This window comes from Pseudomonas sp. P4_B3, from assembly GCF_056402295.1.
In genome coordinates this window covers 115,344-172,304 of the sequence record NZ_JBFUHR010000007.1, presented here as the reverse complement: position 1 = coordinate 172,304, position 56,961 = coordinate 115,344, and the positions used below count along the sequence as shown (strand labels likewise).

Below are 56,961 nucleotides of genomic sequence, written 5' to 3'. Positions count from 1 at the left end.
AACGCGGGCGCAGGGCCAGGGTTTCGAGGCCGAACTCCTGGGCGCCGAAGACTTTTTGCTCGGCCAGGTACTTAGTGGCGGCGTAAGGGTGCTTGAAGCGTTTGGGCACCTGTTCTTCGCTCAGGCCCTGGTGATCGCGACCATCGAAGTAGATCGACGGCGACGACAAATGCACCAGCCGCCGTACCCGTTGCTTCAGGCAGGCCTCGACCACGTTCTCAGTGACCTGGACATTGCCCTGATGGAAGTCCTGATAACGCCCCCACAAACCGACGGCACCGGCGCAATGCACCACGGCCTCGACGTCCGAACACAGTTCGCGAGCCAGTTCCGGGTCGCTCAAGTCACCCTGGATGAACTCGGCTCCCCGGCGTACCAGATGCTCCACACTCTCGGCCCGGCGACCGTTGACCCGCACGTCCAGGCCCTGCTCCAGGGCAAAACGCGCAAAGCGCCCGCCGATGAAGCCGCTTGCGCCGGTAACCAGAATCTTCATGAATTGCTCCGAATTTTTCGTTTTGCGTATTACGTGAGGTCTTGACGCTGCGCGTCAGTCCAAGGGCACCAGCCATTGCTTCGATGCGCGTACCAATTGATCGGTGAGCAGCCCCAGCAGCTGGCCGCCATTACGCCAATGATGCCAGTACAACGGCACATCGATCGGCTTATCTGGCAGCAGCTCCTGCAATACGCCCCTTTCCAGTTGCTCGCGTACCTGCAGTTCCGGAACCAGCCCCCAACCCAGCCCGGCTTCCGTCAGACGAATGAAACCTTCGGAGGACGGGCATAAATGGTGTTCGAAACCGCCCTCGACGCCGAGGGACGCAAGGTACCGATGCTGCAGGAAATCGTCCGGGCCAAACACCAGCGCCGGGGTGCGGGCCAACTGATCGGCCCGTACGCCCTGCGGAAAGTGCCGGGCAATAAAGGCGGGGCTGGCCAGTGCCCGGTAACGCATGGCCCCCAGCAGCACGCTGCGCGCACCCGCCACCGGGCGCTCGCTGGCGCAGACGCAGGCCGCCACTTCACCGGCGCGCATGCGCTTGAGGCCGACGGTCTGGTCTTCGACCACCAGATCCATCAACAGATGCTGTTCCGCGCAAAACGCCCCCACGGCCTGCGCCCACCAAGTGGCCAGGCTGTCGGCGTTCAGGGCGATCCGCAGGCGCTCCGGCAGGCCCTCTTCATCCAGCGCCGGCACCAGGCTTTGCAAATCCCGTTCAAGCAAGCGCACCTGCTGCACGTGGTTGAGCAGCCGTCGACCGATTTCCGTCGGCGTTGGCGGTGTAGTCCGCACCAGTACCGGTTGGCCGACCCGCGCTTCCAGTAGTTTGATACGTTGGGAAATTGCCGATTGCGACAGGCCCAGCACTTGGGCCGCCCGTTCAAAACCGGCCTGTTCAACCACGGCGGCCAGGGCAGAAAGCAATTTATAGTCGAACATCAGTTTTCCTAATGAGCGATCAGCAAGATTGGTTTTTCTTATACAGCCTTCACAAGGACAATGACCAGCAAGAACTCTTGAACAAGGATCACCCACATGGCTGGCGAAACTTCATTGGCAGCGCTGCTGCGCAGTATGAGCCCGCAACTCAACGCCGGCGAATACGTGTTCTGCACCCTGCGTGACGGCAAGTTGCCCAAGGATCTGGAGATTGTCGGCAGCTTCCGCGAGCAGGAAGGCCTGACCGTGATTCTCGAACGCTCCCACGCCGAAAAAGCCGGTTTCAGCTTCGACTACATCGCCGCCTGGATCACCTTGAACGTACATTCGGCCCTCGAAGCCGTCGGCCTGACCGCCGCGTTCGCCACGGCATTGGGCCAGGCCGGAATCAGCTGCAACGTGATTGCCGGCTACTACCACGACCATTTGTTTGTCGGCCAGGCCGACGCCGACCGTGCCCTGCAGGTGCTGCGGGATCTGGCAGCCAACGCGGAGTAAATAATCATGTGGCAAAGTTATGTGAACGGGCTGCTCGTGGCCTTCGGCCTGATCATGGCGATCGGCACCCAGAATGCGTTTGTCCTGGCGCAAAGCCTGCGGCGTGAACATCACCTGCCGGTGGCGGCGCTCTGCGTGGCCTGCGATGCCCTGTTGGTGGCCGCCGGGGTATTTGGCCTGGCGACGGTGCTGGCGCAGAACCCGACGCTGCTGGCCATCGCCCGTTGGGGTGGCGCAGCGTTTCTGTTGTGGTACGGCAGCCAGGCACTGCGCCGAGCCTTTTCGAAGCAGAGTCTTGAGCAAGGCGAGCACCAGACCGTACGCTCGCTGCGGGCCGTAATGCTCAGTGCGCTGGCGGTGACGTTGCTCAACCCGCACGTTTATCTGGACACCGTTTTGCTGATCGGCTCCCTGGGCGCACAACAAACCGAGCCCGGCGCTTATGTAGTCGGCGCGGCCAGCGCCTCGCTGCTTTGGTTTTTCACCCTGGCGCTCGGTGCGGCATGGCTGGCACCGTGGCTCGCCCGCCCCAGCACCTGGCGAATTCTCGATCTGTTGGTGGCTATGATGATGTTTGCCGTAGCGCTCCAGTTGATCGCGGCCAGCTGATTCGCGGAACCTCTATTCCACACAGTTGTTGCGTGGTTATGCCGCCCCCCCGGTGCTATGATCCGACTCCCTGCGCCGCAAAGAGTACAAACTCCCCGGCGCTTGTCTGGCCGCCCGTGATCGGCCTTGCGCTCACCGCAACTGACCTGATTAGGAGAATCATCATGGCTTTCGAATTGCCGCCACTGCCGTACGCACACGATGCCCTGCAGCCGCACATCTCCAAGGAAACCCTGGAGTTCCACCACGACAAGCACCACAACACCTACGTCGTGAACCTGAACAACCTGGTGCCAGGCACCGAGTTCGAAGGCAAGACCCTGGAAGAAATCGTCAAGACTTCCTCGGGCGGTATCTTCAACAACGCCGCTCAGGTCTGGAACCACACTTTCTACTGGAACTGCCTGGCGCCAAACGCCGGCGGTCAACCAACCGGCGCTCTGGCTGAAGCCATCAACGCGGCTTTCGGTTCGTTCGACAAGTTCAAGGAAGAGTTCAGCAAGACGTCCATCGGTACCTTCGGTTCCGGTTGGGGCTGGCTGGTGAAGAAGGCTGACGGTTCCCTGGCCCTGGCCAGCACCATCGGCGCCGGCAACCCGCTGACCAACGGCGACACCCCGCTACTGACCTGCGACGTCTGGGAACACGCTTACTACATCGACTACCGCAACCTGCGTCCAAAGTATGTCGAAGCGTTCTGGAACCTGGTCAACTGGAAATTCGTGGCTGAGCAGTTCGAAGGCAAAACCTTCACCGCTTAAGCTCGACGCCAGTCAAAAGAACCCGGCTTATGCCGGGTTTTTTTATGGAAGGATATGAGCAACGGGACGGTGGCGATCGTTCCGCCGCCTTCGCGAGCAAGCCTGCCAACTACCGTGGATCGACGTTATCCAACGCGCGATTCACCGCCAGTTCCGCCAGCATGATGATCTGCGCAATGACCAACGCCGTGTTGCGCTGGGGGCCGGTCAGGAAGGTGGCGAAATCACTCGCCATGACGTTGGCCGAAGCCAGTGACTCACAAGCGTGGGCCAGCAGGGATTCGGTATCCATGTCCGGGACGATCATGAACATGGTGTTGGGGGTGTAGGGTTTGGCTGTATTTAAGGGCGGATCGGGGATTAACTTATCCACTGAAATATTCCTATGCGGTGGGTGCCACCCATTGCCGTTCTCACACGGCAAAGAGGTGGCAGCTATGTGCGAGGTGAGAAAACCGGTCATAGGCACCCGGCCAGACAAAAGTCTGCCCGCACACAGCCGCCATAACGCATTTACAAACAGCGGATAAGCTGGCGGCAATTATGCGGATACTGGCACTGGATGACTATGACTTGCCGGGTTCTCACACCCGATCGCTGAGTTTTCAGCGACAGTCAGAGGCTATTGAGTCCGCTTCCGACGGGCAACCTGAAAACTGCGTGGGAAACTTCTGGCGCTTTCCTACACCGCGTTAACCCGCAAAACGTAACACGGAGGTCCCTGGCAGCATTCCCACGCGGGAGCGTGGGAACGATCAGCTTAGAGGCGTGGAAATTGGTCGGCTGGCAGGCCGCCATCGCTGGCAAGCCAGCTCCTACAGGGATTGGGGACATCTGCAAAAACCGGGTCGGCTGGCAGACCTGGTTCTTCATGCGTACGCATTTCCCTGTAGGAGCTGTCGAGTGCAACGAGGCTGCGATCTTTTGGCTTTATTACTTACAAACAAGATCAAGAGATCGCAGCCTTCGGCAGCTCCTACGGAGTAATACATCCGCGAAATCAGGTCGGCTATCTGGCCGCCTGAGCGAGCAACCCAGGACAATTTCCCACGATGAAACAAGTCTTGCCCCCCTTGCCCCAACGCCACGGACGACTAACATCAAACAAAAGGAAAATATCTCCACCCCCGCCCCTCAAGTTGAAGGACTCGACAACCGACACAGTGCTAATAGGCTAACTCGTCAAGACAACTGCAAATCGGCCAAGCTGCAGGCAAAATCCCCCAAGGATGATTGTCACTTTGACTGCCATCACGGGATTGCCAATACTCATGGCAACTTGATGCTACCCGCACGGAACAAGGAATAACCCTTTGAAGCTGGAACTCAAGAACAGCTTGTCGGTGAAGTTGCTGCGGGTCGTGCTCCTGTCGGCATTGATCGTCGGCGTGGTCTTGAGCTGCGCTCAGATTGTGTTCGATGCCTATAAAACACGCCAGGCCGTCGCCAGCGATGCCCAGCGTATCCTCGACATGTTTCGCGACCCCTCGACCCAGGCTGTCTATAGCCTGGACCGGGAAATGGGCATGCAGGTCATCGAAGGCCTGTTTCAGGACGACGCCGTGCGCCAGGCCTCCATCGGCCATCCCAACGAAGCCATGCTCGCGCAAAAAAACCGCGAGTTGCAGCACTCCCACAGTCGCTGGCTGACCGACCCGATTCTTGGCAAGGAACGCACCTTCACCACCCAACTGGTCGGTCGCGGGCCTTACAGCGAGTATTACGGCGATCTGAGCATCACCCTCGATACCGCCACTTACGGCCAGGGGTTCATTGTCAGCTCGGTGATCATCTTCATTTCCGGCGTACTGCGCGCGCTCGCCATGGGGCTGGTGTTGTATCTGGTCTATCACTGGCTGCTGACCAAGCCGCTGTCGCGGATCATCGAGCACCTCACGGAAATCAATCCGGATCGTCCCAGCGAGCACAAGATTCCGCTGCTCAAGGGCCACGAGAAAAACGAACTGGGCATCTGGATCAACACCGCCAACCAGTTGCTCGAATCCATCGAACGCAATACCCATCTGCGCCACGAAGCCGAAAACAGCCTGTTGCGCATGTCCCAGTACGATTTCCTGACGGGACTGCCGAACCGGCAGCAACTGCAGCAGCAACTGGACAAGATCCTCATCGACGCCGGCAAACTGCAGCGCCGGGTCGCGGTGTTGTGTGTCGGCCTCGATGACTTCAAGGGCATCAACGAGCAGTTCAGCTACCAGACCGGCGACCAGTTGTTGCTGGCCCTGGCCGATCGCCTGCGCGGTCATAGCGGTCGCCTGGGCGCCCTCGCCCGCCTCGGTGGCGACCAGTTCGCCCTGGTCCAGGCCGATATCGAGCAGCCCTACGAAGCCGCCGAACTGGCGCAAAGCATTCTTGATGATCTGGAAGCGGCGTTTGCCCTCGACCATCAGGAGATCCGCCTGCGCGCCACCATCGGCATCACTCTGTTCCCCGAGGACGGCGACAGTACCGAGAAGTTGCTGCAAAAGGCCGAGCAGACCATGACGCTGGCCAAGACCCGTTCGCGCAACCGCTATCAGTTCTATATCGCCAGCGTCGACACCGAAATGCGCCGCCGCCGCGAGCTGGAAAAAGACCTGCGCGATGCACTGATCCGCAATCAGTTCTACCTCGTCTACCAGCCGCAGATCAGCTATCGCGATAACCGCGTGGTGGGCGTCGAAGCCCTGATTCGCTGGCAACACCCCGAGCACGGTATGGTACCGCCAGACCTGTTCATCCCGCTGGCCGAACAGAATGGCACCATCATTGCCATCGGCGAATGGGTGCTTGACCAGGCCTGCAAACAATTACGCGAGTGGCATGACCAGGGCTTCAGCGACCTGCGCATGGCGGTAAACCTGTCCACGGTTCAATTGCACCACGCCGAACTGCCACGGGTGGTCAACAACCTGCTGCAGATGTATCGCCTGCCACCACGCAGCCTGGAGCTGGAAGTCACCGAAACCGGTCTGATGGAAGACATCAGCACGGCGGCCCAGCACCTGCTCAGCCTGCGCCGCTCCGGCGCGCTGATCGCCATCGATGACTTTGGCACCGGCTATTCATCCTTGAGCTATCTGAAGAGCCTGCCGCTGGACAAGATCAAGATTGACAAGAGCTTCGTTCAGGACCTGCTCGATGACGACGACGATGCGACCATCGTTCGGGCCATCATCCAGCTGGGCAAGAGCCTCGGCATGCAGGTGATTGCCGAAGGCGTGGAAACCGCCGAGCAAGAGGCCTACATCATCTCCGAAGGCTGCCACGAAGGTCAGGGCTATCACTACAGCAAACCGTTGCCAGCACGGGAACTGGGCGCTTACCTGAAGCAGGCCCAACGCAGCAATGCGGCTATTTTGTAGAAAATAAAAAGATCGCAGCCTCGTTTCACTCGACAGCTCCTACATGAACCGCGCGCTTGTGTAGGAGCTGTCGAGTGAAACGAGGCTGCGATCTTTTGATCTACGACACAACTCCCACCTGAATAAGAAATATTTACAGGTACAACCCTTTACACAGAATGCGAAAGATTTGCATTATGTCGCAGTTTTGCGTGCGCATAGCACCACTCCACCCCTTATCGAAGCAGGATGTTCGCCATGATTCGTATGCCTCTGGCTACCGCCAGTCTGTTGGCCATCGCTATTTCCCTCGCCGGTTGCGGCGAAGGTAAAGACCAAGAAAAAGCTGCTGCGCCAGCTGCCAGCACTGCGGCTGCCCCGGCTGCGCCTGCCGCTGCCGGTAAAGTCGACGAAGCCGCCGCCAAAGCCGTTGTCGCCCATTACGCCGACATCGTTTTCGCCGTTTACAGCGATGCCGAATCCACCGCGAAGACCCTGCAAACCGCCGTCGACGCCTTCCTCGCCAAACCGAACGACGACACCCTGAAAGCCGCCAAGGCTGCCTGGGTTGCCGCTCGCGTGCCTTACCTGCAGAGCGAAGTGTTCCGCTTCGGCAACACCATCATTGACGACTGGGAAGGTCAGCTGAACTCCTGGCCGCTGGACGAAGGCCTGATCGACTACGTCGACAAATCCTACGAACACGCCCTGGGCAACCCGGGCGCCACTGCCAACATCATCGCCAACACTGAAGTGCAGATCGGCGAAGACAAGGTCGATGTCAAAGACATCACCCCGGAAAAACTCGCCAGCCTGAACGAGCTGGGCGGTTCCGAGGCCAACGTCGCCACCGGTTACCACGCCATCGAATTCCTGCTCTGGGGCCAGGACCTGAACGGCACCGGCCCTGGCGCCGGCAACCGTCCGGCTTCGGACTACCTGGAAGGCAAAGGCGCCACTGGCGGTCACAACGATCGTCGTCGTGCCTACCTGAAAGCCGTGACCCAACTGCTGGTCAGCGACCTGGAAGAAATGGTCGGTAACTGGAAGCCAAACGTGGCCGACAACTACCGCGCCACCCTGGAAGCGGAACCGGCTGAAACCGGCCTGCGCAAAATGCTGTTCGGCATGGGCAGCCTGTCCCTGGGCGAACTGGCGGGCGAGCGCATGAAGGTTTCCCTGGAAGCCAACTCCCCGGAAGACGAACAGGATTGCTTCAGCGACAACACCCACAACTCGCACTTCTACGATGCCAAGGGCATTCGTAACGTGTACCTGGGCGAATACTCCCGTGTCGACGGCACCAAAATGACTGGCGCCAGCCTGTCGTCCCTGGTGGCCAAGGCTGATCCGGCTGCTGACACCGCACTGAAAGACGACCTGGCTGCTACCGAAGCCAAGATCCAGATCATGGTCGACCACGCCAACAAGGGTGAGCACTACGACCAGTTGATCGCCGCTGGCAACACCGCGGGCAACCAGATCGTCCGCGACGCTATCGCGTCCTTGGTCAAGCAGACCGGTTCGATCGAAGCCGCTGCAGGCAAACTGGGCATCAACGACCTGAACCCGGACAACGCTGATCACGAATTCTGATCAACGCTGGCTGAGTGAGTAATAAGGCGACCTTCGGGTCGCCTTTTTCATATCTGCCATACACAGCCCATTGTGGGAGCGAGCCTGCTCGCGATGGGGCCGTGTCAGTCGACATCAGTTTTGGATGACACACCGCAATCGCGAGCAGGCTCGCTCCCACAGGGTTCAGGGTTGGCCGCGACAATTGCCCCACATCAAGCAAACGATAATTCCTCTTATTCAAATTCCCATCCCCTGTTAGACTTTGCGCCCTTGTTTTGCTCGTCTTGCAGGATGTCTGATGCCCTCGCTGCCTCTTCGCTTGTCCGCACTGTTTCTGGCCCTGGGCCTGAGTGCCTGCGATGACGCCCCGAAATTCACCCAGGCCGAACCTGGTGAAGCCCGCTCCGGCGGCAGTGCGACGGTGCGCAAGACCGATCAGAATGCGTTTTCCATGCCCTCGGCGAATCTGCCGCCGTCACGGCGCGTGGATTTCAGCGTCGGCAACAGCTTCTTCCGCAGCCCTTGGGTGATCGCCCCGTCGACGACGACCGCCCGCGATGGCCTCGGTCCACTGTTCAACACCAATGCCTGCCAGGGCTGCCACATCAAGGACGGCCGCGGCCATCCGCCGACTCCCGACGATGTGAACGCCGTGTCGATGCTGGTACGCCTGTCGATTCCCGACGCCCCGGTGTATGCCAAGGTCATCGAACAGCTCGGCGTGGTGCCGGAGCCCGTCTACGGCGGTCAGTTCCAGGACATGTCCGTCCCCGGCGTGGCGCCCGAAGGCAAAGTGCGGGTCGATTACACCGCCGTGCCGGTTCGCTTCAAGGATGGCACCGAAGTCGAATTGCGCAAACCGAGCCTGAACATCACCCAGCTGGGCTACGGCCCGATGCACCCCGACACCCGTTTTTCGGCCCGCGTGGCGCCACCGATGATTGGCCTGGGTCTGCTCGAAGCGATCCCCGAGGAGGCCATCCTGGCCAACGCCGAGGCACAGGCCAAGGCGAACAACGGCATCAGCGGACGACCGAACCGGGTCTGGGATGATGCCCAGCAAAAGACCGTACTGGGGCGATTTGGCTGGAAAGCCGGACAACCGAACCTCAACCAACAGAATGTCCACGCGTTTTCGGGTGATATGGGCCTCACGACCAGCCTGAGACCCTTTGATGACTGCACGGACGCGCAAACGGCTTGCAAACAAGCACCCAGTGGCAACGGCCCGAATGGCGAGCCGGATGTCAGCGACAACATCCTGCGCCTGGTGCTGTTCTACAGCCGGAACCTCGCCGTACCAGCCCGTCGTGGCGTCAACGCACCTGAAGTGCTGGCCGGCAAGTCCCTGTTTTATCAGGCGGGCTGCCAGTCCTGTCACACTCCGAAATACACCACCGCCGCCAACGCCGCCGAACCTGAACTGGCCAATCAAGTGATTCGCCCGTACAGCGATCTGCTGCTGCATGACATGGGCGACGGCCTGGCCGACAACCGTAGCGAATTCCAGGCCAGCGGCCGCCAATGGCGTACCCCGCCATTGTGGGGCATCGGCCTGACACAGGCGGTCAGCGGCCACACCCAGTTCCTGCACGACGGCCGCGCTCGCAACCTGCTCGAAGCCGTGCTCTGGCATGGCGGCGAGGCGACAGCGGCGCAGCAACAGGTTTTGTCTTTCGATGCCGAGCAACGCGCTGCGTTGCTGGCGTTCCTGAATTCCCTTTAACACGTATTCCACTCGCGGGAGCCCGACATGTTCCGTCCCAAACTGTTGTTCACCAGCCTTGCCGCACTCGCCCTGGGCGCCTGCTCGCCCCAGGACCCACAAGCGGTCACGTCGTCGGCTATCGCCAAGTCGGTGATCCTGCCGACCTACACCCGCTGGGTTGAAGCCGACCGTCAATTGGCGGTCAGCGCCCTCGCCTACTGCGAAGGCAAGGAAACCCTGGAAACCGCTCGTGCCGATTTCCTGCACGCGCAAAAAGCCTGGGCCGAACTGCAACCGCTGCTGATCGGGCCATTAGCCGAAGGCAACCGTTCGTGGCAAGTACAGTTCTGGCCGGACAAGAAAAACCTGGTCGGTCGTCAGGTCGAACAACTGGTTACCGCCCAGCCGCAAATCGATGCCGCCGCCCTGGCCAAGTCCAGCGTTGTGGTACAGGGTCTTTCGGCCTACGAATACATTCTGTTCGACAGCAAGCCTGACGTGGCCAACGCTGAGCAGAAGGCCAGATACTGCCCGCTGCTGGTCGCCATCGGTGAGCGCCAGAAACAGTTGGCCGAAGACATTCTGCAAACCTGGAACAACACCGACGGCATGCTCGCGCAAATGAGCAAATTCCCGAACCAGCGCTACGCGGACTCCCACGAAGCGATCGCCGATCTGCTGCGTGTGCAAGTCACAGCCATCGACACCCTGAAGAAAAAACTCGGCACGCCGATGGGCCGCCAGACCAAGGGTGTGCCGCAACCGTTCCAGGCCGATGCATGGCGTAGCCAGTCGTCCCTGGCCAGCCTCGAAGCCAGCCTCGCGGCCGCCAAGACAGTCTGGGAAGGTGTGGATAACAAAGGCCTGCGCAGCCTGTTGCCGAGCGAGCAGAAACCATTGGCCGACAAGATCGATGCCGCCTACGCCGCCTCGCTGAAACTGTTCGCCGGCAACCAACGCTCGCTGACCGAAATGCTCGGCGACGACGCCGGCCGCCAACAGCTCAACGACCTGTACGAAAGCCTCAACGTCGTCCATCGCCTGCACGAGGCCGATCTGGCCAAGGCACTGGGCATCCAACTGGGCTTCAACGCCAACGACGGTGACTGATGAGGGCCAGTTCCATGCTGCGACGCCAGATTCTGACATTAGGTAGTTTGCTGCTGGGTGCAGTGACGCTGGGCGGCTGGAAGCTGTTCAAGCAAAAGGACCAGAGTCCGTTGTTGCTTTCGGCACGGGACGATACCGACGGCCAGCATTACGCCGTCGGTTATCGCCTGGATGGCTCCCAAGTGTTCGCCACCCGGGTCGGCCAGCGTTGCCACGACATCATCAACCACCCGACACTGCCGATTGCACTGTTCGTCGCTCGCCGTCCGGGCACCGAGAGCTACCTGATCGACCTGCGCGACGGCGTGCTCCTGCAAACCGTGGTGTCACAGCCAAACCGGCACTTCTACGGACACGCGGTCATTCACCACAGCGGTGACTGGCTGTACGCCACCGAAAACGACACCACCGATCCGGGTCGCGGCCTGCTCGGCGTGTACAAATTCGAGGGTGAACGGCTGGTGCACAGCGGTGAGATTTCCACCCACGGCCTCGGTCCCCATCAGGTGTCGTGGATGCCCGATGGCGAAACCCTGGTGGTGGCCAACGGCGGGATTCGCACCGAGGCCGAAAGCCGGGTGGAGATGAACCTCAACGCCATGGAACCGAGCCTGGTCCTGATGCAACGTGACGGCACCCTGCTGAGCAAGGAAACCCTCGCCCAGCAGATGAACAGCGTGCGCCATCTGGCCATCGCCAGCGACGGCACCATCGTCGCCAGCCAGCAGTTCATGGGCGCGGCCCACGAGTCGTCGGAGTTGCTGGCGATCAAGCGGCCCGGTCAGCCCTTCGTCGCGTTCCCGGTGCCCGAGCACCAGTTGCAGGCCATGGGGCACTACACCGCCAGCGTCGCGGTACACAGCGACTTGCGCCTGGTGGCGTTGACTGCGCCGCGGGGCAACCGCTTTTTCATCTGGGACCTGGACAGCGGTGAAGTACGCCTGGATGCGCCTCTGCCCGATTGCGCCGGGGTCGGCGCCGTGGCCGATGGTTTTGTCGTGACCTCGGGTCAGGGTCGCTGCCGCTACTACGACTGTCGCCAGACAAACCTTGTTGCAAAACCGCTGGAGCTACCCGCCGGGCTCTGGGACAACCATCTGCATCTGATGGCGTAAATCATTGAAAAGATCGCCGCCTTGGGCCGCGCCTGCGAGATGACGAACATCCCGCAGGCGCGGCCCAAGGCGGCGAATCTTTTCAGGCTTTCACCCCTCTAATACCTCACAACATGTAAAAACGGCAGTTGGATTACCCTCTACACTCCCGGTAATGTGCCCCGCTGTCTCACCTGATTCTCTCCAAGGAACTGGATATGCTGCGTCGCCGCATGCTGATCATGTTGGGTGTCGTTCTACTGATTGTGCTGGTCCTGGCCGCGTACAAAGCCTTCTCGATCTACACGATGGTTCAAGGCTACTCTGCGCCCAGACCGGCCATCAGCGTTGCCGTGGCCACCGCCACCGAGCGCCCATGGCAAGCCCGCCTGCCTAGCGTTGGCACGCTCAAGGCATTGCAAGGCGTGGACCTGAGCCTGGAGACCGATGGCACCGTCATCGATTTGCAGTTCGAGTCAGGGCAAAAGGTCAAGGCCGGTCAACCACTCCTGCGCCTCGACAGCGCCGTGGAAAGTGCCCTGCTGGAAACTGCTCTGGCCGACCTCGGGCTGGCACAGCTCGATTACGGTCGCGGTAGCCAACTGGTCGGCAGCCAGGCGATTTCCAAAGGCGAGTTCGACCGGCTTTCGGCGGTGCTGAAAAAAAGCAAGGCCACGGTCAATCAACTCAAGGCTGCGCTCGGCAAAAAAAGCATCGTCGCGCCCTTCAGCGGCACCATCGGCATTCGTCAGGTAGACGTTGGCGACTATCTTGCCAGCGGCACCATGATCGCCACCCTGCAAGACCTCAGTAGCCTGTATGTCGACTTTTTTGTGCCCGAGCAGTCGGTGCCGAAGATTGCTCTCGGCCAGCCAGTGCAGGTCATTGTCGCGGCGTATCCGACCCAGGAGTACCCCGGCACCATCAGTGCAATCAACCCCAAAGTCGAGAACAGCACCCGTAACGTGCAGGTCCGCGCCGCCCTGGCCAACCCCGATGGCAAGTTGATGCCAGGCATGTTCGCCAGCCTCCAGGTGCTCCTGCCCGACCCGCAACCGCGCATCGTGGTACCGGAAAGCGCGATTACCTACACGCTCTACGGCAACTCGGTGTATGTGGCCGTACCAAAGAAGGCCGAAGATGGCAGCCCGGAAAAGGACGACAAGGGCCAGCCGGTGCTGATCGCCGAACGGCGTTTTGTCGAAACCGGCGAACGCCGCGATGGGCAAGTGATGATCACCAAAGGCGTGCAGAGCGGCGAGAAAGTGGTGACCGCCGGCCAGCTCAAACTGGACAACGGCGCACACATTGCCATCAGCGACGACAAGACCCTGGCCGAGCGGAACAGCCCGCCACGCGCGGACTGATCAAGGAATCCCCATGGCTTTTACCGACCCGTTCATCCGCCGCCCGGTTCTCGCAACCGTGGTCAGCCTGCTGATTGTGCTGCTGGGCTTCCAGGCCTGGGGCAAGCTGCCCCTGCGCCAGTATCCGCAAATGGAAAACGCCCTGATCACGGTGACCACCGCCTACCCCGGGGCCAACGCCGAGACCATCCAGGGCTACATCACCCAACCGATGCAGCAAAGCCTGGCCAGCGCCGAGGGCATCGACTACATGACCTCGGTGAGTCGCCAGAACTTTTCGGTGATCTCGATCTACGCGCACGTCGGCTCCAACAGCGACCGTCTGTTTACCGAACTGCTGGCCAAGGCCAACGAGGTCAAGAGCCAGCTGCCCCAGGACGCTGAAGACCCGGTGCTGAGCAAACAATCTGCCGATGCGTCAGTGCTGATGTACATGAGCTTTTTCAGCAAGGAATTGAGCAACCCGCAGATTACCGATTACCTGTCGCGGGTGATCCAGCCGAAACTGGCAACCTTGCCCGGCATGGCCGAAGCCGAGATCCTCGGCAACCAGGTCTTTGCCATGCGCCTATGGCTGGACCCGATGAAGCTCTCTGGTTTCGGCCTCAGTGCCAGCGATGTGACCAACGCGGTGCGCCAGTACAACTTCCTCTCGGCCGCCGGCGAGGTGAAAGGCGAATACGTGGTCACCAGCATCAACGCCAATACCGAACTCAAGTCCGCCGAAGCCTTCGGGGCGATTGCGCTCAAGGTCGATGGCGACAGCCGTGTGTTGCTGCGCGATGTGGCGCGTGTGGAAATGGGTGCGGAAAACTACGACACCATCAGCTCGTTCGGTGGCACCCCTTCGGTGTACATCGGCATCAAGGCGACGCCCGGTGCCAACCCGCTGGAAGTGATCAAGGAAGTGCGCAAGATCATGCCGGACCTGGAGGCCCAGCTACCGCCGAACCTCAAGGGTGAGATCGCCTACGACGCCACCCTGTTCATCCAGGCCTCGATCGACGAAGTGGTGAAAACCCTGTTCGAAGCGGTGCTGATCGTGATCGTGGTGGTGTTCCTGTTCCTCGGCGCCCTGCGTTCGGTGGTGATCCCGGTGGTGACCATCCCGCTGTCGATGATCGGCGTCATGTTCTTCATGCAGATGATGGGGTACTCCATCAACCTGCTCACCCTGCTGGCAATGGTATTGGCCATCGGCCTGGTGGTGGACGACGCCATCGTGGTGGTGGAAAACATTCATCGCCACATCGAGGAAGGCAAGACACCGCTCGACGCCGCCATTGAAGGCGCCCGGGAAATCGCCATGCCGGTGGTCTCGATGACCATCACCCTGGCCGCGGTATATGCACCGATCGGCTTCCTGACCGGCCTGACCGGGGCGCTGTTCAAGGAGTTCGCCCTGACCCTGGCCGGCGCGGTGGTGATTTCCGGTATCGTCGCCCTGACCCTGTCGCCGATGATGTGTGCGTTTCTGCTGCGCCACGACGAGAACCCCAGTGGCCTGGCCCATCGCCTGGACATGATTTTCGAAAGACTCAAGCGCCGCTACCAGAGCCTGCTTCACGGCACCCTAAACACCCGGCCGGTGGTGCTGGTGTTCGCCGTGATCGTGTTGTGCCTGATTCCGGTCTTTCTCAAATTCACCAAATCGGAACTGGCGCCGGATGAGGACCAGGGCATCATTTTCATGATAGCCAACGCCCCGCAACCGACCAACCTCGACTACCTGAACACCTACACCGACGAGTTCATCTCGATCTTCAAGGCGTTTCCGGAGTACTACTCGTCCTTCCAGATCAACGGTTTCAACGGCGTACAATCGGGTATCGGCGGTTTCCTGCTCAAGCCGTGGAACGAGCGCAGTCGCACGCAAATGGCGATCCTGCCCAAGGTGCAGGCCAAACTGGAAAAGATCACGGGGTTGCAGATTTTCGGCTTCAACCTGCCGTCCCTGCCGGGCACCGGCGAAGGTGTGCCGTTCCAGTTCGTCATCAACTCCGCCAACGATTACGAGTTGCTGCTGCAGGTGGCCGACCGGGTAAAAAAACGGGCGAAGGAATCCGGCAAGTTTGCGTTTGTCCACGTTGACCTGGCCTTCGACAAGCCGGAAGTGGTGGTGGATATCGACCGCGCCAAGGCCGCGCAGATGGGGGTTTCCATGCAGGATCTGGGGGGAACCCTGGCGACCCTGCTGGGTGAAGCCGAGATCAACCGTTTCACCATTGAAGGTCGCAGCTACAAAGTCATTGCCCAGGTCGAACGGCCGTTCCGTGACAATCCGGACTGGCTGAACAATTACTACGTGAAAAACACCAAGGGCGAGCTGTTGGCATTGTCGACCCTGATCACCATCACCGACCGTGCTCGACCGCGACAACTGAACCAGTTCCAGCAACTCAACTCGGCCATCCTGTCCGGAGTACCGCTGGTGAGCATGGGGGAAGCCATCGACCTCGTGCGCCAGATCGCCCGGGAAGAGGCACCCGCCGGCTTTGCCTTCGACTACGCCGGAGCATCGAGGCAGTACGTTCAGGAAGGCAGTGCCCTATGGGTCACCTTTGCCTTGGCACTGGCGATCATTTTCCTGGTGCTGGCGGCCCAGTTCGAAAGCTTCCGCGACCCGCTGGTGATCCTGGTCACCGTGCCCCTGTCCATCTGCGGCGCATTGATTCCGCTGTTCCTGGGTTGGTCGAGCATGAACATCTACACCCAGGTCGGGTTGGTGACGTTGATCGGGCTGATCAGCAAGCACGGCATTCTGATCGTCCAGTTCGCCAACCAGCTACGCAAGGACAAGGGCCTGACGGCACGGGAAGCGGTAGAGGAAGCGGCGGCCATCCGGCTGCGACCGGTCTTGATGACCACCGCGGCGATGGTGTTCGGCATGGTGCCATTGATCATCGCCACCGGTGCTGGCGCAGTCAGCCGGTTCGACATCGGCACGGTCATCGCGACGGGCATGTCGATCGGCACGTTGTTCACCCTGTTTGTGTTGCCCTGCATCTACACGTTGCTGGCCAAACCCGATAAACCTCAAGAATAATCATAACCTTGTGGGAGCAGCGATGCGGCGATCCGACTTGCTCCTGCACCGGGCAATAAAAAAAAAGGCCTCGCATCAGCGAGGCCTTTCATTTGGGCTTCAATCGGTTCAATTTTGCGGCCTCAATCCTTGAGAAAGTCCGAACATGAACAACAACAGATCATGATCGGGTCGAGTGGCCACGGATGCCTTTGCAACCCGTGGCAATGGACAATGTTCTTCTGCGCTTATCGAGCTGAGAACCCGGGGGCGCGGTTGCTCCCAGGTTGCCATCGCGATTGATGCAACTGCCAAGGCTCCTACCAGAAACAAACCTCGTGCAATTTCGAGTTTCATCGCTATAAACCCTTGATGGCGCTGCCAAACGCCGTCTCATAAAAATAGACCAGCTTTTTCCAGTCTGCCGCGCTGAACGACGAGTGGCGACGCAACTGCTTCAAGTCATGGACAGCTGCACGATTGGCGGTCAAACGCCGTCGGCATTTCTCCAGATCGATCAGGGCCACTTCGACCTTGGCCGTCTCGCCCTCACCGGTCACGCGAACGAATACGTGCTTGTCGTAAAGGCAACCGTGCTGCCAGCGGCCCTTGTGCATGCGAGCCAGGTTTTCAGCCAGGTCCTTGAGCACTCGGTCGTTTATGGCTTCACCATGACGCTCGCGACCGCCACCGGCGTACCAGCGATCGATTTCCTCGAAGCCGTCCAGCGACTTGGTGAGCAGCAAGGCACGCCACTTGTGCACAGGGTCGCGCTGTGCGCCGCAGAAAACGATTTGCGGAACCCGTACGCCAAGCGCGGTCACACCGATGAGCGCAGCATGCTCGCGCAGTACCGTAGGCCGCCCGAAGGGGTGCTGCCAGCTACGATGGATATGCCCGGTCTGGCGCTTGACGTAGAGCAGCTGACCATCACTGCCCATCAGGCGTTGAACGCCGCTTTCCCCGCCGCGACGGACGTTGGGTTCCTCCACCCATTCACCGCGCTGATTCCAAAAGTAATCGAAGCGGTCCTGGGGAGCGACTTCCGTTTCTGCTGCACACTGCACTGCCATCCTGTTACCTCTTGCGTAATACGTAAACTCGCCACATCGCATAGAGCGGCAAAAAGTCCAGTTGTTCCTGGATGCGGAAACCCGCCTGCTCAAATTCCTTTTCTACGGTAGCGGCCGGTAACACAAACCGGTTTTGGTAACCTTCCTGCCCACGGGTTTTCTCCGAACGCTTGCGTTTCCAGGCCTTGAAGTTGCCATCGACCCATAGCGAAAGGATCACGCTGTCACGGGAAACTCGCTCGAATTCGCGCAAGATAGCCATGCGATGCTCGGCTTCACCGATGTGGTGGAGCAAGCGCATGCAAAAAATGCTGTCGACGGCGTTGTCCGGCAAGGCGATGTCGAATGCAGACGTGTGCAAGGGTTGTACCCGTTTCACCACGTCGGCAGGTTGCGCCTGGGTTGCGATCTTCAGCATGGACTGCGAGTTATCGGCACCGATGATCACGCGGTTGGATTTTTCCGCCAGCAAGGGCCAGAAACGCCCTGCACCACACGGCAAATCGAGGACCAGGCCAGGCTCGCCAACCAGGGCCAGCGCCTTGCGCGCCAGTTGTTCGTCACGCCAATGGGACAATCGACGGCCGAGACCTTCCTGGTGTTTGTGCAGATAACGTTGCGCGTGTTGATCGTCGTACTTTTCGGAGAAATCGAGCTTGATCGGGCCGTCCATCATCAGGGCTCCTGAACTTCTGATAGCAACCACCTTAGGTTTCGTGGTGTCGTTGACAGGTGATCCATTTGTGAAAAGTTCGTAATGGGAAACCTGGAAGTATTACAGAGCTTTACAGAATTGATAGGGTTTACTGGACGCCCGACTCAACTGTTCAAGTTCGCGACAACTCCACCTGAAAACGGCAGCCATTGGGCTCCATGGTTGTCAGGCCGACGCTCCAGCCCTGGTTTTCACAGATCCGCTGCACCAGTGAAAGCCCCAGGCCCAAGCCTTCCCCACGCTTTTCAGTGCCCCGGACGAAGGGTTCGAACATCGCCTCGCGTTTTTCCTCGGGAATGCCCACACCACTGTCTTCGACCAGAAAGCCCGTACCCGTCAGGGTCAGGCGGATGAAGCCCTGCTCGGTGTAATGCAAGGCATTGCGCAGCAAGTTACCCATCACCGCGTGCAAGAACGTCGCATTGTAGCCCTTGGCCTCGGGGTTGCCCGGTTCGAAGATCAGCTCCAACCCTTTGCTTTCGATAGGTTCACGCCACAGACCGAGCAGGCCCTCGGCCACCTGGCTAAGGGACTGTTGCGGCGACATGCTGGCGTCTTCGCGTTGGGCACGGGCCAGCATCAGGAAGGTTTGCACCAGCTCACGCATTTCTTCACACGCTCGGGCAATGCGCTCGACCTGAGCGCGGCCGCGCTGATCGATACCGGGGTTTTCCAGCAACAACTCGCAGGAACTGGCCAATATCATCAGGGGCGTACGCAATTCGTGGCTGACGTCGCTGGTGAACAACCGCTCGCGGGTCAAGGCCTGACGCAAGCGCCCGAGGGTGGCGTCGAAGGCCACGGCCAGTTCGCCCACTTCGTCAGCGGCATAGTCCGGAGCCAACGGAGGAGCCAAACCCAGCAGTTGATCACGATGGCGTACCTGGCGGGCCAACCGTACCACCGGCGCCATGACCTTGCGTGCCAGGACCCAGCCGAGAAACACCGCCAGCACCAGGCTCAGTACGAAACCCACCAGCGCCACGGCAAACAGCACCCGCTCACGCTCTTCGAAGTCGCTCTGGTCCTGCAACAGCACGTAACGTCGGCCGTCGACGATTTCGACCATGGCGTGGTACGACAGGTTTTCACGGAACACTTCATGGAAACCCGGCTCCAGGTGCCGCAAATCCTTGGGCAATCTGAAATCGCCTGGCCCGCTGCTGAAGTAGAACAATTGGTCCGGTTCGGGACGATGGCGCCAGTCCGTGACACTGTCCATCAGCAACAGGCGCTGCAAATCGCCACCCAGACCTGCCGAAATCAGTTTTTCTTCCACCAGGTGCACGGTCGCCACAATGCCCATGGCAAAGGCACCCGCCACCAGTGCGCTCATCAGCGCAAAGGCAATGATGATTCGTTGAGAAAGGCTCTGCTTAAACTCCATCACGCCCCTCGGCCAAGCGATACCCCACACCGTGCACGGTTTGCAGCAATGGCTTGGCGAACGGTTTGTCGATCACCTGGCGCAGTTGGTGGACATGGCTGCGCAGGCTGTCGCTGTCCGGGCAGTCGTCGCCCCACAGGGCTTCTTCAAGAATTTCACGGCGCAATACATGCGGGCTTTTCTGCATCAACACGGCCAGCAGCTTCAGGCCGACCGGGTTGAGTTTCAGCAACCGGCCTTCGCGAGTGACTTCCAGGGTGTCGAGGTCATAGCTCAGGTCGCCGACCTGCAAGGTCCGCCGTCCGCCGCCCTGGGTACGGCGCATGACCGCTTCGATACGCGCCGCCAGCTCAGACAGGGCGAACGGTTTGATCAGGTAGTCATCGGCGCCGGACTTGAAGCCTTGCAGGCGGTCATCCAGTTGATCGCGGGCCGTGAGCATGATCACCGGCGTTTCGCGGCGGGCATCTTCGCGCAGGCGCTTGCACAGGGTGTAGCCATCGATGCCGGGTAGCATGATATCGAGCACGATCAAATCGTAATGCTCGGTGGCCGCCAGATGCAGACCCGACAGACCGTCCTGCGCGCAATCCACGGTATAGCCTTTGAGCCCCAGGTAATCGGCCAGGTTGGCCAGGATATCGCGGTTGTCTTCAACCAATAGAATTCGCATGGGTATCTCTCCGTCCACAGTAACGGCCGTCATGGCCCGCGCAGCTTAAGGCCAAGTGTGGCCCACGGCTAGGGGAAGGCTGTGCATGGATCAATTCACTCAACCAACAGGTATGATTGACGAGTTTTTCACTATCGATTCACACGCTCCCTACAGCGGGCGGTGAAGACTGTCACGCGATTGATAATAAGGAATATAGAAAATGGACTATTTGAAGACGGCACCCATGCGCTTTTTGCTGCTGGTGACCGGCTCCTGGCTGGCAATTTTTTTTCTGACTCGAACAGTCCTGCTCCTCACTCATCTGAATGAGGCCGGTAGCGGCTTCCTGTCGGTGTTTGGTATCGGCCTGCTTTACGACATGGGTTTTATCGCTTACGCAGCGCTGCCCATGGGCCTCTACCTGTTGCTGTGTCCGCCGGCCTTGTGGCGCACTCGTGGCCATCGCTGGTTTCTTCAGGGTCTGCTGACCGTCAGTCTGTTCGCGATGCTGTTCACCTCGGTGGCCGAGTGGCTGTTCTGGGATGAATTCGGCGTGCGCTTCAACTTCATCGCCGTCGACTACCTGGTGTATTCCGACGAAGTACTGAACAACCTGCTGGAGTCATACCCGATCGGCACGCTGCTGAGCATTCTCGCCGTGCTGGCCGTGGTCCTGAGTCTTGCATTGCGCAAATTCTTCAACGCCGCACTTGATGCGCCATTGCCGCCCCTACGCGGCCGCTTACTGAATGCTCTCGGTTTGTTGATCGTCGCCGGCCTGAGCATGCAGTTGCTCAGCCAGGATGCCCCGCGCGCCCAGGGCGGCAATGCCTATCAGAACGAACTGGCGAGCAATGGTCCCTACCAGTTCTTCGCCGCGTTCCGTAACAACGAACTGGACTACCCGCAGTTCTACAAAACGCTGCCGGAGGCAGTCGTTGCCCAGCAGATTCGCGCCGAACTGGCAGAACCCAATGCCCGCTTCGTTGGCCAGGACCCGCAGGACATCCGTCGGCAAATCGATAACCCGGGCACACCGCGCAAGCCCAACATCGTACTGGTCACCATTGAAAGCTTCAGCGCCAAGTACATGGGCAGCAACGGTGACACCCGTAACCTGACCCCCTACCTTGATGCCTTGCGCAAGCAGAGCCTGTATTTCAATAACTTCTACGCCACCGGCACCCGCACCGACCGAGGCCTGGAAGCCATCACCCTGGCGATTCCGCCGACACCGGGTCGCTCGATCGTCAAGCGCGTGGGTCGTGAAAGCGGCTTTGCCAGCCTTGGCCAGCAACTCAATGCCGTGGGCTACGACAGCGTGTTTGTTTACGGCGGCCGCGGTTACTTCGACAACATGAATGCGTTCTTCAGTGGCAATGGTTATCGCGTTGTAGACCAGAGCAGCGTCGAGGAGTCGGAGATTCACTTCAAGAATGCCTGGGGCATGGCAGACGAGGATCTCTACAACCAGACCCTGAAACTGGCCGATGCCGACTATGCCAGGCAGCAGCCATTCCTGCTGCAGCTGATGACGACGTCCAACCATCGCCCTTACACCTATCCGGACAACCGGATCGACATCAAGTCCGGCAACGGCCGTGACGGCGCGGTGAAATACACCGACTACGCCATCGGTCAGTTTCTCGATCAGGCGCGTCAAAAACCCTGGTTTGACAATACAATCTTCGTCTTTGTCGCCGACCACACCGCAGGCAGCGCCGGTAAGGAAGACTTGCCTATCGCCAACTATCAGATTCCGCTGTTCATCTACGCGCCCAAGTTGATCGAAGCTCGGGAAACGGCACAGCTGGCCAGCCAGATCGATCTGGCGCCAACGCTGCTGGGCTTGCTCAATCTGGATTATGAATCGACGTTCTTTGGCCGTAACCTGTTGCAGGACAACCCGCTGCCGCCACGCGTGGTGGTTGGTAACTACCAGCACCTGGGGTTGTTTGACGGCAAGGACCTGGCAATTTTGAGCCCACGCCAGGGATTGCGTCGTCACGATGACGCACTGACCGAAAGCCGCGAGTCCCGGTCGACCGCCGATGACCCGCTGATTACCCGCGCCATCACCTATTACCAAACCGCCAGTTATGGCTTCAAGCAACAGCTGCTTGGCTGGAAGGCGCCCAAGGAGGGTGCCGGTCAAGTCGGCGAACGTTAACCGAATCGCCCCGGGCTGATGCCCCGGGGCTTTTTCCTTTGTTCAGGATCCACCATGTCATCAACCGCTGTCCGCCCTGCCCCTCGCCCACTCAACTTCTGGGTGTGCCTGGGGGTTCCCGCCGTTGCGGCGATCATTCTGGTGTTGCTCGAACTGACCTCACTGGACATGGACCTTGCCAAGCTGTTCTACGACCCGGTCGCGGGGGACTTCATCGGACGGCACAGTTACTTCCTGGAAAACATCCTGCATACCCGCGCCAAGCAGGTCGTCATTGCATTTTCGGTGTTCGCCATCCTCGGCTACATCGCTTCGTTCTTCATGGCCAAACTCAAGCCGTACAAGCGCGAACTGGGTTGTCTGGTGCTGTCCCTGGGCCTGGCGACTTCCTTTGTCACGCCCATGAAAGCGGTGACCGCGGTGCAATGCCCCTGGAGCCTTGAGCAATTCGGCGGTCACGAGACGTACAGCGAATTGCTGAGCCCTCGCCCGCACACCGAAAAACCGGGACGTTGCTGGCCCGGCGGCCATGCGGCCACCGGTTTCACCCTGTTTGCCCTGTTTTTCGTATTGCGTGACCGTCGCCCGCGCATGGCTCGCGCAGCGTTTGTCTTCGCCTTCGCCCTCGGCTCGGTGTTTTCCATCGGGCGGATGATGCAGGGCGCGCACTTCTTCTCGCACAACGTGTGGACGGCAGTGTTCTGCTGGCTGATTTGTCTGGGGTCGTATTACTGGATTCTGTATCGACCTGCATCCAGCGTTGAACGAGCAGGCAAGGCCGAACCGGTCAGGGCTTGATAGAAGATCTTTTGACTTTGATGTTTGTAAAAGACAATAAAAAACCCCGCCTGCTTTCGCAGGCGGGGTTTTTTCGTACAGGGGTAAGGCTGGCTTACATCATGCCGCCCATGCCACCCATGCCGCCCATGTCTGGCATACCGCCACCAGCACCGCCGTCTTTCTTCGGTGCATCAGCTACCGCGGCTTCGGTGGTCAGGATCAGACCGCCGATCGACGATGCAGCTTGCAACGCGGAACGGGTGACCTTGGTCGGATCCAGGATACCCATTTCGATCATGTCGCCGTATTCGCCAGTCGCAGCGTTGTAACCGAAGTTACCTTTGCCGTTCTTGACTTCGTTGACCACAACGCTTGGCTCGTCACCGCTGTTGGCAGCGATCTGACGCAGCGGTGCTTCGATGGCACGACGCAGTACGGCGATACCCACGTCCTGGTCGGCGTTGTCGCCTTTCAGGTCGAGGATTGCTTCCAGAGCGCGGATCAGCGCAACGCCACCGCCAGGTACCACGCCTTCTTCAACGGCTGCACGGGTTGCGTGCAGAGCGTCTTCAACGCGGGCTTTTTTCTCTTTCATTTCTACTTCGGAACCAGCGCCAACCTTGATCACTGCAACGCCGCCGGACAGCTTGGCCAGACGCTCTTGCAGTTTTTCACGGTCGTAGTCCGAGGAAGTTTCGGCAACCTGAGCACGGATCTGAGCAATGCGGGACTCGATGTCGCCTGCTACGCCAGCACCGTCAACGATGATGGTGTTTTCCTTGGAGATGGTCACGCGCTTGGCGCTGCCCAGGTTTTCCAGGGTGGCTGCTTCCAGGCTCAGGCCGATCTCTTCGGAGATAACGGTACCGCCGGTCAGAACGGCGATGTCCTGCAGCATGGCCTTGCGGCGGTCGCCGAAGCCTGGAGCCTTGACGGCTGCGACTTTAACGATGCCACGCATGTTGTTCACGACCAGAGTCGCCAGGGCTTCGCCTTCAACGTCTTCGGAAACGATCAGCAGCGGACGGCCGGCTTTGGCAACGGCTTCCAGCACTGGCAGCATTTCGCGGATGTTCGAGATCTTTTTGTCGACCAGCAGAACCAGCGGGTTGTCCAGCTCGGCAACCATGGTTTCCGGCTTGTTGACGAAGTACGGGGACAGGTAGCCACGGTCGAACTGCATGCCTTCTACAACCGACAGTTCGTTTTCCAGGCCAGTGCCTTCTTCAACGGTGATCACGCCTTCTTTACCGACTTTTTCCATGGCTTCGGCAATGATGTCGCCGATGGAGTTGTCGGAGTTGGCCGAGATGGTGCCAACCTGAGCGATGGCCTTGGTGTCAGCGCATGGCTTGGACAGGTTTTTCAGCTCTTTGACGATGGCGATGGTCGCCTTGTCGATGCCGCGCTTCAGATCCATCGGGTTCATGCCGGCAGCGACGGCTTTCAGGCCTTCGTTGACGATCGACTGAGCCAGAACGGTAGCGGTGGTAGTACCGTCACCAGCGTCATCGTTGGCACGGGAGGCAACGTCTTTGACCAGCTGCGCGCCCATGTTTTCGAAACGGTCTTCCAGTTCGATTTCTTTGGCGACGGAAACGCCGTCCTTGGTGATGGTCGGAGCGCCGAAGCTCTTCTCGATGATCACGTTACGGCCTTTCGGGCCCAGGGTCGCTTTTACTGCGTCAGCCAGGACGTTGACGCCTTTGAGCATTTTCTTGCGGGCGGAATCGCCAAACAGAACTTCTTTAGCAGCCATGATCGATATTCCTTAAATACTTTGTAGTAGCGGAAAATGAACGGGGGTATCAGCCTTCGATAACAGCGAGGATTTCGTTCTCGCTCATTACCAGCAGGTCTTCGCCGTCGACTTTCACAGTGTTGCTGCCGGAGTAAGGACCGAACACAACCTTATCGCCCACTTTCACGGCCAGTGCGCGCACTTCACCGTTGTCCAGTACGCGGCCGGTGCCTACAGCGAGGATTTCGCCGCTGTTGGCTTTTTCAGCAGCCGAACCTGGCAGGACGATACCGCCAGCGGTTTTCTTTTCTTCTTCGCTGCGACGGATGACGACGCGGTCATGCAGAGGACGAAGCTTCATTGTCGATCTCTCCTAATTGTGGTTTTCATCGGCCGGTGTAGTCCCGGCGGGTTTAACAAAGTCCGGCGATGCCGGGTGCGGTTCGTCAAGCGAACCGCGGAAGTCTGTCTGGCGTGTTCGCCAGAAACCTTGCGGTGACCGTTACATAAGGGCGCATAAGCTTATTACAAGGGCGAGGATCGAAAAAATTTCAGTTCGCTGCCCCGCAAACGAACACGGCACCCGAAGGTGCCGTGTCGATGTGCTTATTACTTGGTATCGCGGTGTTCGAACTCGCCTTCGATCACGTTGGGCTCGCGGCCCAGCGGCTCGCGAGGTGCCGGGCCGCCACGGGCCTGGAGGTCATCGGCGAACGCTCGCTGACGCATGGCCTGCTCTTCGGCGCGCTGGCGCATTTTACCCGCCAGCAGGCGACGACTGAACGGCAGCAGCATGAACAGGCCGATCACATCGCTGATGAAACCGGGAAGAATCAACAGGCCGCCGGCCAATGCCAGCATCAGGCCTTCGAGCATGGTCTGGGCCGGCAGCTCGCCGCGGTTCAGGCTCTCACGGGCACGCAGGGCCGTGGCCAGGCCGGCGACGCGCAGCACGAACACACCGAACATCGAGCCGAGAATGATCAGCAGCAGGGCCGGGAAAAACCCGATCGACCCTGCCACCTTGACGAATACGAACAGCTCTAACACCGGGAACAGCAGAAAGAGCAACAAAAAAGGGCGCATCAAATGATTCCTCAACGCAAGAATGCCTTGCCAGTTCACCTTAGATGACGTCGCCGTTTCGTGAATTCAAGCATCGGCCACTTCATTTTTCGGCCAATGCTCGGCGTGGGCCAGAGAAACCAAGGCTTCGCGGACTTGTGTCGGCGTATTACAAGGCGCTTGAAACGGCAACCAGTACAGGCTCTGGCCAATGCGCAGATGCATGCCTTCGCTGTCGATTCCGGCCATTTGCGCCGGTACGTTTTTCGGCAGTCCGGCCAGCTCGACGTAATGGGCAATGGCCTTGGCGTGGTCGGCGTTCATGTGCTCGACCATGCTCACTTCGGCCTTGCCAGCGAACGGGTTGGCCAGGGTCAGGTCGTTGACCCAATGAATGGCGCCAAAACCGCCGATGTAACGGTGGCGTACAGGCTTGAGCACCCAGAAATCGAAATCGTGGGCCTGGTGATAACCCTGCGACTCCGGGAAGTAGCGGTAGTAACGCTCGGAGGCGGCTTCGATGGCGGCTTCGTCTTCGAGCTGCTGCGCCTCAGCCAGGTAAGTCAGTCGACCAACGGCCTGGACATCTTCAGCGCCACGTTCGCCGACAAAGAGCGAGCACTTCGGATCTTTCTGCAGATTATGAGTGTGCTGGGCGATGCGGCTGATCAGGATCAGCGGCCGGCCCAGCTCGTCCAGGCAGTACGGAACCACGGAGCCGAACGGAAAACCGGGCATCGATTTGGAGTGCGTCGAGAGCACCCCACGGTATTCCTTGAGGAGCAATTCTCGTGCATGCTTAGCCGCTTCAACGCTCAATTTATGACTCCTTAAATAGAATCCGTCAGAAAAACGGACGAGCTGCTGGTGAAAGTCCCAGCACGCCATCGGGGCAGTTCTCATGTGCAGCCGGGCCACGTCAGGCGCAGATCGAGAGGCTCTCTACAAGGAAACACTCAGACCTGCTACCGGGGGCATGCGAATGCAACTCACTGACAAAGTAATCATTATCACGGGCGGTTGCCAGGGTTTAGGCCGCTCCATGGCCGAGTATTTCGCAGGCCTTGGCGCGAGACTCGCGCTGGTGGACCTGAACCAGGAAAAACTCGACGACGCCGTCGCGGCCTGCAAGGCCCAAGGTGTCGAGGCCCGCGCCTACCTGTGCAACGTGGCCAACGAAGAACAAGTGACCCACATGGTTGCCCAGGTCGCTGAAGACTTCGGCGCGATCCATGGTTTGATCAACAACGCAGGGATCCTGCGCGACGGTCTGTTGCTCAAGGTCAAGGATGGCGAAATGACCAAGATGAGCCTGGCCCAGTGGCAGGCGGTCATCGACGTCAACCTGACCGGCGTGTTCCTGTGCACCCGTGAAGTCGCGGCGAAGATGGTCGAGCTGAACAACAGCGGCGCGATCATCAATATCTCGTCGATTTCCCGCGCCGGCAACGTCGGCCAGACCAACTATTCGGCGGCCAAGGCCGGTGTTGCGGCGGCGACCGTGACCTGGGCCAGGGAACTGGCGCGCTACGGCATTCGCGTCGCCGGCATTGCACCGGGCTTCATCGAAACCGAAATGACTCTGGGGATGAAACCTGAAGCGCTGGAGAAAATGACCACCGGTATTCCGCTCAAGCGTATGGGCAAACCTGAGGAAATCGCCCATTCGGCGGCTTACATCTTCGAGAACGACTATTACACCGGTCGGATTCTGGAGATGGATGGCGGGTTGCGGATCTAAAGCAAGATCAAAAGATCGCAGCCTGCGGCAGCTCCTACAGGGTGAACATCAATCCCATGTAGGAGCTGCCGCAGGCTGCGATCTTTTAACAGGCGACCGGGATCAATCGTCGCTAACGCTGATGTTCGGCATCGCCGGCGTCAACGCTTCCTGCAATACGATCCGCGCACCGACATGGCGGGCCAGTTCCTGGTAGACCATGGCGATCTGGCTGTCAGGCTCGGCGATCACCGTTGGCTTGCCGCCATCGGCCTGCTCGCGGATGACCATCGACAGCGGCAACGAGGCCAGCAGTTCGACGCCATACTGGTTGGCCAGTTTCACGCCACCGCCCTCACCGAACAGATGCTCGGCATGTCCGCAATTGGAGCAGATGTGCACGGCCATGTTTTCCACCACGCCCAGCACCGGAATGTTGACCTTGCGGAACATTTCCACGCCCTTGCGCGCGTCCAGCAATGCCAGGTCCTGCGGAGTGGTAACGATGACCGCACCGGCCACAGGCACTTTCTGCGCCAGGGTCAGCTGGATGTCACCGGTGCCTGGCGGCATGTCGATGACCAGGTAGTCCAGGTCGCCCCACGCAGTCTGCGTCACCAATTGCAGCAAGGCGCCGGAGACCATCGGACCACGCCAGACCATCGGTGTGTTGTCATCGGTGAGGAAGGCCATGGACATGACCTCGACACCATGGGACTTGAGCGGCACGAACCACTTCTGGTCCTTGACCTCTGGACGGGTGCGCTCAGGGATGCCGAACATGATGCCTTGGCTCGGACCGTAGATGTCCGCGTCGAGAATCCCGACCTTGGCGCCTTCGCGGGCCAGTGCCAACGCAAGGTTGGCCGCGGTGGTGGATTTACCCACGCCGCCCTTGCCGGACGCGACAGCCACCACGTTCTTGACGTTGGCCAGGCCCGGAATCTGTGCCTGAGCCTTGTGTGCGGCAATCACGCTGGTGATGTCGACCTTGGCACTGGCTACGCCATCCAGCCCCTGAATAGCCATTTCCAGCATTTGTGCCCAACCACTCTTGAACAGGCCGGCGGCGTATCCCAATTCAAGCTGAACGCTAACGCGGTCACCCTGGATCTCGATGTTGCGCACGCACCCGGCGCTGACCGGGTCCTGGTTCAGGTATGGGTCGGTGTATTGGCGAAGGACGGCTTCCACCGCTGCGCGATTGACGGCGCTCATGGGCAACTCCGAAAACAGGACTGGAAAAGATAACGGGTATCGTACCTGTTCTGATCGTTGGGCGGGATGTAGAAAAGATCGTCCGAAGGCTCGGGCCGCGCTCGGACGATCTTTTGAACCATCACCCGTTACTCATCCAATGAAACAGGCTCACAGGGTGAAAAATATGCGCCAGCGCTTTATAGTGGCCGACCTCCGTTTCATCAAGTAGCCGAGCCCCATGTCCGAGCCACGCAAGATCCTCGTCACCAGCGCCCTGCCCTATGCCAATGGTTCGATTCACCTCGGCCATATGCTGGAATACATCCAGACCGATATGTGGGTGCGCTTCCAGAAGCACCGCGGCAATCAATGCATCTATGTCTGCGCCGACGACGCCCACGGTTCGGCGATCATGCTGCGCGCGGAAAAGGAAGGCATCACCCCGGAACAACTGATCGCCAACGTCCAGGCTGAACACAGCGCCGACTTTGCCGACTTTCTGGTGGATTTCGATAACTTCCACTCCACTCACGCCGAAGAAAACCGTGAGCTGTCGAGTCAGATCTACCTGAAGCTGCGTGACGCCGGGCACATCGCCACGCGCTCGATCACCCAGTACTTCGACCCGGAAAAGAAAATGTTCCTGGCCGACCGCTTCATCAAGGGCACCTGCCCGAAATGCGGCACCGAAGACCAGTACGGCGACAACTGCGAAAAATGCGGCGCGACTTACGCGCCAACCGACCTGAAGGATCCGAAGTCGGCAATCTCCGGCGCCACCCCGGTGCTCAAGGATTCCCAGCACTTCTTCTTCAAGCTGCCAGACTTCCAGCAAATGCTGCAAACCTGGACCCGCAGCGGCACCCTGCAGGACGCCGTGGCCAACAAGATCGCCGAATGGCTGGACGCCGGCCTGCAACAGTGGGACATCTCCCGCGATGCGCCGTACTTTGGTTTTGAAATCCCCGACGAGCCGGGCAAATACTTCTACGTGTGGCTGGATGCGCCGATCGGCTACATGGCCAGCTTCAAGAACCTGTGCAACCGTACGCCGGAGCTGGACTTCGATGCGTTCTGGGGCAAGGACTCCACCGCCGAGCTGTACCATTTCATCGGCAAGGACATCGTCAACTTCCACGCCCTGTTCTGGCCAGCCATGCTCGAAGGCGCAGGCTACCGCAAGCCGACCGGGATCAACGTGCACGGCTACCTGACCGTCAACGGCCAGAAAATGTCCAAGTCCCGTGGCACCTTCATCAAGGCCCGCACTTACCTTGATCACCTGTCGCCGGAATACCTGCGCTACTACTACGCGGCCAAGCTGGGCCGTGGCGTAGACGACCTCGACCTGAACCTCGAGGACTTCGTGCAGAAGGTCAACTCCGACCTGGTGGGCAAGGTCGTCAACATCGCCAGCCGTTGCGCCGGTTTCATCAACAAGGGCAATGCCGGCGTGATGGTCGACACCAACGCCGCGCCTGAACTGACCGAAGCCTTCCTGGCCGCCGCGCCAGGCATTGCCGACGCCTATGAAGCCCGCGACTTCGCCCGCGCCATGCGCGAGATCATGGGCTTGGCCGACCGCGCCAATGCCTGGATCGCCGACAAGGCACCGTGGTCGCTGAACAAACAGGAAGGCAAGCAGGATGAAGTCCAGGCCATCTGTGCCACCGGCGTCAACCTGTTCCGCCAACTGGTGATCTTCCTCAAGCCTGTACTGCCGCTGCTGGCCGCCGACGCCGAGGCGTTCCTCAACGTCGCGCCGCTGACCTGGAACGACCACGCGACCTTGCTCAGCAATCACCAGCTGAACGAGTTCAAGCCGTTGATGACTCGTATCGACCCGGTCAAGGTGCAAGCCATGACCGACGCCTCGAAAGAAGACCTGACCGCCAGCCAGACCGACACCGGCGAAAACGAAAGCGAAATCCCGCCTGTCGGCAATGGCGAACTGGCCAAGGATCCGCTGTCGCCGGAAATCGAGTTCGACACCTTTGCCGCCGTCGACCTGCGAGTCGCTCTGATCGTCAAGGCTGAACACGTGGAAGGCGCCGACAAGCTGTTGCGCCTGACCCTGGACATCGGTGACGAGCAACGCAACGTGTTCTCCGGGATCAAGAGCGCTTACCCGGACCCGTCCAAGCTCAATGGTCGCCTGACCATGATGATCGCCAACCTCAAACCACGGAAAATGAAGTTCGGCATCTCCGAAGGCATGGTGATGGCCGCCGGCCCTGGTGGCGAAGAAATCTACCTGCTCAGCCCTGACAGCGGCGCCAAGCCTGGTCAGCGCATCAAGTAAGGTCTGCGCAAAACCGATCCCACAGTCGTGCCTGGCGCGACTGTGGGATTTTCATGTCTGGCCCATACTGTCTTTCAGGTCTGGCTTCATCTTGTAGGAGCTGCCGCAGGCTGCGATCCTTTGATCTTGGCTTTTTAAGAGCAAAGTCAAAAGATCGCAGCCTGCGGCAGCTCCTACAGAGTTATCCAGCATCGGATATGGACGATCATGACCGAAACACTGCTTACGCTTATCAGTGCAGCCTTGATCAACAACGTCGTGTTGCACTGGCCGCTGGGCGTCGATCCGCTGTTGGGCAGCCAACGCCGCCAGGTCCATGCCTTGGGCATTGCGACGACGTGCCTGATGCTGGTCGTGGGCATGCTCGGCTACGCGCTCTATCAATGGCTGCTGGTGCCGCTGCATTTGACGACGCTGCGTCTGTTTGTGTTTCTGCCATTGAGCGTGCTGCTGATCAGCCCATTGCTGAAGTTGCTGACACGGTTGTTTTCGACACTGCCGTTCGAAGGCCTCTGGCCGTTGCTGCTGGGCAATGCCGGCGTGCTCGGCGTGGCCTTGCTCAATGCTCAGGAAGACAAGGGCTTCTTTCACGCCACAGCCTTGAGCCTTGGTGCAGGGCTGGGCTTCTGGCTGGTGTTGAGCCTGTTCACTGATTTGCGTGAACGCACGGCCGACAACGATGTTCCCCTGCCCTTTCGCGGCTTGCCGATCGACCTGATTGGTGCCGGCCTGATCGCAGTGGCCTTTCTCGGATTCAGCGGACTGATCAAAACATGAGTCTGATTCAACTCATCGACGCACTCTTGCCGCAAACCCAATGCGGCAAGTGCGGCCACCCCGGGTGCAAGCCTTACGCCGAAGGCATCGCCAATGGCGAGCCGATAAACAAGTGTCCGCCAGGCGGCAACGAAACCATTAATGCCCTGGCCGAACTGCTGAAGGTGCCGGTGCTGGAGCTGGACATCACTCGCGGCTCGGCACCTGCGCAGATCGCCTATATCCGCGAGGCCGAGTGCATTGGTTGCACCAAGTGCATTCAGGCCTGCCCGGTCGATGCCATCGTCGGCGCGGCCAAACTGATGCACACGGTGATCATCGATGAGTGCACCGGTTGCGACCTCTGCGTGGCACCGTGCCCGGTGGACTGCATCGAAATGCGCCCGTTGCTGCCGAACACGGTACTGCCCGTTGTCGGGGGGCTGGCCCTCACACCGCAGGCGCGGCAGGCCCGCACCCTCAAGCGCGATCACGCACGGCGCCGCTTCGAACAACGCAATGCCCGCTTGCAGCGTGAGGAGCAACAGAAAATCGCCGAGCGCCAGGCAAGGCAGCGAGCCGCGCAACCTGCCGAGACGACAGCCGACCCGGTGCAGGCGGCCCTCGAGCGCGTCCGCGCACAGAAAACCGCCAATGCCGATGCCGCGCTGAAAAAGGCCAAGATTGATGTAGCGATGAGTCGGGCGCAGTTGCACAAATCGCTGAAGGCCTTTGGGCATCCGCCGACCTTCGAGCAGCAATCGCAGTTGATCGTCCTGCAACAACAGTTCGAAGCCGCCGAACAAAGCCTGGCGCAACTGGAAAGCGTCGCACCATCGGCCCCTGCGCCGACTGCCGCAGTTGTGTCGCCAAATGATGCCGATCTGAAACGGGCCAAGATCCAGTTGGCCATGCGCCGCGCCGAACTCAAGAAGGCTCAGGCCAGTGAAGCAACGGCGGAGCAAATCGAAGCCCTGGAGCGCGCACTCGGCGAAGCCGAGCGCCAGGTGGACGCCCATGCCAGCCCTTGACGCGGTTGACGATCGCCTGCAACAGGCGATGAAACTGGTGCTGCTGGCCACGCTGCCGGGAATGCTGGTGGCATTCTGGTTGTACGGCTGGGGCGTGTTGATCAACCTGGTTCTGGCGGCCTCTGCTGCGCTGGCCGTCGAGGCCGCCGTCGTGCAATGGCGCAAGCGGCCGCTGCGACCAACCCTGAGTGACGGTAGCGCGTTGGTCAGTGCCACCTTGCTGGCTCTGGCGCTACCGCCTTACTGCCCGTGGTGGCTGACCCTCAGTGCTGCCGCTTTTGCCATGGTGTTTGGCAAGCACTTGTATGGCGGCGTCGGCTCGAATCCCTTCAACCCGGCGATGCTCGGTTTTGCTCTGGTGCTGGTGACCTTCCCCCAACCAATGACCCATTGGCCCTCGTCCCATGGCATGGATCTGCTGAGTGGCTTGCAGCAAGTGTTCGGTGTCGGCCAAACGCCGGATGCATGGGTGCAGGCCACGGCACTGGACAGTCTGCGGATCAACAAAAGCCTGACCATGGATGAACTGTTTGCCGGCAACCCGGCATTCGGCCACTTCGGCGGCCGGGGAGTGGAATGGATGAGCCTGGCGTTTCTGGCAGGTGGATTGTTTCTCCTGCAACGGCGGGTGATCAGTTGGCATGCCCCGGTCGGCATGCTGGCCAGCCTGTTCATCATCAGCCTGCTGTGCTGGAACGGGTCGGGCTCCGACTCCCATGGTTCACCGCTGTTTCATCTGCTGAGCGGCGCGACCATGCTGGGGGCGTTCTTCATCATCACCGAACCGGTGTCCGGCGCCAGAAGCCTTGGCGCGCGACTGCTGTTCGGCGCTGGCGTCGGACTGCTGACTTATCTGATTCGTACCTGGGGCGGCTATCCGGACGGCATCGCCTTTGCCGTGCTGTTGATGAACCTGTGCGTGCCGGCACTGGAGCGGTTCGTGGCGGCCAGACAACAGCCGGAGGCACCATGAGCCGGACGTCAAGCATCGCGCTTCTGGTGCTTTTGACCGCACTGGGCCTTGGTGTGACGTACTTCGTGCAGCTCGGCAGCGCGCCGCGCATTGCAGCCGAACAGCGCCTGATCGACAGCCGTAATCTGCTGGACCTGATCGCGCCGGACAGCTACGACAATCAACCACTCGAACACCCCATAAATCTCGAAGCAACCGCCTTGGCCAACAGCGCCTTGCTCGGGGGTTATCTGGCGACCAAAACCGATCAACCCGTCGCGGTATTGCTGCGCAGTCAAACCCTTGGCTACGCTGGTGCCATCGACCTGTTGATCGCTGTCGACGCCAATGGCAGGTTGCTGGGCGTCAAAAACCTCAAACAGTCGGAAACCCCAGGACTGGGTGCGCGGATCGCCGACTGGCCCAATACCTGGCTTCAGGTTTTTTCCGGCAAGTCTCGAACAGAACCGGGCGACAGTGGCTGGGCGTTGAAAAAGGATCAGGGGCAGTTCGATCAGATCGCTGGTGCGACTATCACCTCAAGGGCGGTGATCAATGCCGTCCACGATGCGTTGCGCTACTTCGATGAACACCGGCAACAACTGCTCGGAAACCCTGCCCATGGATAACTCATCGACTCCGCGCAACGCCTTGATGCTGACGCCGCTGATCGGCGCTACCGAGTCGCTGATGGCCGCACTTGGCCTGTGCCTGATGTTCATGGTGGTGACCCAGTTGTTCAGTCTGGCCATGGGCGCCCTGCGATCCCGACTGGTCCCGGCGACCCGCTTGCTGGCCAGCATCCTGTTGGCGGCCACGCTCACCAGTTGCGCGGAACTCATGGCACAGGCCTGGTCGCTACAGTGGCAGCAGCATCTGGGGTTTTATGGCGCCTTGATCGCCTTGCAATGCGTCGTACTCGAGCACACCGGGCTCTTTCAGAACGGCTGGCGCCAACGCCTGCGACTCAATGGCTTGTTTGCCACTCTGATGATCGCGCTGGGCCTGCTGCGCGAACTCATCGGCAACGGGACACTTGGAAGCCACTTGTCGTGGCTGACCGGCACAACGCAAGCTGACTGGCAAGGCTGGGGGCTGATGGCGGATGGCGGTCTGCGCCTGGCCACATTGGTCCCTGGCGGGTTCATTCTGCTCGGACTGCTGATCGCCGCCTGGCAGGCTTGGCGACCCAAGTCCACACATTGATCGTCTTCGAGGAAACGTACTGCCCATGAATGCCGCAAAACGTCTGGAAATTTTCCGCAGGCTGCACGAGGACAACCCGGAACCAAAGACCGAACTGGCCTATTCCTCACCGTTCGAATTGCTGATTGCCGTGATTCTCTCGGCGCAGTCGACCGATGTCGGCGTCAACAAGGCCACAGCCAAGCTGTTCCCGATCGCCAATACCCCGGCAGCGATCCATGCCCTGGGTGTCGAAGGACTGTCGGAGTACATCAAGACCATCGGCCTGTACAACAGCAAAGCGAAAAACGTGATCGAGACCTGCCGCTTGCTAGTCGAGCGCCACACCGGTGAAGTGCCACAAACGCGCGAAGAGCTTGAGGCGCTGCCCGGTGTCGGCCGCAAAACTGCGAATGTGGTACTCAATACGGCATTCCGTCAGCTGACCATGGCCGTCGACACGCATATTTTCCGGGTCAGCAACCGGACCGGCATTGCTCCTGGCAAGAATGTGGTGGAAGTCGAGAAAAAACTGATGAAATTCGTGCCCCGGGAGTACCTGCTCGACTCCCATCACTGGCTGATCCTTCACGGCCGCTATGTTTGCCTGGCTCGCAAGCCACGATGCGGAAGCTGCCGGATCGAGGACTTGTGCGAATACAAGCACAAAACCTCCGACGATTGAGGCGCTCTTGGGTTTTTTGATTTATCGATTGAAAAAATCTTTTTTACCCGCCGGGAGATTGTCGATATAAGGAGCGCCAAAGGCCTTCTTAGCCTGGAGTAACTAAATGAGTACTGGCAAAGAGCAATTGGACGTAGAAGACGACTTCACCACCGCCGACACCGATGACGCTGAGCCGGTGGTTGAAGTAGCGAAAACTAATCTGAGCAAACGCCGCACCATCGACAATCTGCTGGAGGAGCGCCGATTGCAAAAGCAATTGGCCGATTACGATTTTGACTTATGACACCTGAAAGCCTCCCGAAACGGAGGCTTTTTTTTAAGTGCCATACTCTCGCAGACGCCCCTTGTCGCACAGTTACGTCATCACACCAGACCATTGCGTTGTGCCAACTCGATCAAATCGACCAGAGACCTCGCATTCAGTTTGAGCAACAGGCGGGTCTTGTAAGTACTGACTGTTTTATTGCTGAGAAACATTCCATCGGCAATCTCTTTATTGGTCTTTCCTCGGGCCAACTGTTGCAGGACCATCATTTCCCGCCCCGACAATCGATCAACCATATCGGCCTCACTGGCGTTCCCCAAACTGCAACGCACGGTATGCAAGGCTTGATTAGGAAAGTAACTGTAGCCTGACAACACGGCCTTTATCGCACTGAGCAACTCCGTCAGGTCTTGTTGTTTGCAGACATAACCGGCCGCACCGGATTGCATGCAACGCATTGAAAAATGCCCCGGCGCCTGGGAAGTCAGGATCAGAACTTTCATCGGCATTGAGGTCGAAGACAAACGCGCGATGACTTCCAACCCGTCCAGCTTCGGAATCCCGATATCCAGAATGACAATATCCGGCATAAGTTCACGGGCTAGTTGCAGTGCATCCACACCATTATCGGTTTCTGCAATAACTTCGTAGCCATGACGTTCCATTAGCATACGTACCGCAAGACGAATGACGGGGTGATCATCCACGATCAGCACTTTATTCATGGGCAAGTCCAATTTTCGCTGTTCGAATTTTTAGAGCCCGCACAATAGCCTAGTCGTTTCACCCATGGCATGTCGTCCCTTCCGGCCACCCACACCAAGAGACATCCCCTACAAACAACACGGATTTCTCCTACAATAATCCCTCGAACGGAATGAGTTGAAAACTGTGTCAGCGTCAGTGTGTCGCACTTTCCAGCAGCTGCCTCTATCGATTTACGACCAAAATTTTCCGAGAGCCGGCCTGAACAGTCGCGCCCTGACAAACATAAGCCTCTACTCCTTCGTTAAAACGTAACTGATATTTTCGCACTCAACATTCACACCGGAAATATCACACACCAAGCATCCAATTACTCTTACAGCAAATAATATTTTTTGAGCAATCATTAAAGCACCACCAGCACTCAAAAAAATCGAAGAAAACACAACAACAACTACCACATCAAACCATTTTCATAAACCATTCAAGAAAAGACAATAGAGCATGAATATAGAACATGATAAAAAACGAATTAACAACCCGATGACAATTATCGCGATATTTGCAGCGCTCTCTGAAACTTCGGCAGCCGTTTCCCTACCCTTCCTTGACCAAGAGGAAAGAGAACTCTATGTCTGGTTTCTGATCAGCTTTCCGTTTTATTTACTTTTGCTTTTTTTCGCGACACTCAACTTCAACTACAAATCACTTTATGCGCCTTCCGACTTTGAAAAGGGCAAACACTTCATGAAGGTCATGGATGATGCCGGGCGGCCGGAAAAAAAAGCGTCCGGGAAGTCCTCTGGGAGTTCCGCTCTGGAAACGTCAACGAATGACCGGCAGTCAGCTCGGACGCCCTGCGGCGCACAGGACCCGCCAATGGAGATTGGCCTGCAAACCACCGTATTTGTTCAGCATCAACTTCAGTTACCGGAGTTTATAAAAGACCTGTACATCGTGGATGCACGCTGGATGAGCAAGGAGGTCGAGTTTGGAGCGCTGCTGGAAAAAATCCAGAGGCCACGGGAAAAGGAGGCGTACGTGATTCTGTTTGTCACTTGTGCCGTTTCGGAGGCTTTACTGAAAGCCAGTGCGCTTAAACATTCAAAGCAGACCAGGAAGCGCTGTGTCGCCTTTTATGTTGCCTACAATCTGGACTCGCACAGGTTGTCGGTCATTGATCAAGCCGGACAACCAGCAGACAACAACACGTAGAACAGGACAAACCATTGGCAGGAGAAAAACAGAAAATCATCAGCGAAAACGAAAACACCCGACAACGTAGTAACTGGCGTCACACCCCGTTTTCAGGTGCCTGACCTCGTCCTGGACGAGATCAGGCATCCATCACGATATCAAAGGTCTCAGAACAGCTTCCGGCCTTTGTTCGCTGCAATGCGCATGCGCAAGGCGTTGAGCTTGATGAAGCCCGCTGCATCCGCCTGGTTGTACGCGCCACCATCTTCTTCGAAGGTCGCGATATTGGCGTCAAACAGCGAGTCGTCGGACTTGCGGCCAGTGACGATCACATTGCCCTTGTACAGTTTCAGGCGCACAACGCCGTTCACGTTGACCTGGGACGCATCGATCATCTGTTGCAGCATCAGACGCTCAGGGCTCCACCAGTAGCCGGTGTAGATCAGGCTGGCGTACTTGGGCATCAGCTCGTCCTTGAGGTGAGCCACTTCGCGGTCCAGGGTGATCGATTCGATCGCACGGTGGGCACGCAGCATGATGGTGCCGCCCGGGGTTTCGTAGCAGCCACGGGACTTCATGCCCACGTAGCGGTTCTCGACGATGTCGAGACGGCCGATACCGTGTTCGCCACCGATACGGTTCAGGGTCGCCAGCACGGTGGCCGGAGTCATTTCGACGCCGTCCAGCGCGACGATGTCGCCGTTGCGGTAGGTCAGTTCCAGGTACTGCGGCTTGTCGGGTGCGTTTTCCGGGGAAACGGTCCAGCGCCACATGTCTTCTTCGTGCTCGGTCCAGGTGTCTTCCAGCACGCCGCCTTCATAGGAGATGTGCAGCAGGTTGGCATCCATCGAGTACGGGGATTTCTTCTTGCCGTGACGCTCGATCGGAATCGCGTGCTTCGCGGCGTAATCCATCAGCTTTTCACGGGACAGCAGGTCCCATTCGCGCCACGGAGCGATCACTTTCACGCCAGGCTTCAAGGCGTACGCGCCCAATTCGAAACGAACCTGGTCGTTGCCCTTGCCGGTGGCGCCGTGGGAAATGGCGTCAGCGCCGGTTTCGTTGGCGATTTCGATCAGGCGCTTGGCGATCAGCGGACGAGCGATGGAAGTACCCAGCAGGTACTCGCCTTCGTAAACGGTGTTGGCGCGGAACATCGGGAAAACGAAATCGCGCACGAACTCCTCGCGCAAGTCGTCGATGTAGATCTCTTTCACGCCCATGGCCTGAGCCTTGGCGCGTGCAGGTTCGACCTCTTCGCCCTGACCCAGGTCAGCGGTGAAGGTCACCACTTCACAGTTATAAGTATCCTGCAGCCACTTGAGGATCACCGAAGTGTCCAGGCCGCCGGAATACGCCAGAACGACCTTGTTTACGTCCGCCATGCCATCACTCCACGGGGTTCTACGGAAAGCCGGGAAGTCTACCGCTCATACAGAATAATTTACAGTGGCGCGACAGCTTATGACGACGAAGCGACAGATTCTGTCGAGGGCGCGACGATGACCGCCGGGTCAGGAAGTTGCCGAAGTGGCTGCTTTCGTCGCTTGCGGGGCGACTTGTTCCACAGGTGCTCCGCGCTCCAGGCGTACCGCTACCCGTCGGTTCTTCGCGCGGTTGGCGTTGTTGGTATTAGGCGCCAACGGATAACGCTCACCATGGAAACGCACGGTGATTTGCGACTCCTGGATGCCGTTGGCCTTGAAGAACTCCATCACTGCCAGGGCCCGGCGCCGCGACAAGTCGCGGTTGGTCAGACGGTTGCCACTGTTGTCGGAGTGACCGTCGAGCTCGATGCGATTGACCGTCGGATCGGCCTTCATGTACTCCAGCATCACCTGCAGCTTGGCCTTCGCGGCGCCGTCGAGCTCGATTCCGCCGCCGGGGAAGCCGATTTCGGATTGTTTCACCTGCTCAAAGTTCTGCGGCAACAGTTTGGCCACGCAGCTTTGGTAATCGGCAAACGCCTTGGTGAACCTGACCGGCAACAAGCGCACTTCCGACACCCGGCCATCCCCCGCGAAATGGCGAACCACCGGGCTGCGACCGTCCATCAGTCCGCTGATCAGGCGTCCGGCCTGAACCTGTGAACTGTTGAACACCACGTTGCCGCTGCCGATTCTCACCGTGCCCAGGTTGATATCGTTACGCCCCGGTTGCCACGGCGCGGCAGCGGCCAGCAGCGTCGCCGAGCCACCGCCAATCATCGGGTTGTAGGTTTTCAGACGAAACGTCGCCTGCTCACCGGCACGACGCACGAACTCGCCCGAACCGAAGTCGGTAATCGGCTGAGTCATGCGGCATTCGAACTTGTCACCCTCGACCGTCCACTCAATGCTCTCCAGACGGGTCTGGAAAGTGAGCGCCATCGCGGGAAGGCTGGCAAACACACTGAGCAAGGCTAAAAAACGCTGGCGCACGGGAGGCTCCACTGGCTTCTACAACAAAAAGACCGACACACACATGTTTACGGCATACCCGTTGGATATCGGAAGCTTCGCGCAAAACTTGATAGCGAGTGCCTGCAAGAGTCTTTTCCGGTAGCATTCCCTTGAGTTTGACCCGCCTGGAATCCCCTCATGTCCGACCGCCTGACCCTGCTGCGTCCCGACGACTGGCATATTCATCTTCGCGATGGTGCCGTATTGACCAATACCGTCGCGGATGTCGCGCGCACCTTTGGCCGCGCCATCATCATGCCCAACCTGGTTCCACCGGTGCGCAACGCGGCCGAAGCCGACGGCTATCGCCAGCGGATTCTCGCTGCCCGCCCGGCCGGCAGCCTGTTCGAGCCACTGATGGTCCTGTACCTGACCGACCGCACCCAGCCTGAAGAAATTCGCGAGGCCAAGGCCAGCGGATTCATTCACGCCGCCAAGCTGTACCCGGCCGGCGCGACCACCAACTCGGACTCTGGCGTCACCAGCATCGACAAGATTTTCCCCGCACTCGAGGCCATGGCCGAAGTCGGGATGCCGTTGCTGGTTCACGGTGAAGTCACCCGTGGTGATGTCGACGTGTTCGACCGCGAAAAAATCTTCATCGATGAACACATGCGCCGTGTGGTCGAGCGCTTCCCGACCCTCAAAGTGGTCTTCGAGCACATCACCACCGCGGACGCCGTGCAGTTCGTCAACTCGGCTTCGGCCAACGTCGGCGCGACCATCACGGCTCACCACCTGCTGTACAACCGTAACCACATGCTGGTGGGCGGGATCCGGCCGCACTTCTATTGCCTGCCGATCCTCAAGCGCAATACCCACCAGGAAGCCCTGCTCGACGCCGCCACCAGCGGCAGCGAGAAGTTCTTCCTCGGCACCGACTCGGCGCCCCACGCCCAGCACGCCAAGGAAGCGGCCTGCGGTTGCGCCGGTTGCTACACCGCCTATGCGGCAATCGAGATGTATGCCGAAGCCTTCGAACAGCGCAATGCGCTGGACAAGCTCGAGGCCTTCGCCAGCCTCAACGGCCCGCGCTTCTACGGCCTGCCGGCCAACACCGATCGCATCACCCTGGTCCGCGAAGAATGGACCACCCCGACCAGCCTGCCATTTGGCGAGCTGACCGTTATCCCGCTGCGCGCCGGTGAAAAACTGCGCTGGCGCCTGCTGGAGGAACACGCGTGAGTGAAGACCATTTCGACGACGAACTGGAAGGCAATGGCGGCGGAGGCGGCCCTCGTCATCCAATGGCGGCCAGGTTCCGTGGTTACCTGCCGGTTGTCGTCGACGTAGAAACCGGTGGCTTCAATTCGGCCACCGATGCCCTTCTGGAGATCGCCGCGACCACCATCGCCATGGATGAAAAGGGTTTTGTTTATCCGGATCACACCTACTTCTTCCGTGTCGAGCCGTTCGAAGGCGCGAACATCGAAGCGGCGGCCCTGGAGTTCACCGGGATCAAGCTCGATCACCCGCTGCGCATGGCCGTGAGTGAAGAGTCTGCCCTGAACGATATCTTCCGCGGCGTGCGCAAAGCCCTCAAGGCCAATGGTTGCAAACGGGCGATCCTGGTCGGGCATAACAGCAGCTTCGACCTGGGCTTCCTGAATGCAGCGGTTGCGCGCCTGGACATGAAGCGCAATCCGTTCCATCCGTTCTCCAGTTTCGATACCGCGACGCTCGCGGGCCTGGCCTACGGCCAAACCGTGCTGGCCAAGGCGTGCCAGGCTGCGGACATCGATTTCGATGGCCGCGAGGCTCACTCGGCCCGTTACGACACCGAGAAGACCGCTGAGCTGTTCTGCGGCATCGTCAATCGCTGGAAGCAAATGGGCGGTTGGGAAGATTTCGACGATTGATGTCGTCGGGTTTATCCCGCCCATAAAAAAACCGGCCTCGAAGGCCGGTTTTTTTGTACCTGCTTTTTATAGCTGGAGCGTGCGCCTTACAGAGCGGCAGCGTGCTCGGTCAGGTAAGCCGCAACGCCTTCTGGCGAAGCGTTCATGCCTTTATCGCCTTTTTTCCAGTTGGCAGGGCAGACTTCGCCGTGCTCTTCGTGGAATTGCAGAGCGTCGACCAGACGCAGCAGCTCTTCCATATTACGGCCCAGCGGCAGGTCGTTGATGATCTGCGAACGGACAACACCTTTATCGTCGATCAGGAACGCGCCACGGAAAGCCACGCCGTCAGCGGACTGAACGTCGTAGGCTTTCATGATTTCCTGCTTGATGTCGGCAGCCATGGTGTAGCGAACTTCGCCGATACCGCCATTGTTGACCGGGGTGTTGCGCCAGGCGTTGTGGGTGAAGTGCGAGTCGATCGACACAGCGACCACTTCAACGTTACGCGCCTTGAACTCGGACATGCGGTTGTCCAGAGCGATCAGTTCGGACGGGCAAACGAAGGTGAAGTCCAGTGGGTAGAAGAACACCAGGCCGTATTTGCCTTTGATCGCCGAGGACAGGGTGAAGCTGTCAACGATCTCGCCATTGCCGAGTACGGCCGGTACGGTGAAGTCAGGGGCTTGCTTGCCTACGAGTACGCTCATTGGATATCTCCTGGTGTAATAGCGTGAGAAACAGGGTTCGCATCAGCCTGCCACCCTGAGGCGACAGCCCTGTGACACGATCCCCGGTCGCAAAAGACCGGCCATCATACACCGCGTGTTTGAGCTGGCTTAGCTGTTTTTTCCCCGTACGATGAAATCCCCGACGGTTTTGAATCACCAATTTGTCAGGCAGACCGTTCGTCAGCCATACTCATTTATGACAAAAAGTGCTCTGAAACCACTTTGACAATCATTCTCGTTAACATTAAGATCCATCGCAATTGAGTCACAATCAGCGACGGACCTTCCTTATGTATGTTTGCCTCTGCACTGGCGTCACCGACGGTCAAATCCGCGATGCGATCTATGAAGGATGCTGCAGCTACAAGGAAGTCCGTGTGGCTACCGGCGTTGCCAGTCAATGCGGCAAATGTGCCTGCCTCGCCAAGGAAGTGGTCCGCGAGACCCTGACCAAACTGCAAACGGCCCAGGCTGCAATTCCCTTTCCAGCAGAATTTACCGCGGCTTAACTATCGAATATCAAAGAACCGGACATACGTCCGGTTTTTTTATGCCTCAAAATCAACTAGTTATGCTCTAGACGCGGAACACAAACATTCTTATTCAGATTAATTTTCATTTAAGTTTCAATAACTTAGGTTTGACACCCTTAAATACGCGGCTCAGACTCTGCCCTATTGACAGCTAATAAAGGGCAGGACCCCATCATGAAAGGCGACGTTACAGTCATCCAGCATCTCAACAAGATCCTCGCCAATGAGCTGGTCGCGATCAATCAATACTTCCTGCATGCGCGCATGTATGAAGATTGGGGCCTGAACAAGCTCGGCAAGCACGAGTACCACGAATCCATCGACGAGATGAAGCACGCGGACAAGCTGATCAAGCGGATCCTGTTCCTTGAAGGCCTGCCGAACGTCCAGGACCTGGGCAAGCTGCACATCGGCGAACACACCAAGGAAATGCTGGAGTGCGATCTGCGTATCGAACGCACCGGTCACGCTGATCTCAAGGTGGCTATCGCTCATTGCGAAACAGTCGGCGACTTCGGTAGCCGTGAGCTGCTTGAAGATATCCTCGAGTCCGAAGAAGAACATATCGACTGGCTGGAAACCCAGTTGGGCCTGATCGATAAAATCGGACTCGAGAACTATCTGCAATCGCAGATGGGCGAAGAGTAGGAGCTGCCGCAGGCTGCGATCCTGGGGATTGCAGCGGCAACTTTGCAGTAACTATCCAGACACAATAAAAAGCCCCGCACTCTTTCGAGTAGCGGGGCTTTTTATTTGCCGAAGATCAAAAGATCGTCCGAACGCGGCCCGAGCCTGCGGCAGCTCCTACAGGGGAGCCAAGCGAATCAGGCTTCGGTCTTTGGAACAGCTGCCTTGGCGGCGGCGTCCTTGATCAGGCTCTGCAGCGAACCGTCAGCAGCCATTTCAGTCATGATGTCGCTACCGCCGACCAGCTCACCGGCAACCCACAGTTGCGGGAAGGTTGGCCAGTTGGCGTATTTTGGCAGGTTGGCGCGGATTTCCGGGTTCTGCAGGATGTCCACGTACGCAAACTTTTCGCCACACGCCATCACGGCCTGCGCGGCTTTCGCGGAGAAGCCGCACTGCGGGGCATTCGGCGAGCCTTTCATGTAAAGCAGAATGGTGTTGTTGGCAATCTGCTCTTTAATCGTTTCGATGATATCCATGGAGCACCTCGGCTGAACTTTCCGACTCATGGGTCGGCACGGTGGCGCATTGTAACGGAAAGCCGAGCGCCCTGCTCGGTCTCTCCGTCAGACTGACTCAAGCTGCGGCCACGGTCACCGGTACGCCATTGAGCGCGGCATTTCCCGACAGTTCGTCAAGCCGGCATTCGTCGGTCAGGTCGTTGGCGCTTGAGCCCGGCTGACTGCTGGCAATCGACATTTGCACGCCCGGCCGCGTGTGACCCCAGCCGTGAGGGAGGCTGACCACGCCTTTCATCATGTCCAGACTGCCAAGCACTTCGACCTCAATTACCCCCACCCGCGAGCTGACCCGCACACGTTGCCCGTCACTGAGCCCGCGACTGGCCAGGTCGTCCGGATGCATCAGCAACTGGTGACGTGGTTTGCCCTTCACCAACCTATGATAGTTATGCATCCATGAGTTGTTGCTGCGTACATGCCGGCGGCCAATCATCAACAACTCGTCGGCGGCCGGCGCCTGCAAGGCTGCGAAGCGCGTCAGGTCAGCGAGAATCGCGGCCGGCGCGGCCTGGATGCGTTGATTGGCAGTCTTCAGGCGTGGTGCCAGGTTAGGCTTGAGAGCGCCCAGATCGACGCCATGGGGATGATCGAACAAAGTCGCCAGCGAGAGTTTGTGCTCTGACGTGTCGCCGTACATCCCCATGCGCAGACCGCGATCGATCATTTGTGCGGGGGCGATGGTGGGTTTCAACTCTTTGCCGGTCCTGGCGGCAAATGTCTTGGCCAGCCCGACGAAGATCTCCCAGTCGTGCAATGCACCTTCGGGCTTGGCGAGGATGGCGCGGTTGAAACGACTGACGTTGCGCACCGCAAACAGGTTGAACGTGGTGTCGTAATGGTCGTTTTCCAGCGCCGATGTGGACGGCAGGATCAGGTCGGCGTAACGCGTGGTTTCATTGATGTACAGGTCGATGCTGACCATGAACTCCAACCCGTCCAGCGCCTGCTCGAGCTTTCGGCCATTGGGCGTGGACAGCACCGGATTGCCAGCCACAGTGATCAACGCCCGGACTTGCCCCTCCCCTTCGATGAGCATCTCTTCGGCCAGCGCCGAGACAGGTAGTTCTCCGGCGTATTCCGGGCGCCCGGAAACCCGGCTCTGCCACAGATTGAAATGCCCGCCCGAAGTCGTCGCCACCAGATCCACCGCTGGCTCGGTGCACAAGGCACCACCCACGCGATCGAGATTGCCGGTGACCAGATTGATCAACTGCACCACCCAGTGGCACAGCGTACCGAAGGCCTGGGTCGAAACGCCCATGCGGCCATAGCAGACTGCACTCGGTGCCGCGGCGAAGTCCCGCGCCAACTGGCGGATCTGTTCGGCCGGTACGGCGCACAACGGACTCATGGCCTCGGCAGTGAACGGCGCGACGGCCTCGCGCACGTCCTCCAGGCCGTCCACCGGCAGATGGCTGTCGCGGGTCAGACCGTCAGCGAACAAGGTATTGAGCATGCCGAACAACAGCGCGGCATCACCACCCGGGCGCACAAACAGATGCTGATCGGCAATCGCCGCCGTCTCACTACGGCGCGGATCGACCACCACCACTTTGCCACCCCGGGCCTGTATCGCCTTCAAGCGTTTTTCCACATCTGGCACGGTCATGATGCTGCCGTTTGAAGCCAGCGGGTTGCCGCCCAGGATCAGCATGAAATCGGTGTGATCGATGTCCGGGATCGGCAGCAACAAACCGTGGCCGTACATCAAATGACTGGTCAGGTGATGGGGCAATTGATCGACCGACGTCGCGGAAAACCGGTTGCGGGTTTTCAGCAGGCCGAGGAAATAATTGCTGTGGGTCATCAGCCCGTAATTGTGCACGCTCGGATTGCCCTGATAGACCGCCACGGCGTTTTGCCCGTGACGCTCCTGAATGGCGGCGAGGCGTTCGGCGACCAGATTGAATGCCGCTTCCCACTCGATGGGCTGCCACTCATTGCCCACCCGCTGCATCGGCTGATGCAGGCGATCCGGATCGTTTTGAATGTCTTGCAACGCCACGGCCTTGGGGCAGATGTGCCCACGGCTGAACGTATCCTGGGGGTCGCCCTTGATCGATGTGATCTGGACGTTACCACCTTCGACCTCAGTGGTTTCGATGGTCAGGCCACAGATGGCTTCGCACAAATGGCACGCACGGTGATGGAGAGTCTTGGTCATGGCCAGTCACTGTCTTGTTATGGGCGGGCAACGATGGCCGCGGAAACAAAACTATGGCGCCAGACCCGCCGCCACGCCAGCGACGTGCGTCTTGTGAATCGAGGGTTATCAGGCCAGCCGATGGCCGCCGGAGTTCAGTTCGAAGGCAGCCTGGACAGCGCCTGCAAGTGGATTTCCTGAAGGGTTTCAATCGGCCCGTGGGGGCCCTGCACGCAGGTCAGTTCGCCGATCAGGCACCAGTGTTCGTCGAGCCCGGCGCTGATGAATGACAGGTCAGAAACCGACTGTCAGCGCACCATTGCCGCCCCGCCTGATTGCCAAGCCCCGAGGGGCCGGTGTACAAATGAGGCGCTGCTATCAGGAAACAGGCTTCAAAAGCGCTACCTCGGTGAACCCGTAGCACCTCTGAAACTCCCTAAAAACTGTAGCCCTATTGGTAAGACGCGACATTTAATTATAAGATCGCGCCTTCCCCTATTTCGTCGCCCCGTGCGGCTTACGCCGCAGGTCTCGCCCGTTGTTCCGTTAAACAAGGCTTTGAGCATCTGCGGTTTGTAGCAAAAGGTAGTCAATGATGAGCGCAAGGCACTTTCTCTCCCTGATGGATTGCACGCCCGAAGAGCTGGTCAGCGTGATCCGTCGAGGCGTTGAGCTCAAGGACCTGCGTAACCGCGGCGTACTGTTCGAGCCTCTGAAAAACCGCGTCCTGGGGATGATTTTCGAGAAATCCTCGACCCGCACCCGGATCTCCTTCGAGGCCGGCATGATCCAGCTCGGCGGCCAGGCGATCTTTCTGTCGCCACGTGACACCCAGTTGGGTCGTGGCGAGCCGATCGGCGACTGCGCCATCGTCATGTCGAGCATGCTCGACGCAGTGATGATCCGTACCTTTGCCCACAGCAACCTGACCGAATTCGCCGCCAACTCCCGCGTACCGGTAATCAACGGCCTGTCCGATGACCTGCATCCGTGCCAGTTGCTGGCCGACATGCAGACCTTCCTCGAACACCGCGGCTCCATCCAGGGCAAGACCGTGGCCTGGATCGGCGACGGCAACAATATGTGCAACAGTTATATAGAAGCGGCGATCCAGTTCGACTTCCAGTTGCGCGTGGCCTGCCCGGAAGGCTACGAGCCCAATCCTGAATTCGTGGCCAAAGCCGGCGATCGGGTCACCATCGTTCGCGACCCGAAAGAAGCCGTGCGCGGTGCACACCTGGTGAGCACCGACGTCTGGACCTCCATGGGTCAGGAAGAAGAAACCGCCAAGCGTCTTAAGCTGTTCGCACCGTACCAGGTCAACCGCGCCCTGCTTGACCTGGCCGCTGAAGACGTACTGTTCATGCATTGCCTGCCGGCGCACCGCGGCGAAGAAATCAGCGTCGATCTGCTCGACGACAAACGTTCGGTGGCCTGGGATCAGGCCGAAAACCGCCTGCACGCGCAAAAGGCCTTGCTCGAGTTTCTCGTCGAACCGGCGTACCACCACGCATGAGCCAGCCTTTACTGCTTAACCTGCGCAACCTCGCCTGCGGCTATCAGGACCAGCGTGTAGTACAGAACCTGAACCTGCACCTGAACGCTGGTGACATCGGTTGCCTGCTCGGCTCTTCGGGCTGCGGCAAGACCACCACACTACGGGCGATTGCCGGCTTTGAACCGATACATGAAGGCGAAATCCAGCTGGCGGGCGAAACCATCTCCAGCGCCGGCTTCACCCTTGCTCCGGAGAAACGTCGCATAGGCATGGTGTTCCAGGACTACGCGCTGTTTCCGCATTTGAGCGTGGCCGACAACATCGCCTTCGGCATTCGCAAGCATCCGCAAATGGATCGCGTTACCGAAGAACTGCTGGAACTGGTCAACCTGAAGAACCTCGGCAAGCGCTTCCCCCACGAACTTTCAGGTGGCCAGCAGCAACGTGTCGCCCTGGCCCGCGCACTGGCGCCGGATCCGCAATTGCTGTTGCTCGACGAGCCGTTCTCCAACCTCGATGGTGAATTGCGCCGCAAGCTCAGCCACGAAGTACGCGACATCCTCAAGGCCCGAGGCACCAGCGCGATTCTGGTGACTCACGACCAGGAAGAAGCCTTCGCAGTCAGTGACCACATTGGCGTGTTCAAGGAAGGTCGCCTGGAACAGTGGGATACGCCCTACAACCTGTATCACGAACCGCTGACACCCTTCGTGGCGAGTTTCATCGGCCAGGGCTATTTCATTCGCGGTCAGTTGAGCAGCCCGGAATCGGTGCAAACCGAGCTCGGCGAGTTGCGCGGCAACCGGGCCTACACCTGGCCGGTAGGCGGTGCGGTTGATGTGCTGCTGCGCCCGGACGATATCGTCTACGCGCCGGATAGCGCACTGAAGGCGCGAATCGCCGGCAAGACGTTCCTGGGTGCGTCGACCCTGTATCGCTTGCAGCTGCCGACAGGCGCACAGCTGGAATCGATCTTCCCGAGCCATGTCGATCGCCAGGTTGGGGCGGATGTGGGTATTCGTGTCGCGGCTGAACACCTGGTGCTGTTCCAGGCGTCCGGCAGCACGGCGGCGCAGATTCCTGCTGTTGAATCAGGTGTCCGGCGTTACAGCGCCGCTAGCTGATACACAAAAACCCTGTAGGAGCGAGCTTGCTCGCGAAAAACGTCTGGATAACGCGTTCCTTCCGGTTGCACGCGTTATCGTTGTCGTCCATCGCGAGCAAGCTCGCTCCTACATTGGATTTGCGTTAACCCAACATCAGCGTTCCACGCGCTACCAAGGTCGCATTCCCGCCGATCTTCACTCGATCGCCTTCCAGTCGACAGAACAGCTCCCCACCCCGCGCCGAACGCTGAAAAGCCGTCAGGCTCGACTTGCCCAAATGCTTTGACCAGTACGGAATCAGAAGGCAATGGGTCGATCCGGTCACCGGGTCTTCATTGATGCCGATTGCCGGGGCGAAATAGCGGGAAACGAAATCGTGCTGCTCGCCCCGCGCGGTCACGATGGCGCCCAACCATGGCAGTTTCGCCAGGGCCACCATGTCCGGCTTGCAGTCGAGCACGGCTTGCTCGGACTCCAGCACCACGAACAGTTCATTCGAACCCAGTACCTCAACAGCCTTCACACCCAGTGCACGCTCGATTTCCGAGACCGCGCTCACCGGTGACGCAGTGATCGCCGGGAAGTCCAGCCACAGGCCTGCGCCCTCCCGCGTCACGCTCAACGGGCCGGACTTACAGGTGAAGTCCAGTCGCTCGACAGGCTCTTTATAGATCTCAAACAGCACATAGGCGCTAGCCAGCGTCGCGTGACCACACAATGGCACCTCGGTGGTCGGCGTAAACCAGCGGATGTGCCAGCCCTGCCCTTCGCGCACGACAAACGCCGTTTCGGCGAGGTTGTGCTCGGCGGCAATCTTTTGCATCAACTCATCGGCGAGCCAGGTATCGAGCCGATAGACCATCGCCGGGTTACCACTGAACGGCTGATTGCTGAACGCGTCGACCTGATGAAACTCAAGCTGCATAACCTTCTCCCTTGGTTTGTCCGCTGAGCATGCAGCGCCGGCCGAACGAGCGCCAGTGACAGAGCGGGCAGATTTTCACCATACAGCGCTCACACCCGACCGATATCGGCAAATTTCGCCTGGGTGTGCTCGGCCAGCACGGCCGGTGCCAGTTCGACTTCCAGTCCACGTCGACCCGCACTGACAAAAATACTGGCGAAGGACTGGGCTGAATTATCGATGAATGTGCGCAAGCGCTTTTTCTGCCCCAGCGGACTGATCCCGCCCAATAGATAGCCAGTAGAGCGTTGCGCTGCCGCCGGGTCGGCCATTTCGACCTTTTTCACGCCCGCGGCGTGGGCCAGCCCTTTCAAGTCCAGGCTGCCGACAACCGGCACCACGGCCACCAGCAACTCGCCCTTTTCGCTGGCCGCCAGCAAAGTCTTGAACACCTGCGCCGGATCGAGCCCGAGTTTTTCCGCCGCTTCCAACCCGTAGGAGGCGGCCTTCGGGTCATGTTCGTAACTGTGTACGCGATGTTCGGCCCGAACCTTTTTCAACAAATCCAATGCGGGGGTCATGACAGCTCCAGACTGGGCGGCAGAAGAAAAATACTGCGCCCGATTCTAGGACATTGATCGTTAAAAGGCTCTACGGCGGCGCATCCATAACGCCGTTGCCTGGCCATCCCATTGCGCAATGACTCATTCATTCATGCAACGAATAGTTTTTTTGTGACCGATGGTTCACTTTCGACCTTTGACATCAGCGTTTCTTGTCTATATTTTTTCGTTTCTGAAACTGTACGAAACGTCCTACCGCTGCACCCAGCAGTAAACCGCGACCAGGATGGGGATCCTGCCTCGGCGAAAACCGCGCTCCGACCATGATGGGAAAAGCGCCAGACAACAAAAAAATTGAGGTTTCAATGACAACTGCTTTACAACAACCGTCGCTCTCGAGCCAATGCATGGCCGAGTTTCTGGGTACAGCGCTGCTGATCTTTTTTGGTACAGGCTGTGTTGCCGCGCTCAAGGTCGCGGGTGCCAGTTTTGGCTTGTGGGAAATCAGCGTTATCTGGGGCGTCGGCGTCAGCATGGCGATCTACCTTACCGCCGGGGTTTCCGGGGCTCATCTGAACCCTGCCGTCAGTATTGCCCTGAGCATTTTCGCGGACTTCGAAAAGCGTAAATTGCCTTTCTACGTACTCGCCCAAGTGGCGGGTGCCTTCTGTGGAGCGCTGTTGGTCTACACGCTCTACAGCAATCTATTCTTCGAATTCGAACAAACGCACCACATGGTTCGCGGCACTCACGCCAGCCTTGAGTTGGCCTCCGTGTTCTCCACCTTCCCGAATCCTGTGCTGACCACCGCCCAGGCATTTCTGGTCGAGGTGATCATTACAGCCATCCTGATGGGCGTGATCATGTCCCTGACCGATGACAACAATGGCCTGCCAAAAGGCCCGTTGGCACCGCTGCTGATCGGCCTGCTGATTGCGGTGATCGGCAGTTCGATGGGACCGCTGACCGGTTTTGCCATGAACCCTGCGCGGGACTTCGGTCCTAAACTGATGACTTTCTTCGCTGGCTGGGGTGAAATTTCCTTCACCGGCGGACGCGATATTCCGTATTTCCTGATTCCTGTTTTTGCACCGATTGTCGGTGCCTGCCTCGGCGCCGCCGCCTATCGCGGGCTGATTGCCCGCCATCTGCACGGCGCTGTACCTGCTACAAAGGATGCAACAGCTGCCATTGACGGCAAACCCAGAACTTCTTGATACCGTTGGCGCGTGCCCCTGCCCTTTGATCACGCGCCAGACCTCACTCCCTTATTTCGTCCAAGGCAATCGACATGACCGACACACAGAATAAGAACTACATCATTGCCCTCGATCAGGGTACGACCAGCTCCCGCGCGATCATTTTCGACCGCGACGCGAACGTGGTCTGCACCGCCCAACGGGAGTTCGCTCAGCATTACCCGCAAGCCGGTTGGGTTGAGCACGATCCGATGGAGATCTTCGCCACCCAGAGCGCAGTGATGGTCGAGGCCCTTGCACAAGCCGGCCTGCACCATGACCAGGTAGCAGCCATCGGCATCACCAACCAGCGCGAAACCACCGTGGTCTGGGACAAGAACACCGGCCGCCCGATCTACAACGCAATCGTCTGGCAGTGCCGACGCAGCACCGAGATCTGCCAGCAACTGAAGCGCGATGGCCACGAGCAATACATCAGCGACACCACAGGCCTGGTCACCGACCCGTATTTCTCCGGCACCAAGCTCAAGTGGATCCTCGACAACGTCGAAGGCAGCCGCGAACGCGCGCGCAACGGTGAGCTGCTGTTCGGCACCGTCGACAGCTGGTTGATCTGGAAATTTACCGGCGGCAAGGTGCATGTCACCGACTACACCAACGCTTCGCGCACCATGCTCTTCAACATCCACACCCTGGAGTGGGACGCGAAGATGCTGGAAGTCCTCGACATCCCGCGTGAGATGCTCCCGCAAGTCAAATCGTCGTCCGAGATCTACGGCCACACCAAAAGCGGCATCGCCATCGGCGGCATTGCCGGTGACCAGCAAGCCGCTCTGTTCGGCCAGATGTGTGTCGAGCCAGGCCAGGCGAAAAACACCTACGGCACTGGCTGCTTCTTGCTGATGAACACTGGCGACAAAGCCGTGAAATCCCGACACGGCATGCTGACCACCATCGCCTGCGGCCCGCGTGGCGAGGTGGCCTATGCCCTGGAAGGTGCGGTGTTCAACGGCGGCTCCACCGTGCAATGGCTGCGTGACGAACTGAAGATCATCAACGACGCCCACGACACCGAATACTTCGCCAACAAGGTCAAGGACAGCAACGGCGTGTACCTGGTGCCGGCCTTCACCGGACTTGGCGCACCGTACTGGGACCCGTACGCCCGTGGTGCATTGTTCGGACTGACCCGCGGCGTACGCGTGGATCACATCATTCGGGCCGCGCTGGAATCGATTGCCTACCAGACCCGTGACGTGCTGGACGCCATGCAGCAAGACTCTGGGGAGCGTCTGAAAGCTCTGCGCGTGGACGGCGGTGCAGTGGCCAACAATTTCCTCATGCAGTTCCAGGCCGACATCCTCGGCACGCAGGTCGAGCGCCCGCAAATGCGCGAAACCACGGCGCTGGGTGCGGCTTACCTGGCAGGCCTGGCCTGTGGCTTCTGGGGCAGCCTGGAAGAGTTGCGTGGCAAGGCTGTGATCGAGCGCCAGTTCGAGCCGACGCTGGACGAAGCCGCGAAGGAAAAACTCTACGCAGGGTGGAAAAAAGCGGTCAGCCGTACTCGCAATTGGGCGGCTGAAGACGAGGCTGAATAAACCGGGATACGGGCTCGTATCTGTATGTAACTGGTCGGGAGCGGATTCCTGCGGCATCATGGGCAAATTTTGCACGGCAGCCCAAAGGACGCCCAATGAATCTGCCTCCCCGTCAGCAGCAAATCCTCGAACTGGTCCGCGAACGCGGCTATGTCAGTATCGAGGAAATGGCCACGTTGTTCGTTGTTACCCCGCAGACCATCCGCCGCGACATCAATCAGCTCGCAGAAGCCAATTTGTTGCGTCGCTACCACGGCGGCGCGGCTTACGACTCCAGCGTTGAAAACACCGCCTACGCCATGCGCGCCGATCAGATGCGCGACGAGAAACAGCGTATCGGCGAAGCCATTGCCGCGCAGATTCCCGACCATGCCTCGTTGTTCATCAACATCGGCACGACCACCGAATCCATTGCCCGGGCACTGCTCAACCACAGTCACCTGAAAATCATCACCAACAACCTGCATGTGGCTTCGATGCTCAGCGCCAAGGACGACTTCGACGTGCTGCTGACCGGTGGCAACGTACGGCGCGACGGCGGTGTGGTCGGTCAGGCCAGTGTCGATTTCATCAATCAGTTCAAGGTCGACTTCGCCCTGGTCGGCATCAGCGGCATCGATGAAGACGGCAGCCTGCTGGACTTCGACTATCAGGAAGTGCGGGTATCCCAGGCGATCATCGCCAATGCCCGGCAAGTGATCCTCGCGGCCGACTCCAGCAAATTCGGACGCAACGCCATGATTCGCCTGGGGCCGATCAGCCTCGTCGATTGCCTGGTCACCGATCAGCAGCCTTCCCCGGCGCTGGCGCAACTGCTGAACCAGCACAAGGTTCGGCTGGAGGTTGTTTAACACCGAAGATGGTTAAACAACCTGTAGGAGCCGGCTTGCCGGCGAAGGCGATTTCAGGAGCGCGTTCGCCGGCAAGCCGGCTCCTACAGCACTTACGCGACACTCCTCCCTTCTTTCAATGTTCGAATATTTTCCTTTGATGCCCCCTCGATGAGTATTTTCAATCGAAGCTGGCTGGCTGTGCGCGTCTTTATGGGCTAGTATTTTCGCAAATGAACATTAATGTTCGAATTCAAATACAGAACATCAAAGAACTCCGAGGCCGAGCCGATGCCCACTTCCACCTTGCCCACGCCCCCTCTCGCCGAGGTTTACGATATCGCCGTCATCGGTGGCGGGATCAATGGCGTGGGGATCGCAGCGGATGCCGCCGGTCGCGGTCTCTCGGTGTTCCTTTGCGAAAAGGATGACCTGGCCAGCCATACCTCGTCGGCCAGCAGCAAGCTGATTCACGGTGGCCTGCGCTACCTCGAGCATTACGAATTCCGCCTGGTGCGTGAAGCCTTGGCCGAACGTGAAGTACTGCTGGCCAAGGCTCCGCACATCGTCAAGCAAATGCGTTTCGTGTTGCCGCACCGCCCGCACCTGCGCCCGGCGTGGATGATTCGCGCCGGTCTGTTTCTCTATGACAACCTGGGCAAGCGCGAGCAACTGCAAGGTTCGAAAAGCCTGAAGTTCGGCCCTGACAACGCACTGAAAAGCGAGATCACCAAGGGCTTCGAATACTCCGATTGCTGGGTGGATGACGCGCGCCTGGTGGTGTTGAACGCCATGGCCGCCCGGGAAAACGGCGCCCACGTTCACACCCAGACCCGCTGCGTCAGCGCGCGTCGCACCAAGGGCCTGTGGCACCTGCACCTGGAGCGTGCCGATGGCAGTCTGTTTTCGATCCGCGCCAAGGCATTGGTCAATGCGGCCGGGCCATGGGTCGCCAAGTTCATTCGCGATGACTTGAAGATGGAATCGCCATACGGCATCCGCCTGATCCAGGGCAGCCATCTGATCGTGCCGAAACTATACGAAGGCGAACACGCGCACATCCTGCAGAACGAAGATCAGCGCATCGTGTTCACCATTCCGTACCTGAATCACTTCACCCTGATCGGCACCACCGACCGCGAGTACACCGGCGATCCGGCGAAAGTGGCAATTACCAATGGCGAAACCGATTACCTGCTGAACGTGGTCAATGCCCATTTCAAAAAGCAGATCAGCCGCGACGACATCCTGCACAGCTATTCCGGTGTGCGCCCGCTGTGCAACGACGAATCCGACAACCCGTCGGCCGTGACCCGCGATTACACCCTGGCGCTGTCTGGCACAGGCGAAGAGGCTCCGTTGCTGTCGGTGTTCGGCGGCAAGCTCACCACCTATCGCAAACTGGCCGAGTCGGCGCTGGCGCAACTGGCACCGTATTTCAAACACATCAAGCCAAGCTGGACCGCCAGCGCCACGCTGCCGGGCGGTGAAGACATGACCACCCCGCAAGCCTTGAGCTCGCGTATCCGCGACAAATTCGACTGGGTACCGAGCGAGATCGCTCGCCGCTGGGCCACCACCTACGGCAGCCGTACCTGGCGTATGCTCGAAGGCGTACAGGACCTCAGCGATATGGGCGAGCACATCGGCGGCGGTCTCTACACCCGCGAAGTCGACTATCTGTGCAACGAAGAATGGGCCACCAGCGCCCACGACATCCTCTGGCGTCGCAGCAAGCTCGGTTTGTTCACGACGGTGGCCGAGCAGGAAAAGCTCAAGGACTACCTGAACAAGGTCGAACTGAACCGCAGCAAGATCGAAGCGGCCTGATCGGTCACCGGCATAAACAAAAGCCCCTGAATCTCGCGATTCAGGGGCTTTTTCGTATCGATGGATTTCAGTCGCGCAAATCCGATTCATGAATCGGCTGCTCACGGTGAGTCGCCCGCTGATACTGCGCCGGCCACACGGCCTTGTGCCCGCCCAGATCGTCATCTGCATGCAACGCCCAGTAGGGATCGCGCAACAACTCACGGGCCAGGAAGATGATGTCCGCCTGACAGGTGCGCAGGATGTGCTCGGCCTGGGCCGGCTCGGTGATCATGCCAACCGTGCCGGTGGCCATGCCCGACTCCTTGCGTACACGCTCGGCGAAGCGGGTCTGGTAACCCGGCCCTGTGGGAATCTCCGCATTCACCGCCGTCCCGCCCGACGAGACGTCGATCAGGTCGACCCCCAGGGCTT

Annotated in this window: 54 protein-coding genes (2 of these 54 running past the window's edge); 32 read left to right on the top strand and 22 right to left on the bottom strand. The window is 59.2% G+C overall.

The window, feature by feature from the left end:
• On the bottom strand, positions 1-496 hold the start of the coding sequence (locus tag AC1DWG_RS09600; protein ID WP_477752672.1) for an NAD-dependent epimerase/dehydratase family protein. The gene continues 497 nt to the left of window position 1, outside the view; 496 of the gene's 993 nt are visible here — the first part of the coding sequence; it begins with the start codon at positions 494-496; the stop codon falls past the left edge of the window.
• Between the two features lie 54 nt (positions 497-550).
• Entirely contained in the window at positions 551-1,444 is an 894-nt protein-coding gene (locus AC1DWG_RS09595) for a LysR family transcriptional regulator ArgP (RefSeq protein WP_477752673.1), read from the bottom strand.
• Positions 1,445-1,540: 96 nt separating this feature from the next.
• Between AC1DWG_RS09595 and AC1DWG_RS09590 the strand changes: the two genes are divergently transcribed.
• The 3 genes from AC1DWG_RS09590 to AC1DWG_RS09580 all read left to right on the top strand — a co-directional run bounded on the left by AC1DWG_RS09590 (position 1,541) and on the right by AC1DWG_RS09580 (position 3,312).
• Positions 1,541-1,942, top strand: a complete 402-nt coding sequence (locus tag AC1DWG_RS09590) for an ACT domain-containing protein (RefSeq protein ID WP_477787695.1) — start codon at positions 1,541-1,543, stop codon at positions 1,940-1,942.
• A 6-nt stretch (positions 1,943-1,948) separates the two neighbouring features.
• Positions 1,949-2,551, top strand: a complete 603-nt coding sequence (locus tag AC1DWG_RS09585; RefSeq protein ID WP_477762728.1) for a LysE/ArgO family amino acid transporter — start codon at positions 1,949-1,951, stop codon at positions 2,549-2,551.
• A gap of 164 nt (positions 2,552-2,715) precedes the next feature.
• Positions 2,716-3,312: a superoxide dismutase gene (locus tag AC1DWG_RS09580; protein WP_008022038.1), complete on the top strand. Its 597-nt coding sequence runs from the start codon at positions 2,716-2,718 to the stop codon at positions 3,310-3,312.
• 109 nt (positions 3,313-3,421) lie between these two features.
• On the opposite strand, the gene AC1DWG_RS09575 is transcribed toward AC1DWG_RS09580, so the two are convergent.
• Entirely contained in the window at positions 3,422-3,685 is a 264-nt protein-coding gene (locus tag AC1DWG_RS09575) for a DUF6124 family protein (protein ID WP_477787694.1), read from the bottom strand.
• A 940-nt stretch (positions 3,686-4,625) separates the two neighbouring features.
• On the opposite strand from AC1DWG_RS09575, the gene AC1DWG_RS09570 reads away from it, so the two are divergent.
• The 7 genes from AC1DWG_RS09570 (at position 4,626) to AC1DWG_RS09540 (ending at position 16,559) form a co-directional block, all read left to right on the top strand.
• Complete coding sequence (locus AC1DWG_RS09570; protein WP_477762726.1) at positions 4,626-6,677, top strand: putative bifunctional diguanylate cyclase/phosphodiesterase; 2,052 nt, start codon at positions 4,626-4,628, stop codon at positions 6,675-6,677.
• A 237-nt stretch (positions 6,678-6,914) separates the two neighbouring features.
• Complete coding sequence (locus AC1DWG_RS09565) at positions 6,915-8,252, top strand: imelysin family protein (protein ID WP_477762725.1); 1,338 nt, start codon at positions 6,915-6,917, stop codon at positions 8,250-8,252.
• A gap of 280 nt (positions 8,253-8,532) precedes the next feature.
• Complete coding sequence (locus AC1DWG_RS09560; RefSeq protein WP_477787693.1) at positions 8,533-9,960, top strand: di-heme oxidoreductase family protein; 1,428 nt, start codon at positions 8,533-8,535, stop codon at positions 9,958-9,960.
• Between the two features lie 27 nt (positions 9,961-9,987).
• Positions 9,988-11,052 (top strand): imelysin family protein, encoded by a 1,065-nt coding sequence (locus AC1DWG_RS09555; protein WP_477787692.1) that lies wholly within the window; start codon positions 9,988-9,990, stop codon positions 11,050-11,052.
• Positions 11,053-11,066: 14 nt separating this feature from the next.
• Positions 11,067-12,167: a DUF1513 domain-containing protein gene (locus AC1DWG_RS09550; protein ID WP_477787691.1), complete on the top strand. Its 1,101-nt coding sequence runs from the start codon at positions 11,067-11,069 to the stop codon at positions 12,165-12,167.
• Positions 12,168-12,364: 197 nt separating this feature from the next.
• Positions 12,365-13,513 (top strand): efflux RND transporter periplasmic adaptor subunit, encoded by a 1,149-nt coding sequence (locus AC1DWG_RS09545; RefSeq protein ID WP_477752681.1) that lies wholly within the window; start codon positions 12,365-12,367, stop codon positions 13,511-13,513.
• A 13-nt stretch (positions 13,514-13,526) separates the two neighbouring features.
• Positions 13,527-16,559 carry a multidrug efflux RND transporter permease subunit gene (locus AC1DWG_RS09540; protein ID WP_477787690.1) on the top strand — a complete coding sequence of 1,011 codons (3,033 nt, stop codon included), beginning with the start codon at positions 13,527-13,529 and terminating at the stop codon, positions 16,557-16,559.
• 108 nt (positions 16,560-16,667) lie between these two features.
• Here the strand turns inward: AC1DWG_RS09540 and AC1DWG_RS09535 are convergent, their stop codons facing one another.
• The 5 genes from AC1DWG_RS09535 to colR form a co-directional block, all read right to left on the bottom strand.
• Complete coding sequence (locus tag AC1DWG_RS09535; RefSeq protein ID WP_477752683.1) at positions 16,668-16,895, bottom strand: hypothetical protein; 228 nt, start codon at positions 16,893-16,895, stop codon at positions 16,668-16,670.
• A gap of 2 nt (positions 16,896-16,897) precedes the next feature.
• On the bottom strand, positions 16,898-17,611 hold the full coding sequence (locus tag AC1DWG_RS09530; protein WP_477762720.1) for a lipopolysaccharide kinase InaA family protein: 714 nt from the start codon (positions 17,609-17,611) through the stop codon (positions 16,898-16,900).
• Between the two features lie 4 nt (positions 17,612-17,615).
• Positions 17,616-18,284 (bottom strand): class I SAM-dependent methyltransferase, encoded by a 669-nt coding sequence (locus AC1DWG_RS09525; RefSeq protein ID WP_477752704.1) that lies wholly within the window; start codon positions 18,282-18,284, stop codon positions 17,616-17,618.
• Positions 18,285-18,438: 154 nt separating this feature from the next.
• On the bottom strand, positions 18,439-19,713 hold the full coding sequence (locus tag AC1DWG_RS09520; RefSeq protein WP_477762719.1) for a sensor histidine kinase: 1,275 nt from the start codon (positions 19,711-19,713) through the stop codon (positions 18,439-18,441).
• Complete coding sequence (gene colR / locus AC1DWG_RS09515; protein WP_007985839.1) at positions 19,703-20,386, bottom strand: two-component system response regulator ColR; 684 nt, start codon at positions 20,384-20,386, stop codon at positions 19,703-19,705. The genes AC1DWG_RS09520 and colR overlap by 11 nt, the downstream gene beginning before the upstream one ends.
• A gap of 202 nt (positions 20,387-20,588) precedes the next feature.
• Between colR and AC1DWG_RS09510 the strand changes: the two genes are divergently transcribed.
• Together AC1DWG_RS09510 and AC1DWG_RS09505 are read left to right on the top strand one after the other, a co-directional pair.
• Positions 20,589-22,538: an LTA synthase family protein gene (locus tag AC1DWG_RS09510; protein ID WP_477752686.1), complete on the top strand. Its 1,950-nt coding sequence runs from the start codon at positions 20,589-20,591 to the stop codon at positions 22,536-22,538.
• A gap of 54 nt (positions 22,539-22,592) precedes the next feature.
• Positions 22,593-23,336 (top strand): phosphatase PAP2 family protein, encoded by a 744-nt coding sequence (locus AC1DWG_RS09505; protein ID WP_477762718.1) that lies wholly within the window; start codon positions 22,593-22,595, stop codon positions 23,334-23,336.
• 94 nt (positions 23,337-23,430) lie between these two features.
• Here the strand turns inward: AC1DWG_RS09505 and groL are convergent, their stop codons facing one another.
• The 4 genes from groL to AC1DWG_RS09485 all read right to left on the bottom strand — a co-directional run bounded on the left by groL (position 23,431) and on the right by AC1DWG_RS09485 (position 26,943).
• A complete protein-coding gene (gene groL, locus AC1DWG_RS09500) occupies positions 23,431-25,077 on the bottom strand; it encodes a chaperonin GroEL (protein WP_150728305.1) in 1,647 nt (548 codons plus the stop codon).
• A gap of 49 nt (positions 25,078-25,126) precedes the next feature.
• Positions 25,127-25,420, bottom strand: coding sequence for a co-chaperone GroES (locus AC1DWG_RS09495; protein WP_047532658.1), 294 nt, complete (start codon positions 25,418-25,420; stop codon positions 25,127-25,129).
• 248 nt (positions 25,421-25,668) lie between these two features.
• Positions 25,669-26,145 carry an FxsA family protein gene (locus tag AC1DWG_RS09490; RefSeq protein ID WP_223459973.1) on the bottom strand — a complete coding sequence of 159 codons (477 nt, stop codon included), beginning with the start codon at positions 26,143-26,145 and terminating at the stop codon, positions 25,669-25,671.
• Between the two features lie 66 nt (positions 26,146-26,211).
• Positions 26,212-26,943: a HugZ family pyridoxamine 5'-phosphate oxidase gene (locus AC1DWG_RS09485; RefSeq protein ID WP_477762717.1), complete on the bottom strand. Its 732-nt coding sequence runs from the start codon at positions 26,941-26,943 to the stop codon at positions 26,212-26,214.
• 163 nt (positions 26,944-27,106) lie between these two features.
• Here AC1DWG_RS09485 and AC1DWG_RS09480 point away from each other — a divergent pair, with 163 nt between their 5' ends.
• Positions 27,107-27,865 carry an SDR family oxidoreductase gene (locus AC1DWG_RS09480; protein ID WP_477752690.1) on the top strand — a complete coding sequence of 253 codons (759 nt, stop codon included), beginning with the start codon at positions 27,107-27,109 and terminating at the stop codon, positions 27,863-27,865.
• Between the two features lie 102 nt (positions 27,866-27,967).
• Here the strand turns inward: AC1DWG_RS09480 and apbC are convergent, their stop codons facing one another.
• Positions 27,968-29,062 carry an iron-sulfur cluster carrier protein ApbC gene (gene apbC / locus AC1DWG_RS09475; RefSeq protein WP_477752691.1) on the bottom strand — a complete coding sequence of 365 codons (1,095 nt, stop codon included), beginning with the start codon at positions 29,060-29,062 and terminating at the stop codon, positions 27,968-27,970.
• Between the two features lie 220 nt (positions 29,063-29,282).
• On the opposite strand from apbC, the gene metG reads away from it, so the two are divergent.
• From metG to AC1DWG_RS09435, 8 genes are all read left to right on the top strand, one after another.
• The gene (metG, locus tag AC1DWG_RS09470) at positions 29,283-31,346 is read left to right on the top strand and encodes a methionine--tRNA ligase (protein ID WP_477762716.1); all 2,064 of its coding nucleotides are present in this window, start codon (positions 29,283-29,285) and stop codon (positions 31,344-31,346) included.
• A gap of 207 nt (positions 31,347-31,553) precedes the next feature.
• Entirely contained in the window at positions 31,554-32,123 is a 570-nt protein-coding gene (locus AC1DWG_RS09465; RefSeq protein ID WP_477762715.1) for an electron transport complex protein RnfA, read from the top strand.
• Positions 32,120-33,133 carry an electron transport complex subunit RsxB gene (gene rsxB / locus AC1DWG_RS09460; RefSeq protein WP_477787689.1) on the top strand — a complete coding sequence of 338 codons (1,014 nt, stop codon included), beginning with the start codon at positions 32,120-32,122 and terminating at the stop codon, positions 33,131-33,133. The genes AC1DWG_RS09465 and rsxB overlap by 4 nt, the downstream gene beginning before the upstream one ends.
• A complete protein-coding gene (locus AC1DWG_RS09455) occupies positions 33,120-34,106 on the top strand; it encodes an RnfABCDGE type electron transport complex subunit D (protein WP_477762713.1) in 987 nt (328 codons plus the stop codon). The genes rsxB and AC1DWG_RS09455 overlap by 14 nt, the downstream gene beginning before the upstream one ends.
• The gene (locus tag AC1DWG_RS09450) at positions 34,103-34,714 is read left to right on the top strand and encodes an RnfABCDGE type electron transport complex subunit G (protein ID WP_477762712.1); all 612 of its coding nucleotides are present in this window, start codon (positions 34,103-34,105) and stop codon (positions 34,712-34,714) included. The genes AC1DWG_RS09455 and AC1DWG_RS09450 overlap by 4 nt, the downstream gene beginning before the upstream one ends.
• A complete protein-coding gene (locus AC1DWG_RS09445; protein WP_477787688.1) occupies positions 34,707-35,291 on the top strand; it encodes an Rnf-Nqr domain containing protein in 585 nt (194 codons plus the stop codon). Before AC1DWG_RS09450 ends, AC1DWG_RS09445 begins: the two co-directional genes overlap by 8 nt.
• A 25-nt stretch (positions 35,292-35,316) precedes the next feature.
• Positions 35,317-35,955 (top strand): endonuclease III, encoded by a 639-nt coding sequence (gene nth, locus AC1DWG_RS09440; RefSeq protein WP_477752697.1) that lies wholly within the window; start codon positions 35,317-35,319, stop codon positions 35,953-35,955.
• A gap of 106 nt (positions 35,956-36,061) precedes the next feature.
• Positions 36,062-36,241: a PA3496 family putative envelope integrity protein gene (locus tag AC1DWG_RS09435; protein ID WP_477752698.1), complete on the top strand. Its 180-nt coding sequence runs from the start codon at positions 36,062-36,064 to the stop codon at positions 36,239-36,241.
• Positions 36,242-36,321: 80 nt separating this feature from the next.
• Here AC1DWG_RS09435 and AC1DWG_RS09430 read toward each other — a convergent pair whose 3' ends face one another.
• Positions 36,322-36,948 (bottom strand): response regulator transcription factor, encoded by a 627-nt coding sequence (locus AC1DWG_RS09430; protein WP_008053528.1) that lies wholly within the window; start codon positions 36,946-36,948, stop codon positions 36,322-36,324.
• A gap of 484 nt (positions 36,949-37,432) precedes the next feature.
• On the opposite strand from AC1DWG_RS09430, the gene AC1DWG_RS09425 reads away from it, so the two are divergent.
• Positions 37,433-38,143 carry a hypothetical protein gene (locus tag AC1DWG_RS09425; protein ID WP_477752699.1) on the top strand — a complete coding sequence of 237 codons (711 nt, stop codon included), beginning with the start codon at positions 37,433-37,435 and terminating at the stop codon, positions 38,141-38,143.
• Positions 38,144-38,292: 149 nt separating this feature from the next.
• On the opposite strand, the gene AC1DWG_RS09420 is transcribed toward AC1DWG_RS09425, so the two are convergent.
• Complete coding sequence (locus tag AC1DWG_RS09420) at positions 38,293-39,510, bottom strand: argininosuccinate synthase (RefSeq protein ID WP_007972320.1); 1,218 nt, start codon at positions 39,508-39,510, stop codon at positions 38,293-38,295.
• 129 nt (positions 39,511-39,639) lie between these two features.
• Entirely contained in the window at positions 39,640-40,545 is a 906-nt protein-coding gene (locus tag AC1DWG_RS09415) for a flagellar protein MotY (protein ID WP_477762710.1), read from the bottom strand.
• A 159-nt stretch (positions 40,546-40,704) separates the two neighbouring features.
• On the opposite strand from AC1DWG_RS09415, the gene pyrC reads away from it, so the two are divergent.
• Entirely contained in the window at positions 40,705-41,751 is a 1,047-nt protein-coding gene (pyrC, locus tag AC1DWG_RS09410; protein WP_477752701.1) for a dihydroorotase, read from the top strand.
• Complete coding sequence (gene rnt / locus AC1DWG_RS09405; RefSeq protein WP_046043606.1) at positions 41,748-42,425, top strand: ribonuclease T; 678 nt, start codon at positions 41,748-41,750, stop codon at positions 42,423-42,425. Before pyrC ends, rnt begins: the two co-directional genes overlap by 4 nt.
• 86 nt (positions 42,426-42,511) lie before the next feature.
• Here rnt and AC1DWG_RS09400 read toward each other — a convergent pair whose 3' ends face one another.
• Positions 42,512-43,114 carry a peroxiredoxin gene (locus tag AC1DWG_RS09400; protein WP_007971324.1) on the bottom strand — a complete coding sequence of 201 codons (603 nt, stop codon included), beginning with the start codon at positions 43,112-43,114 and terminating at the stop codon, positions 42,512-42,514.
• Positions 43,115-43,425: 311 nt separating this feature from the next.
• On the opposite strand from AC1DWG_RS09400, the gene AC1DWG_RS09395 reads away from it, so the two are divergent.
• Together AC1DWG_RS09395 and bfr are read left to right on the top strand one after the other, a co-directional pair.
• The gene (locus tag AC1DWG_RS09395) at positions 43,426-43,644 is read left to right on the top strand and encodes a bacterioferritin-associated ferredoxin (RefSeq protein WP_008053520.1); all 219 of its coding nucleotides are present in this window, start codon (positions 43,426-43,428) and stop codon (positions 43,642-43,644) included.
• Between the two features lie 198 nt (positions 43,645-43,842).
• Positions 43,843-44,316 (top strand): bacterioferritin, encoded by a 474-nt coding sequence (bfr, locus tag AC1DWG_RS09390; RefSeq protein ID WP_223548157.1) that lies wholly within the window; start codon positions 43,843-43,845, stop codon positions 44,314-44,316.
• Positions 44,317-44,492: 176 nt separating this feature from the next.
• Here bfr and grxD read toward each other — a convergent pair whose 3' ends face one another.
• Both grxD and AC1DWG_RS09380 read right to left on the bottom strand, forming a co-directional pair.
• Positions 44,493-44,834 (bottom strand): Grx4 family monothiol glutaredoxin, encoded by a 342-nt coding sequence (gene grxD, locus AC1DWG_RS09385; protein ID WP_477762709.1) that lies wholly within the window; start codon positions 44,832-44,834, stop codon positions 44,493-44,495.
• A gap of 97 nt (positions 44,835-44,931) precedes the next feature.
• Positions 44,932-47,040 carry a molybdopterin oxidoreductase family protein gene (locus AC1DWG_RS09380; RefSeq protein WP_477787687.1) on the bottom strand — a complete coding sequence of 703 codons (2,109 nt, stop codon included), beginning with the start codon at positions 47,038-47,040 and terminating at the stop codon, positions 44,932-44,934.
• 574 nt (positions 47,041-47,614) lie between these two features.
• Here AC1DWG_RS09380 and argF point away from each other — a divergent pair.
• Positions 47,615-48,535, top strand: a complete 921-nt coding sequence (gene argF / locus AC1DWG_RS09375; RefSeq protein WP_218426903.1) for an ornithine carbamoyltransferase — start codon at positions 47,615-47,617, stop codon at positions 48,533-48,535.
• Positions 48,532-49,641, top strand: a complete 1,110-nt coding sequence (locus AC1DWG_RS09370) for an ABC transporter ATP-binding protein (RefSeq protein ID WP_477760091.1) — start codon at positions 48,532-48,534, stop codon at positions 49,639-49,641. Before argF ends, AC1DWG_RS09370 begins: the two co-directional genes overlap by 4 nt.
• 124 nt (positions 49,642-49,765) lie before the next feature.
• Here AC1DWG_RS09370 and AC1DWG_RS09365 read toward each other — a convergent pair whose 3' ends face one another.
• Positions 49,766-50,548 carry a PhzF family phenazine biosynthesis protein gene (locus AC1DWG_RS09365; RefSeq protein WP_477787686.1) on the bottom strand — a complete coding sequence of 261 codons (783 nt, stop codon included), beginning with the start codon at positions 50,546-50,548 and terminating at the stop codon, positions 49,766-49,768.
• Positions 50,549-50,637: 89 nt separating this feature from the next.
• Positions 50,638-51,108: a Cys-tRNA(Pro) deacylase gene (gene ybaK, locus AC1DWG_RS09360; protein ID WP_477754246.1), complete on the bottom strand. Its 471-nt coding sequence runs from the start codon at positions 51,106-51,108 to the stop codon at positions 50,638-50,640.
• 347 nt (positions 51,109-51,455) lie between these two features.
• Here ybaK and AC1DWG_RS09355 point away from each other — a divergent pair, with 347 nt between their 5' ends.
• The 4 genes from AC1DWG_RS09355 (at position 51,456) to glpD (ending at position 56,547) form a co-directional block, all read left to right on the top strand.
• Positions 51,456-52,307: an MIP/aquaporin family protein gene (locus AC1DWG_RS09355; RefSeq protein WP_477787685.1), complete on the top strand. Its 852-nt coding sequence runs from the start codon at positions 51,456-51,458 to the stop codon at positions 52,305-52,307.
• Positions 52,308-52,381: 74 nt separating this feature from the next.
• A complete protein-coding gene (gene glpK / locus AC1DWG_RS09350) occupies positions 52,382-53,887 on the top strand; it encodes a glycerol kinase GlpK (protein WP_477754248.1) in 1,506 nt (501 codons plus the stop codon).
• Between the two features lie 95 nt (positions 53,888-53,982).
• Positions 53,983-54,738: a DeoR/GlpR family transcriptional regulator gene (locus AC1DWG_RS09345; RefSeq protein ID WP_007971301.1), complete on the top strand. Its 756-nt coding sequence runs from the start codon at positions 53,983-53,985 to the stop codon at positions 54,736-54,738.
• A gap of 270 nt (positions 54,739-55,008) precedes the next feature.
• Positions 55,009-56,547 (top strand): glycerol-3-phosphate dehydrogenase, encoded by a 1,539-nt coding sequence (gene glpD / locus AC1DWG_RS09340; RefSeq protein ID WP_477787684.1) that lies wholly within the window; start codon positions 55,009-55,011, stop codon positions 56,545-56,547.
• 67 nt (positions 56,548-56,614) lie between these two features.
• On the opposite strand, the gene AC1DWG_RS09335 is transcribed toward glpD, so the two are convergent.
• Positions 56,615-56,961, bottom strand: the final stretch of a protein-coding gene (locus tag AC1DWG_RS09335) for an NADH:flavin oxidoreductase/NADH oxidase (RefSeq protein ID WP_477754249.1). Its footprint extends 760 nt past the window's final position; only the last 347 of its 1,107 coding nucleotides appear in the window; its start codon lies beyond the right edge, outside the window; the stop codon is at positions 56,615-56,617.

Bases quoted from the DNA above. Each gene is read 5' to 3' on its own strand.
- AC1DWG_RS09580 (WP_008022038.1), top strand. From the start codon at position 2,716: ATGGCTTTCGAATTGCCGCCACTGCCGTACGCACACGATGCCCTGCAG.
- pyrC (WP_477752701.1), top strand. From the start codon at position 40,705: ATGTCCGACCGCCTGACCCTGCTGCGTCCCGACGACTGGCATATTCAT.
- AC1DWG_RS09450 (WP_477762712.1), top strand. From the start codon at position 34,103: ATGAGCCGGACGTCAAGCATCGCGCTTCTGGTGCTTTTGACCGCACTG.
- AC1DWG_RS09540 (WP_477787690.1), top strand. From the start codon at position 13,527: ATGGCTTTTACCGACCCGTTCATCCGCCGCCCGGTTCTCGCAACCGTG.
- AC1DWG_RS09395 (WP_008053520.1), top strand. From the start codon at position 43,426: ATGTATGTTTGCCTCTGCACTGGCGTCACCGACGGTCAAATCCGCGAT.
- AC1DWG_RS09455 (WP_477762713.1), top strand. From the start codon at position 33,120: ATGCCAGCCCTTGACGCGGTTGACGATCGCCTGCAACAGGCGATGAAA.
- argF (WP_218426903.1), top strand. From the start codon at position 47,615: ATGAGCGCAAGGCACTTTCTCTCCCTGATGGATTGCACGCCCGAAGAG.
- glpD (WP_477787684.1), top strand. From the start codon at position 55,009: ATGCCCACTTCCACCTTGCCCACGCCCCCTCTCGCCGAGGTTTACGAT.
- AC1DWG_RS09490 (WP_223459973.1), bottom strand. From the start codon at position 26,145: ATGCGCCCTTTTTTGTTGCTCTTTCTGCTGTTCCCGGTGTTAGAGCTG.
- apbC (WP_477752691.1), bottom strand. From the start codon at position 29,062: ATGAGCGCCGTCAATCGCGCAGCGGTGGAAGCCGTCCTTCGCCAATAC.
- AC1DWG_RS09595 (WP_477752673.1), bottom strand. From the start codon at position 1,444: ATGTTCGACTATAAATTGCTTTCTGCCCTGGCCGCCGTGGTTGAACAG.
- AC1DWG_RS09345 (WP_007971301.1), top strand. From the start codon at position 53,983: ATGAATCTGCCTCCCCGTCAGCAGCAAATCCTCGAACTGGTCCGCGAA.
- AC1DWG_RS09480 (WP_477752690.1), top strand. From the start codon at position 27,107: ATGCAACTCACTGACAAAGTAATCATTATCACGGGCGGTTGCCAGGGT.
- colR (WP_007985839.1), bottom strand. From the start codon at position 20,386: ATGCGAATTCTATTGGTTGAAGACAACCGCGATATCCTGGCCAACCTG.
- AC1DWG_RS09400 (WP_007971324.1), bottom strand. From the start codon at position 43,114: ATGAGCGTACTCGTAGGCAAGCAAGCCCCTGACTTCACCGTACCGGCC.
- metG (WP_477762716.1), top strand. From the start codon at position 29,283: ATGTCCGAGCCACGCAAGATCCTCGTCACCAGCGCCCTGCCCTATGCC.
- AC1DWG_RS09525 (WP_477752704.1), bottom strand. From the start codon at position 18,284: ATGGACGGCCCGATCAAGCTCGATTTCTCCGAAAAGTACGACGATCAA.
- AC1DWG_RS09380 (WP_477787687.1), bottom strand. From the start codon at position 47,040: ATGACCAAGACTCTCCATCACCGTGCGTGCCATTTGTGCGAAGCCATC.
- AC1DWG_RS09530 (WP_477762720.1), bottom strand. From the start codon at position 17,611: ATGGCAGTGCAGTGTGCAGCAGAAACGGAAGTCGCTCCCCAGGACCGC.
- AC1DWG_RS09425 (WP_477752699.1), top strand. From the start codon at position 37,433: ATGAATATAGAACATGATAAAAAACGAATTAACAACCCGATGACAATT.
- AC1DWG_RS09435 (WP_477752698.1), top strand. From the start codon at position 36,062: ATGAGTACTGGCAAAGAGCAATTGGACGTAGAAGACGACTTCACCACC.
- AC1DWG_RS09585 (WP_477762728.1), top strand. From the start codon at position 1,949: ATGTGGCAAAGTTATGTGAACGGGCTGCTCGTGGCCTTCGGCCTGATC.
- AC1DWG_RS09430 (WP_008053528.1), bottom strand. From the start codon at position 36,948: ATGAATAAAGTGCTGATCGTGGATGATCACCCCGTCATTCGTCTTGCG.
- AC1DWG_RS09550 (WP_477787691.1), top strand. From the start codon at position 11,067: ATGCTGCGACGCCAGATTCTGACATTAGGTAGTTTGCTGCTGGGTGCA.
- AC1DWG_RS09365 (WP_477787686.1), bottom strand. From the start codon at position 50,548: ATGCAGCTTGAGTTTCATCAGGTCGACGCGTTCAGCAATCAGCCGTTC.
- AC1DWG_RS09505 (WP_477762718.1), top strand. From the start codon at position 22,593: ATGTCATCAACCGCTGTCCGCCCTGCCCCTCGCCCACTCAACTTCTGG.
- AC1DWG_RS09445 (WP_477787688.1), top strand. From the start codon at position 34,707: ATGGATAACTCATCGACTCCGCGCAACGCCTTGATGCTGACGCCGCTG.
- bfr (WP_223548157.1), top strand. From the start codon at position 43,843: ATGAAAGGCGACGTTACAGTCATCCAGCATCTCAACAAGATCCTCGCC.
- AC1DWG_RS09560 (WP_477787693.1), top strand. From the start codon at position 8,533: ATGCCCTCGCTGCCTCTTCGCTTGTCCGCACTGTTTCTGGCCCTGGGC.
- AC1DWG_RS09465 (WP_477762715.1), top strand. From the start codon at position 31,554: ATGACCGAAACACTGCTTACGCTTATCAGTGCAGCCTTGATCAACAAC.
- AC1DWG_RS09545 (WP_477752681.1), top strand. From the start codon at position 12,365: ATGCTGCGTCGCCGCATGCTGATCATGTTGGGTGTCGTTCTACTGATT.
- ybaK (WP_477754246.1), bottom strand. From the start codon at position 51,108: ATGACCCCCGCATTGGATTTGTTGAAAAAGGTTCGGGCCGAACATCGC.
- AC1DWG_RS09510 (WP_477752686.1), top strand. From the start codon at position 20,589: ATGGACTATTTGAAGACGGCACCCATGCGCTTTTTGCTGCTGGTGACC.
- AC1DWG_RS09520 (WP_477762719.1), bottom strand. From the start codon at position 19,713: ATGGAGTTTAAGCAGAGCCTTTCTCAACGAATCATCATTGCCTTTGCG.
- AC1DWG_RS09420 (WP_007972320.1), bottom strand. From the start codon at position 39,510: ATGGCGGACGTAAACAAGGTCGTTCTGGCGTATTCCGGCGGCCTGGAC.
- glpK (WP_477754248.1), top strand. From the start codon at position 52,382: ATGACCGACACACAGAATAAGAACTACATCATTGCCCTCGATCAGGGT.
- AC1DWG_RS09370 (WP_477760091.1), top strand. From the start codon at position 48,532: ATGAGCCAGCCTTTACTGCTTAACCTGCGCAACCTCGCCTGCGGCTAT.
- rsxB (WP_477787689.1), top strand. From the start codon at position 32,120: ATGAGTCTGATTCAACTCATCGACGCACTCTTGCCGCAAACCCAATGC.
- groL (WP_150728305.1), bottom strand. From the start codon at position 25,077: ATGGCTGCTAAAGAAGTTCTGTTTGGCGATTCCGCCCGCAAGAAAATG.
- AC1DWG_RS09355 (WP_477787685.1), top strand. From the start codon at position 51,456: ATGACAACTGCTTTACAACAACCGTCGCTCTCGAGCCAATGCATGGCC.
- AC1DWG_RS09565 (WP_477762725.1), top strand. From the start codon at position 6,915: ATGATTCGTATGCCTCTGGCTACCGCCAGTCTGTTGGCCATCGCTATT.
- AC1DWG_RS09555 (WP_477787692.1), top strand. From the start codon at position 9,988: ATGTTCCGTCCCAAACTGTTGTTCACCAGCCTTGCCGCACTCGCCCTG.
- grxD (WP_477762709.1), bottom strand. From the start codon at position 44,834: ATGGATATCATCGAAACGATTAAAGAGCAGATTGCCAACAACACCATT.
- nth (WP_477752697.1), top strand. From the start codon at position 35,317: ATGAATGCCGCAAAACGTCTGGAAATTTTCCGCAGGCTGCACGAGGAC.
- AC1DWG_RS09495 (WP_047532658.1), bottom strand. From the start codon at position 25,420: ATGAAGCTTCGTCCTCTGCATGACCGCGTCGTCATCCGTCGCAGCGAA.
- AC1DWG_RS09590 (WP_477787695.1), top strand. From the start codon at position 1,541: ATGGCTGGCGAAACTTCATTGGCAGCGCTGCTGCGCAGTATGAGCCCG.
- AC1DWG_RS09535 (WP_477752683.1), bottom strand. From the start codon at position 16,895: ATGAAACTCGAAATTGCACGAGGTTTGTTTCTGGTAGGAGCCTTGGCA.